The organism is Jejuia pallidilutea, from assembly GCF_002973595.1.
GTDB classification, from domain to species: Bacteria; Bacteroidota; Bacteroidia; order Flavobacteriales; family Flavobacteriaceae; genus Jejuia; species Jejuia pallidilutea.
Genome location: NZ_PVEO01000005.1, coordinates 230,686 through 288,356 on the forward strand (window position 1 = coordinate 230,686; position 57,671 = coordinate 288,356).

The window sequence follows — 57,671 nt, forward strand, 5'->3', positions numbered from 1 at the left end:
TGTTAAAACAAATGTTTTTTCAAACATGCTTTTTAGTCGCTCTTGCATACGCTTTTTTTGATCTTCAGACATATCTGGCCTTCCAAAATTGCTCATGTCTACAGAAGTTTTGGACATATAATAGGCCTTACCTTGAAAATCTTGAGCCTTTGTGGATATTGAAAAAAATAGAACTGTAATTAAAATTGAAAGTCGCGCAACTGATTTTAACATAATACGTGTGGTTTGCTTTATTTAAACGTTTAAACTGTAGACCTTAGACTATACCATTACGCAATGGTTTAAACCTTATTTCTTAAAACAATGTTAAAAAAACACAGATGTCCTTAACGAGAATATCGTCTTCCCACACGATTATCACGAAACTCCTTCATTTTTTTAAAAATGATGGCTTTGTATTCTTTTTTGGTGACTTCTTGCCCCTTAGTTGGTGCTTCTACTTTTGTTTTTTCTTTTGGATTGATAACAATTTTAGAACACAAAATGGTTGTGGTCCCAATATTTATTTCTAAGATTAGCCCAGGCAAGCCCCAAAACTCTGATGGTCCTTGGCTAACTGGCACCTGTGGCGTGTACCACGCTTCTACCTCTGTCATGGGTATTTCTTCTTTTTCTTTTAATGTGCCACCAGCCAATGCTGTATTTTCGTCATCTTTGTTAGTATCTTCTCGAAGTTGACTCCATGAAAACTCCCAAAACGACAATTCAGAATTTGGAATCATTGCCGTAGCTCTAAAGCACTGATAGTTGCCAATTTGCTTAGTTTCCGAACCCATTTTCCATTCAATATTTAATAATTCGTCTTTTACCAAAAACTTTTTACCATAAAACTCTTGGTCTTGTATAAAAGCGTTTGTTTTTACGTTTTTATACTGCTCTCCGGGTGTAAAATTCTTTCCCCAAGAATCTGTTGCTCCCGATAATGCATCTAGTTTTTCATATTCATTAAAAACAGACGCTTCTTTATTAAAGGTTAGAATGTATGTTTTTTCTAATCTGTTTTTTAAACGTGCTGCAATTTGCTTTTTTTGGGCTTCGCTCATTTTTGCGCCCCAACGCCCTAAATCCATTTGAGCTTTGTAAACGTATTCTGCCCTACCTTGAAACTCTTGCGCATGTACTGAAAACGGCACTAATAAGCTTAAACAAAAAAGAACTGTGGCAATGGTAAATGTCTTCATGGTGAATGCTTTATAATTAATCTGTTTAACAAACATACGTAAATATTAAACAAAAAATGTAATTATAACATATATCTAACATCTTTTTGATAAAAATTGAAACTAGTAACGCTCGTAGCCATGGTTAAAGTTAATTGATTAAAAGTGGTTTGATTTTTGTACTTTTCAAACTGAAATGAAACCATTACTATATTTTATTTTTCTATTTTATTTTTCAATAGGCGCCCAAGAATCTATTGAAATTGTTCCTTTAAAAAATTCAACACTAAAAGCCGATAGCGTGATTGGTATTGATAATTTTGGTACTATTTTTTATACCAAGACTAATACTATTTATAAAAAAGATAACGATACCACCATTAGCTATAATAATTTGCAATTGGGAAAGCTTACATCCGCGAATAGCTTTAATCCGTTAAAAATAAATTTATTCTACCAAGCATTAAACACAGTTATTGTATTAGATAATAGGTTAGCTGAAATTTTTAAAATAGACTTTAATACGATTAACAACTACAAAAACGTATCGCATGTTTCTACAGGATACGACAATACCATCTGGATTTTTAACCAAGACACCCAACTACTAGAAGTGTTTGATTATAAAACAAGAACAACCAAGGCGCAAACCTTAAAACCTGTAGACAGCCCTATTCTAGATTTAAAAAGTAATTATAATTACGCCTATTTGCTTACCGAAGATGCGCTTTTGGTATATAACTATTTTGGCAGTATTGTAAACACACTAAAAAATGATGGGTATACCGATATTGTAGAAAACAACGAAGGGCTTTACCTTAAAAAAAACAATAGTTTGTTTTATCTTGCAGAAGATTCTAAAGCATTTATGCCCGTAAAAACTTACAACATTTTAATTCCCCAGTTTTTTGTAACCAACGAAACCTTGTATATTTACGCCGATGAAACCCTCCAAGAATTCCAAATAAAAACTAAATAATATTATGCATATTGCTGTTGCCGGAAATATTGGCGCTGGAAAAACAACGCTAACCAAATTACTTGCAAAACATTATAAATGGGAAGCACAACTGGAAGATGTGGTAGACAACCCCTATTTGGATGATTTTTACAACCAAATGGAGCGCTGGAGCTTTAACTTGCAAGTTTATTTTTTAAATAGTAGATTCCGTCAAGTGCTACAAATTCGTGAGAGCGGAAAAGACATTATTCAAGATAGAACCATTTACGAAGACGCTCATATTTTTGCGCCAAACCTTCACGCTATGGGTTTAATGACGAATAGGGATTTTGGCAATTATAGCTCGTTATTTAATTTAATGGAATCGTTAGTTCAAGGCCCCGATTTGTTAATTTATTTACGAAGCTCCATTCCAAATTTGGTATCTCAAATACATAAACGCGGAAGGGATTACGAAAATTCTATAAGTATTGATTATTTAAGCAGGCTTAACGAACGCTACGAGGCTTGGATTCATGGCTACGACAAGGGCAACTTGCTAATTATTGATGTAGACAACCTAAATTTTGTAGATATTCCTGAAGATCTTGGCTATGTTATCAATACGATTGACGCTGAAATTAACGGACTATTTTAGGGCTGTAATGCTTTAATTTTGAAGTTAAAAATCTATTAAAAATAACACATGTAACTCATTAAGTAGATTTAATAGTGTTATTTTGTAATGTGGCGTTATTTAAATCGCCCAACCTACTCATTACATTTTAATTCAAGATGAAACAACTACTATTTACACTTTTAATTTTCTGTTCTAGTTTAGGATTTTCGCAAATGTATAATCCGGTTAAATGGAGCACTCAGGTAGAGAAAATTTCAGATTCAGAATACAAATTAATATCAATTGCAACCATTGAGAAAGGTTCACACCTGTATGCCCAAAACATACCAGAAGGTGGGCCAATACCAACCGAATTCACTTATACTAATGAGGACAACAACTACAAGCTCCTTGGAGAAACTGAGGAGGAAGAAGGCATAACGGTTAACGATGCAGTGTTTGAAATGGAGATTAAGTATTTTGAAGACACCGCCATATTCGAACAAAACATACAGCTCGTTAACCCGATTGATAAAATTTCGGGATCTGTGTTATTTATGGCCTGTGATGATGAAAAATGTACTCCGCCAACAGATGTAGAATTAGTTTTTGTTCTTAACGAATCAGCTAAAGGTGTTGAAAACAACAACAATATTCCTGTAGACATAGACACCAACAAAACAAACGAATTGCTGTATGGCATGTCTTCAAACGACATTACAAAACCTATAAGTTCTTGCGAAAACGAAGTAGCAAACTTAAGCGTAGCATCAACCAATAGCTCTTTATGGCGTATCTTTGTTTTAGGTTTTCTGGGAGGCTTGTTGGCTTTACTAACGCCTTGTGTTTTCCCTATGATTCCCCTAACGGTAAGCTTTTTTACAAAAAATAGCAACGAAAATAAAGGTGCAGGTGTTTCCAAGGCTTTACTTTATGGCTTTTTTATTTTTGCAGTCTATATACTATTAAGCGTACCATTTCATTTATTAGATTCGGTTAATCCCGATATTTTAAATGAAATTTCCACCAACATATGGCTTAACATTATCTTCTTTTTAATTTTTGTGTTTTTTGCCTTTTCGTTTTTTGGATATTACGAACTTACTTTGCCATCTAGCTGGACAACTAAAACTACCCAAGGCGAAAACACTGGAGGTTTTATTGGCATATTTTTTATGGCACTAACACTAGCCATTGTATCGTTTTCATGTACAGGGCCAATTTTAGGCTCGTTACTCGCAGGGTCGCTTACTGCCGATGGTGGCGCGTGGCAACTTACAGCAGGTATGGCTGGTTTTGGCGTATCTCTAGGCTTACCATTTGCATTGTTTGCCATGTTTCCTAATATGATGAATGCTTTACCAAAATCTGGTGGATGGCTAAACACCACTAAGGTTATTTTAGGATTCTTAGAACTAGCCTTAGCTTTTAAGTTTTTATCGAATGCCGATTTGGTAGCACATTGGAACATCTTAAAAATAGAACCTTTCCTTATATTATGGATTATAATTTTCGCCGGATTAGCTTTGTATATTTTTGGCAAAATAAAATTCCCGCACGATTCGCCCATAAAAAAATTATCGTTTTTTAGAATAGCTGGAGGTATTTTGGTAGCCTCTTTTGTAATTTATTTAGCATCGGGCTTTAGAGTAAACAAAGAAACCAACACATTTACATCATTAACATTATTAAGCGGTTTAGCACCACCAGTGGGCTATAGTTTTTTATACCCTAATGATTGCCCTAATAATTTAAACTGTTTTAAAGATTTAAAAGAAGGTTTGGCTTATGCAAAAAAAGTTAACAAACCCGTAATTTTAGATTTTACAGGTTTAGCATGTGTAAACTGCCGAAAAATGGAAGAACACGTATGGCCAGATACAACTATAGATAATTATTTAAGAAACGATTACGTTTTAATTTCGCTATATGTTGATGATAAAAAAGAATTGCCAGAAGCAGAAAAAATATACGTAAAACGTGCTGACGGCGGTACAAGAAAACTAGAAAACTACGGCCATAAATGGGCGCATTTTCAAACAGAATTTTTTCAATCTAATTCGCAACCTTACTACGTATTGTTAGATGCTAATGAAAAAAAGATTTTAAATACACCTGTACCTTACACCCCAAACAAAAAAGAATATGCTGCTTTTTTAGAATGTGGTTTAGAGGTTTTTAACAAATAGAAATCAGCTTAAAACTACTAGTTTATGAGTACTTCTGCTATAAAAAAATCGTCAAAGCTAGAAATATATTTTAAGCCTTTTAGGGATAATATTATTGGAATAGATGCGTATTTTAAATCTCCATATGGAAAAAAGAAAATAATATACGCCGATTGGACTGCTAGTGGAAGACTTTACAAACCTATTGAAGAAAAAATAAGCAACGATATAGGTGCCTTTGTAGCCAATACACACACAGAAACCTCTATTACTGGTAGCGTAATAACTCATGCCTATCATGATGCAAGACGCATTATTAAACAACATGTAAATGCTTCTAAAGATGATGTTTTAATTACTGTTGGCACGGGTATGACGGGCGCTGTAAATAAATTTCAACGCATTTTAGGACTTAAACTCTGCGAAAACTTAAAAGAAAATACCAAAGTACCTGAAGCAAAACGCCCCATTATTTTTGTGTCTCATATGGAGCATCATTCCAATCAAACCTCATGGTTAGAGACAATTGCCAGGGTAAAAGTAATACCCTCAAACAACGAAGGGCTACCTTCTTTAGAAAAACTAGAAGAACTTCTACACCAATACAACGATGTTCCTATTAAAATTGCTGCCATTACAGGATGCTCGAACGTTACTGGTATTAGAACCAATTATTATGATGTAGCACGGGTTATGCACCAAAACAACGGATTATGTTTTGTAGATTTTGCATGTTCTGCACCTTACGTAACAATTAATATGCATCCTAAAAATGACGATGAATATCTAGATGCCATTACGTTTTCACCACATAAGTTTTTAGGTGGTCCTGGATCCTCAGGTGTACTAATTTTCAATAAAAAATTATATAAGAATTTAGTACCCGATAACCCTGGAGGCGGTACCGTTAGCTACACAAACCCATGGGGAGACCACGATTATATTGATGATATTGAAACCCGCGAAGATGGTGGTACTCCGGGTTTTTTACAAGCCATTAAAATTGCGCTTTCTATTCAATTAAAAGAAGAAATGGGCGTAAAAAACATTCTTGAACGCGAACACGAACTCAATACGATAATTTTTGAGCGTTTATCTAGTGTAAAAAATCTCAAAATTTTAGCTTCAGAACATAAAGACAGGTTGGGTGTATTTTCATTTTATATTGAAGGTGTACATTATAATTTAATTGTAAAATTACTAAACGACAGATTTGGCATTCAAACGCGTGGAGGATGTTCCTGTGCTGGTACGTATGGGCATTATTTATTGAATGTAGACCAATCTACCTCAAAATCAATAGAAGAAAAAATACTAGAAGGTTGCTTAATTGAACGCCCAGGATGGATACGGATGTCTATTCACCCTACCATGACCAACGAAGAAATTTACTTTATTTGTGATGCCATAGAAACTGTAGCCTTAAATTATAACGATTGGGGAAAAGACTATGAGTATCATTCAGCTAAAAACGAATTTGTTCACAAAGCAAACCCCAACATAGAAAAAACAATTACTAAAAATTGGTTTAGGCAATAAAACCGTTATCTCTGGCGTGCTTAATAGCTTGTTCGCTATGTTCTACCAAAAGCACCGGTATTGTTTTATAATTTTTATATAAACTTTTAGCGCGTAACATTTTTTTATTGTGTTCTACATTTCTTAAATAAATAGCTAAAATCCTATCGGGAAATTTTTCGGCTATTTCCAAATAAATAAAAGGATCGTGTTCCCCACTATCACCAATTAATATAAATTTTAAATCCGGATAGGTTTTTAATAAATTAATAATTTCTTTTTGTTTTTGGGGCTTTTCGCCTTTCGCCTTTTTCAGAAATGGTTTTGGAAAATTTCTTAAAATAATTGGTCCTTTTGGGAAACTATTCTTTTTTAAAAAATATTCTAAATACCTGTATAAATTCCAGGGACTGTGGCTTACGTAAAATATAGGGTTAGCTTCGAGTGTTGTTTTTCCTCGATGCAATAAATGATAAAATTCGGGAGCTCCCATTAAAGGGCTTCTACCAGCTGCAGATTTAAAAATAGTATTATAAACTACCCGCCATTTTAAATTTGATACCAAGCCTGTATGCAAAATAGTGTCGTCTATATCACTTATTACTCCAAACTTACATTTAGGGGAAGGAATTAACATTTCTCCTGGGAACTTATTTTGTAATTGAATAGTTCTCCCCAAATGAGGCTCGCTAAAAGACCATTGCATTTGTACCCAACCTTCAGAATTAGCTTTATTATTTAATTTTTCAACTGCCTCGTCAATTAAAAAGTAACCTCTTTTATCGGTTTTTGTGTAAAAGTATGTGTCTTCACCTATTTTTACAACAAGCTTAGTATGTTTAATTTCATCAGATTCAAAACGCTTCCAAGCATTAATAAACGATTTAAAAATCCCTTTATCATTTAAGTTGATATCTTCATCTTCTAAGGCGCGACCTCTTAGATAAATTCGTTTATTAGTGCCATAGGTTTGAAATGCAATAATTTGAAGTGGATCTTTTTTTAACATCTGTAATTCTTTTGTTTGAAAATAAAAAAAAGCCACGTAAAAACGTGGCTTTTCAACATTAGAAAAATAGTTTATTTAGTTTAGTTGATAATTTTAATTATTAAGAGGCATCCTCTTGATTTTTTAGGGTTTTCAATTTAGCTTCTACTTCTGCTCTAGACCCTGTAATGGTTTCATAAGTAGTAGATTCTTGTCCATTTTCAGTTGTAACTGTTGTAACTACTGCTTTTACAATACCATCTTCTTCAGTTTCAGTTAAGTTTACTTTAACTTCTTTTTGAATTACTTCTACTTGCTCTATTGAATTTTCTTCAGATGTATAAGCAGTTATAGCATCGGCGGATAAAGCTATACTTGGTGCGATTACCAAAGCAACAACACTCATTAACTTTAACAAAATATTTAAGGAAGGCCCTGAAGTATCTTTAAATGGATCTCCCACAGTATCTCCAACAACTGCTGCTTTATGTGCATCGGTTCCTTTTCTACCTTGTTCTTCAATCATTTTCTTAGCGTTATCCCAAGCACCACCTGCGTTAGACTGGAATATTGCCATAAGAACACCACAGGTAGTTACACCTGCTAACAGACCTCCCAGCATTTCGGCACCACCAATAAAACCTACAGCAACTGGTACAGCAATAGCTAATAAACCTGGTAACACCATTTCTTTAATAGATGCTTTTGTAGAAATTGCAACACACTTATCGTATTCTGCAACACCATCTGCATCGTCAAATATTTTACGTTGTGCATCGGTAGCTTTAGACATATCAGAATCTACAGCACGCATCACTTCTAAAGCAGCTTTTAATTTTGGAATATCTCTAAATTGGCGACGTACCTCTTCTATCATTGCCATGGCTGCGCGCCCAACAGCATTCATAGATAATGCAGAAAACACAAATGGTAACATACCACCTACTAATAAACCTGCCATAACGGTTGGTTTAGAAACATCAATAGCTATAACGTTTGCTGTTTTCATAAACGCAGCAAATAACGCCAATGCTGTTAATGCAGCAGAAGCAATGGCAAATCCTTTTCCAATTGCTGCAGTTGTGTTACCAACAGCATCTAATTTATCGGTACGTTCACGTACTTCGCTAGGTAATTCGGCCATTTCAGCAATACCACCTGCATTATCAGAAATTGGTCCGTAAGCGTCAACCGCTAATTGAATTCCTGTATTTGCTAACATCCCAACAGCTGCAATCGCAATACCATATAATCCTGCAAAGTGGTGCGATACTAAAATTGCAGCTGCAATTAATAAAATAGGAATCATTGTAGACATCATACCTACACCTAAACCTGCAATAATATTGGTAGCAGCACCAGTTTCAGACTGTCTTACAATAGAGTTTACTGGTTTTGTACCTGTGCCTGTATAATATTCGGTTACTTTACCAACAGCTAAACCAGCAATTAAACCAGCTATTACTGCAAAAAACACGCCTAAGGAACCATGCTCAAAACCTACGGTACCTTCTGGAATTAAAATATCAATAATAAAATAAGAGGCTACAAGCATTAATCCTGCAGAACCAAATTCACCTATATTTAAAGCTGTTTGCGGATTTCCGCCATCTTTAACACGCACAAAAAAGGTTCCTATAATAGACATAATAATACCAACAGCAGCCAAAACCATTGGTAAATACACTGCCCCTAATCCGTTAAATTCTGGTGTAATGATAAAGGCTCCTAATACCATAGTACCTATAATAGAGCCTACGTACGATTCAAATAAATCGGCACCCATACCAGCTACATCACCAACATTATCACCAACATTATCTGCAATAGTTGCAGGGTTTAATGGGTGATCTTCTGGAATTCCAGCTTCTACCTTACCAACTAAATCGGCACCTACATCGGCTGCTTTAGTATAAATACCACCACCAACACGCGCAAATAATGCAATTGATGACGCTCCTAAAGAGAATCCTGAAAGCACATTTAACACTTCGTTTAAGCCCCACCCCATTTCACTGTAAACAGCAAAAAGGCTACTAAGACCTAAAACGCCAAGACCAACAACGCCTAAACCCATTACAGCTCCACCAGCAAAGGCGACTTCTAAGGCTTTTCCTAAAGATGTTCTAGCAGCATTTGTTGTTCTTACGTTAGCTTTTGTAGCTACCTTCATACCTATAAAGCCTGCTAAGGCAGAACAAATAGCACCTATAATAAATGATACAGCTACCATTCCGTTAGAACCTACCTCATTACTTCCTTTAAAAAACAATAAAATTGCAACTGCTACCACAAAAATGGCCAGTATTTTATATTCTGCTTTTAAGAAAGACATTGCGCCATCGGCAATATTTTTTGCAATCCTTTTCATTTTGTCGCTTCCTGCATCCTGCTTACTTACCCATGCACTTTTTACAAATACAAATAGTAATGCCAAAACCCCGAAAGCGGGCAATCCTTTAATTAGTAATTCCATACTTCTATCAGTTAGTTATGTTTATATTTTTAACGGGGCTAAAAATAGGAAAATATACCTGATAAAAAAAGCTACCTTAGATTAAAGATTTCGCATTTAAACCTGCCTTAAATTATAAAAATTACAATACTATGATTTATGTCAGCCAAAACACCTTTATTCTATAATTTTTATTTATATGAAGAACCTTTAGGATAAAGAAATGATGATAAACTTTCAAACAAAAAAAACCACCTATTTAAGATGGTTCTGTTTTATAGTAAGTTGTAATAGCAATTAAATGGTAAAGGTTCTCTTTTTCTTGTGCTCACTTTCTTCATATCGCTCCACACATTCATGATATATTTTTATGGCCTCTTCAGCATCACCCCAACCACCAACGTCTACTTTTTTCTCCTCTAAGTCTTTATATACTTGAAAGAAGTGCTCAATTTCTTTTAATCTATGCGGGTTTAAATGTGAAATATCACTTCGTTGACTCCAAACCGGATCAGAAACAGGTACACAAATTATCTTTTCATCTGGTCCTTTCTCATCGGTCATATGAAACACGCCTATGGGTCTTACTTCCATAACAACCATTGGGTAAGATGGCTCTGTAGACAATACCAAAACATCTAGAGGATCTTGGTCTAATGCTAAAGTTTCGGGAATAAAGCCATAATCCCCTGGATACATCATTGATGAAAACAAAGTTCTATCAAAACGAATCTTATGTAACGTAAAATCGTATTCATACTTATTTCTACTGCCCTTTGGTATCTCAATTAGGACGTCGAACGTTAATTTTTTCTTATTTGCCATAGTTTTGTATTTGGCTTCAAAAGTACTGAACCTATTAGCTTAAAACAACAATTATGTCTAAGATTTATGTTATTTTATATAAGCCAAACTTCAAAAAATCAAAATATGTAATTTACAGAATCATACCACAATTATTACTAACTTGTAGGCTTTATTTTTTGAACATGACTAACTCAATATAATATGAAATATTTTTTTGCATTACTTTTCTCCTTGTTAATACTTCAAACACAAGCCCAAAACCAACCTTGGCAAGGTAAATTTGAACCTATTGACAACTTACTTTCTCCACCTAACAGTTACAGAACTGCTAGTGGGGCTCCTGGTAAAGATTATTGGCAACAACGGGCAGACTATAAAATTAAGGCCACCATAAACGAGAGTAACAATACACTAACAGGTGAAGAAACCATTACGTATTACAATAATTCGCCCGACGACCTTAGTTATTTATGGATACAATTAGAACAAAATGTAAACAAAAAAGAAAATGAAGATTTTGGCAGCATAAATAATAGTTTAAAAAACGGCATAAATACCCGACAAATGCAGTTTTTAACCAGAGCTATTGATTTTCCTGCGGGTTACAGCATTAAATACATCAAGAATTCTAAAGGTAAACCCATCAAATCATTAGTAAATAACACTATGATGAAGGTTTTATTAGATGAACCTTTAGTGGCAGGAAGCGCTATAACATTCTCAATTGGCTGGTCGTACCCCATTACAGACCGAAGCATGTATTTACTATCTAGAGAGGGTTACGAATATTTTCCAGAAGATGATAACACCGTTTACCTTATTGCGCATTGGTTTCCAAGAATGGCAGTTTATAATGATACTGAAGGATGGCAAAATCAGCAATTTCAAAAATTAGGTGAATTTGCTTTGGAATTTGGCGACTATGAAGTTGAAATTACAGTTCCAGAAGACCATATTGTAGCCTCTACAGGAACGCTTCAAAACCCTGAAAGTGTACTCACAAAAAAACAGCGTAAACGTTTAAATGATGCCAAAAAATCGTTTGATAAACCCGTTATGATTATCACCCAAGCAGAAGCTGTTGAAAACGAACAAGAAAAATCTACAAAACAAAAAACCTGGAAATTTAGCGCCAAAAATGTTCGCGATTTTGCTTTTGCTTCTTCTAGAAAGTTTCTATGGGATGCGCAGGCCGTAAAATTACCAACCAACACGGTAATGGCCATGTCGTTTTACCCAAAAGAAGGACTTCCTGTATGGCAAGAAGAATCTACAAAAGCCATAATGCATGCCTTAGAAGTATATTCCGAAGCTACGTTCGATTATCCGTATCCCGTTTGTATTTCGGTAAATACTTCTAATATTGGAATGGAATTCCCAATGATTAGTTTTAACGGTGGAAGACCTAAAAACGGCCAAATGAGTAAAAGCGCCAAAGCAGGTATGATTGGTACTATTATCCATGAAGTTGGGCACAATTGGTTTCCTATGATTGTAAGTTCAGACGAACGAAAATGGATGTGGATGGACGAAGGCTTAAACACCTTTTTGCACCAACGTACAGTTGCGGAACGCTATCCAGATTTTAATAGCGTAACACCCAAAAGCATTGTACCTTTTATGAGTGGTGATAAAAATATATTACGCCCCATTATGACGACTTCAGACAATGAATTATTTAGTCAATTTGGAGCTAACTTTTATATGAAACCCACAGTTGGACTTCAAATGCTTAGACATTCAATTATTGGAAAAGAATTATTTGATGCTGCTTTTAAGGAATATGCCAACCGTTGGAAATACAAACATCCAAATCCTTCCGACTTATTCAGAACATTAGAAGATGCTACAGCTACAGATTTAGATTGGTTTTATAGGGGCTGGTTTTTTACAACAGACCATGTGGATATGGAACTTACCAATGTAAAATGGTTTAAAGTGCATGAAGAAGATCGCAACATTGAAGACCAAACGAAAAGTACCACCGTTGTTGCGGAGGGAAATAATACAACCGATACGCCCAAAGACTTTTCAAGTGGACCAGAAGTTATAAACATGACTACAACGCCTGATAGTTCTTACGGACAGTTTTTATCTAGAATAGACGATAACGCTATTAGGAAAGAACTTTCAGGGAAAAATCTTTATGAAGTTACCATTAAAAATGTTGGAGGATTAGTAATGCCTGTTACCATTGAATGGATTTTTACAGATGGAACTTCTGAAATTGACACACTTCCAGCACAAATTTGGCGTAGAAATGAATACGAAGTTAAAGAGGTTTTTGTAAAAGAAAAGGAAGTAAAAACTGTAAATCTTGATCCTAATTTTGAGTTTGCCGACACCGACATGTCTAATAATACTTTCCCAAAAACAGAATCAGTTTCAGAATTCGATGCGTTTAAAAACAAAAAATAGATTTTAATTTAGTTAAGCGTGCTAATGTAATCTATTAGTTTAGCAGCTAAATTTGCACTTTGCCCATCGGTATCATATTTGGGGTTTAGTTCGGCAATATCACAGGCTAGCACTTTTTTAGATTCAAACAAAAACGCCAATACTTTGTAGACAAATTTTGGAGAAAAACCCAAAGGAGAAGGCGCGCTTACTCCCGATACATAGGCTGAGGAAAATCCGTCCATATCTATTGTAATATACAAATAGTCATTTTGTTCAATAATAGGTTTTAGTTTCTGTTGAAGTTGCTGTAACGCTTCCTTTGAATCGCTACATGCATCGCTTAAAACATAGTCCACATTATAATGTTTAGCAATGTCAAACAGTTGTTTTGTATTTGATTGCTTTTGAATCCCAATGGCGAAATAATCAACAGCTTCACCTTTGCCTTTAAATTCTGAAAGTAATTGATTAAAGGGTGTCCCTGAATTTGCTACGTCCTCCACAGGCCTTAAATCAAAATGCGCATCAAAATTTATAATTCCGATACGTTGTTGTGGCAGCGCCTCTTTTAAACCCTTATAATGCGCGTAAGCAATATCATGACCACCTCCAATAGCCAATGGAAACACCTTGTTCTCAATTAAATGGCGAATGGCTAGTGTAAATGCGTTTTGGCACGATTCTAAATTAGCATCTACACATGTTATATTGCCAAAATCGACAACAGACTGCTTAAAATGTAACGGCAGTTTTCCAAGTTTTTCTCTTATCAACATTGGTCCTTTAACCGCACCTACACGACCAAAATTACGTTTCACTCCTTCATCACATGCATACCCAATTAATCCAAATTTAGGTGCATTATTTTCATTCAAATCATACAAACTTCCACAGCTAATATGCTGATACCAATACTGTGGTGCTAATTCAGCATCTGTTTTTCGTCCAGTCCATATGTCGGGTTGTCCTGCTATATAATTCGCCTTAATATTTGTCTCGTTTTTAAACAATTTTATTTCCTTTTAAATACACGTGTTCAATTTGGTTTTCGCCAAAAGCATAAGGTATAAATCCATAAGAATTTATAGGTTTGGTAAGCATTACATTAGCCCATTTACCTTTTGTTATAGTGCCTAAGTTATCTTCTAAACCCATAGCATATGCGCCATTGATTGTAGCTGCATTAATAGCTTCTTCTGGTGTTATTTTCATTTTAATACACGCTGCAGACACTACAAAATTCATATTCCCAGAAGGTGAAGACCCAGGGTTATAATCGGTTGCTAGAGCCAAGGGCAAACCTTCATCTATCATTGTTCTAGCGGGTGTATACGGAATGCCTAAAAAGAAGGAGCAACCTGGTAAAGCCACAGGCATGGTTTTGGTGTTTTTTAACGCTTCAATATCTTCATTTCGCATTTCTTCCAGATGATCAACCGATAAGGCATTGTATTTAATACCTGCTTGCACCCCTCCAAAAGCTGTAAATTGATTTACATGAATTTTAGGAATTAAACCGTATTCTTTACCGGCCTCTAATAGTCGCTCTGTGTCTCTTACCGAAAAGTAACCGGTTTCGCAAAACACATCAATATATTCCGCTAATTGCTCTTTTGCAACAATAGGTAAGATATCATTTATCACATAATTAATATAGCTTTCTGTGTTGTTAAACGATTTTGGTAAAGCATGCGCCCCTAAAAACGTGGCTTTAATTTCAATGGGATAATTCTCTTTTAGTTTTTTGATGACCCGTAACATTTTTAATTCGGCTGCTTTAGTTAAGCCGTATCCCGATTTAATTTCAATAGCTCCAGTCCCTAAGGTAATAACCTGCTCTAACCTCACCTTACTTTGATTGTATAGTTCTTCTTCGGAAGTATCTTGTAATGTTTTAGCTGAATTTAAGATACCGCCTCCTTTGTTGGCAATATCTTCATAACTTAAACCCTTTATTCTGTCTACAAATTCGTTTTCTCTATTGCCCGCGTATACCAAATGGGTGTGCGAATCGCACCATGTAGGCATTAACATTCTTCCGGTGCAATCAATGGTTTCTTCAAACTTATCTTTAGGGCAGGAATGCATTGCTCCAAAATCGGAAATACGTCCGTTTTCAACCACCAAAAAGGCATTTTTTATGGTTGGTAAAACTGCCATGTCTTTTCCTGAAACAAACTGAACAGGTTCGTTTCTAACTTGAAGTAATTCTTTTATGCTTTTGAATACTACTGCCATTAAAACAAATTATTTATAATCTTATCATCCACTAAGTTAGGTAAAGTTATTTTTAAATTGGGGGTGCGTTCCATTTCTCGTTTAATAGCGAATATGGCTTCATCATTTCTAGCCCAACTTCGTCGTGCTATCCCATTATTTACATCGTAAAACAGCATGCTTTTTAAACGTTCTTCGGATTCAAGAGAGCCATCTAACACCATACCAAAACCACCATTAATCACTTCGCCCCAACCAACGCCTCCACCGTTGTGAATAGACACCCAAGTGGCACCTCTAAAACTATCACCTATAACGTTTTGAATAGCCATATCTGCGGTAAACCTACTACCATCATAAATATTTGAGGTCTCCCTAAACGGTGAATCGGTACCACTCACATCATGATGGTCTCTACCCAAAACTACCGGACCAATCTCGTCATTAGCTATTGCATTATTAAACGCTTTTGCAATTTTTATTCTACCTTCGGCATCGGCATATAAAATACGTGCTTGAGACCCCACTACCATCTTGTTTTGCTTAGCGTCTTTTATCCAGGTAATATTATCTTGCATCTGCTGTTTTATTTCCGCTGGAGCATGTGTCATAATCTCTTGTAAAACCTCAGCAGCAATAGCATCGGTTTTATCTAAATCTTCTGATTTTCCTGAGGTACACACCCAACGGAATGGTCCAAAACCATAATCGAAACACATAGGTCCCAAAATATCTTGCACATATGATGGGTATTTAAAATCAATTCCGTTTTCCGCCATAACATCTGCCCCTGCACGTGAAGCTTCTAACAAAAACGCATTACCGTAGTCGAAAAAATAAGTACCTTTTTTAGCATGTTTATTAATGGCAGCCGCATGTCGTTTTAAAGACTCTTGAACCTTCTTTTTAAAAAGCTTTGGCTGTTCTCTAATCATGTTGTTGGATGCTTCATACGACACGTCCACCGGATAATAACCACCCGTCCATGGAATATGTAACGATGTTTGGTCGGACCCCACATGAATAAAAATATCATCTTCATAAAATCGTTCCCAAACATCCACCACATTTCCAATGTATGCTATAGAAACCACTTCGCTTTTAGTTTTCGCCTGCTTTACACGGTTTACCAAATCATCTAAAGTACCAACCAACACATCAACCCAACCTTGCTCGTAACGTTTTGTGGCGGCTTTCGGGTTTACTTCGGCACACACCGTGATACAACCAGCTATATTACCTGCTTTAGGTTGCGCACCACTCATACCTCCCAATCCAGCAGTTAAGAATATTTTTCCGTTAGGAGATTCGCCTTGTTTCAAAATCTTTCTAAAGGCATTCATTACCGTAATAGTAGTACCGTGTACAATACCTTGCGGACCAATATACATGAACGAACCCGCCGTCATTTGTCCGTATTGCGTAACTCCTAAAGCATTAAATTTTTCCCAATCGTCTGGTTTGGAATAATTAGGAATCATCATGCCATTTGTAACTACAACTCTTGGCGCTTGTTTAGACGATGGAAACAACCCCATAGGATGACCCGAATACATGTGCAGGGTCTGCTCATCGGTCATGGTAGCCAAATATTTCATGGTTAATAGGTATTGTGCCCAATTTTGAAACACCGCACCGTTGCCTCCGTAGGTAATTAATTCCTCTGGGTGTTGTGCCACAGCAGGATCTAGATTATTGTGAATCATGAGCATAATGGCCGCGGCCTGAACCGTTTTTGCAGGATACTCCGAAATAGGGCGTGCATACATTTTATAATTGGGTTTAAACCTATACATATAAATTCTACCATACAATTGCAGCTCCTCAGCGAATTCTTCGGCAAGCGTTGTATGCCAATCTTTAGGAAAGTACCGCAATGCATTTTTTATAGCTAATTGCTTTTCTTCAACCGTTAAAATATCTTTTCGTTTTGGTGCGCTGTTTACCCCTTTTGGATAGGGTCGTTTAGGTGGTAATTCAGCAGGAATACCTTGTAATATTTCTTCTTTAAAGGTCATTTTTTTATTTATCTTAAGTTGAATGCTCTTCGTTTTACTAAAGCTATCATTTTATCAATATCAGCTTTTAAAGCTCTATCATCCTCCAGTTTTGGCACTTCGTTTCTAATGATTTTAAAATTTTCTTCAATAATATCAGAAAACGTGTTTGGTCTTCTAAATTCTAGTGCTTGTGCGCCATACATTAATTCTATAGCTAATATTTTTTCTAGATTATCAAGTATCTGATTGAATTTTCTACCCGAAATACTTCCCATAGACACATGATCTTCTTGTCCTAATGAAGTAGGAATACTATCCGCCGAGGGCGGAAAACACAAGGATTTATTTTCAGTTACCAATGCTGCTGTGGTGTACTGCGGAATCATAAACCCAGAATTTAATCCGCCTCCGCCAGTAGTTAATAATCTTGGTAAACCATACTTGCCTTCTAGTAATAAATAGCATCGTCTATCTGAAATATTACCCAATTCTGCTGCAGCAATTGCATTGTAATCTAATGCCATAGCTAACGGTTGTCCATGGAAATTTCCACCAGAAATGGCTTCGGTTTCACTTAAAATAATGGGGTTATCGGTTACCGAATTCATTTCAATTTCAGCCAATTCTTTTAAATGATAATAGGCATTTCTAGACGCTCCGTGTACCTGCGGTATACAACGCATAGAATAAGGGTCTTGCACGCGACCGCAATTTTGGTGTGCATCCACATTCTGAGACCTGTAAAGCAACATAAACATGCGTTCTGCCACTTCAATGGTGCCTTTGTAGGGTCTTATTTTGTGCAATTCATCTTTAAATGGCGAAAAACTTCCCTGGTAACCTTCAATACTCATAGCACCCGCAACATCGGCTAAGTCTAATAAATATACCATTTTGTGTAACCCCACAATGGTGTGCGCCAAAATAAATTGCGTACCATTTATTAAACCTAAGCCTTCTTTAGCCTTTAATTGCTTTGGTTTTAGGTGATGCACCTTTAGAACGTCTTTAGCTGGTTTTATTTCATCACCAACCCAAAATTCACCAGCACCAATTAATGGCAAAAACAAATGTGCAAGAGGTGCTAAATCACCCGAAGCACCAACAGAACCCTGCTCTGGAACTACGGGTAACAAATTGTTTTCTATAAAATAAATAATGCGCTCAATTAAGGCTAATCGTACGCCAGAATACCCCTGACATAAAGCATGCACCTTGCAAATCATCATAATTTTTGATAATTGCTTATCAATAGGGTTTCCAACGCCTACCGCATGCGTTAGCAATAAATTTTCTTGAAGTTTATTAGTTTCATCGGGGGTAATTTGCACATCACATAGCGGTCCAAAACCTGTATTTATGCCATAAACAGGAGTATTAGCATTAGCAATAGCTTCTACTTTACTTCGGCTTTGTATAACTTGTTCTTTGGCTTCAGGCGTTATTTCAGCTTGCAGTTTACCATTGGCAATAGCTATAACTTTATGAACTGTTAGCGTATCTATTCCGTATTTAAAACTCATCTTCACTTACATTTTTTTCTTATTCAAAGTTATTCTTATTTTTAATGCTTAAAAAGACTATTTTAGTCAATATTTGATAACTATGAGTAATCAATTAGAATTAAGACATCTTAAATATTTTTTGGCTGTAGCCGAAGAATTACATTTTAGGCGTGCCGCAGAACGGTTGTTTATTTCGCAACCGGGATTAAGCCGACAAATAAAGCAAATGGAAGAAGATTTGGGTGTTACGCTTTTTGAACGCCACAACCGAAAGGTTGTTTTAACCAAAGCTGGCGTTTATTTAAAAGCGGAACTAAGCCGTAATTTACAGCAACTAGAGGATATTATAAATCATGCAAAACTAATTAATGAAGGCAAAAAAGGACAATTAAAACTTGGGTATGTTGGTTCAGCAATGCAAGAACTTATTCCAAAGCTACTTTTAAAATACAAAACAAGAAAACCCAATGTTGTGTTTAATTTAAAGGAAATAGACAACCAAAAACAAATTGAAGGCCTTTTAAACTTTAAGATAGATGTTGGTTTTGTAAGGCTAGAGCATGTTCCATCAATTATTGAAACACAAGTTGTTTTAAGTGACACATTTTGCTTGGTATTGCCAGAACACCATAACATAGACGCATCGAACTTTAAAAGCTTGTCTCAACTTAAAGACAGCTCTTTTATACTTTTTGATCCAGAATACAGCGCTTCTTACTATGATAAAGTTTTACAAATTTTTAAGGATCACGCTTTTACACCAATAGTATCGCACTTAACTATTCATGCAAGTTCCATTTATAAATTAGTTGAGAACAATTTTGGCATTTCTTTAGTACCAAAATCCTTAACGACCAATTCTGTTAGAGGTGTAAAGTTTATAGAATTGGATAAAATTCCCCAAAGAACAGAATTGTTTATGGTATGGCATAAAGAAAATAGAAACCCTATTTTAATGAGTTTTTTAGATATTATAAAAAAACAAAATCCATGATATGCTCATGGATTTTGATACGATTTCTTGCCCTAAAATCGTGCTACTAATAACCAACTCAAACTAAACTAATTTATATATGAAAAAACTATTTCGAGCAATTTTAATAGCTTTTGTTACACAAAGATAAGACTAGTTTTAAATATATTTTTATATATCTTTTTTATGTTATACATAAATTATGTTTATGAAATAGTCGTCTATTTAGAAATTGACTTGAATTTGAAAACAACCAAATTATGTTAGATAAACGACTTAGAAGTAAAACCCAAAACTGCCTGTAACTCCAAACTTTCTAGCATCAGGATATAACGTATCGTCTTTATAATTCCCACGGAAGTTAAAATCTATTCTAAACACTTTAAAAATATTACCAATACCAAAACTATATTCGTAATAAGGTTCTTGCGAAGGCGCTACCAATTGTAAGTTTGCAGGATTACTTGGTACATTGCTTATAGCTATATTTTCGTTTGATATATTTGCAATTACACCCCGAACACTTATAATTTCCCGTAAGTTTAGCTTTCTTAAAAATGGGATTCTTGAAAAGAAACGTCCGTTAAAATTATGTTCTAGATGAAATGACGCATATTCGTCTGAAACAAATTCATAAAAATCTAATTGAGAAAAGGTATTATATATTGAAAAATAAGTTTGGTTACCCGGAATAACATTAAGTAATCCTAATGGCACTTCTCCATAAGTTTTACCAACTTCTATAGAGGATACCAACCTACCAAAACCACCCAATTGCCAAGGTTGCAAATACGATAATTGTACTTTGGTATAATTAAAATCGCTATTTAAAATACTTTTGTCGCCACGACTTATTTGCGCGAATAAACGAGCAAAATCATCATTTGCTGTTTTACGTTCCACACCAAAACCTGTCATTTTTCTACCAGGAAAATAGGCTGCCGAAAATGTGGATTCGTATTGTTTAATTTCAGATTTAACACCATTAGGTGTATTGTAATCTAAACTAAAGGTTGGGGATGCCGACTCCAACGTACGGTAATTGGCACCAAGACGCAATACTAAATTTCTAAAAGGTTCTGCTTCAACAGCAAAACTCGTTAAGTTTATAGCCGTTAGTTTATCGTTAGCACCTGCTGTTACAACAGCCGAAGATGCTAAACTACGCCCCAAAACATCAGTAGAATTGGTTAAACTCGCCCCCATTTGCTCAACATCACGACGGTTTCCTCCAGAAATAATTAACCTGCTTCTTTTGTCTAACAACCATTTTCCAGACATCCCGTATTTAAACTTATCGTCTTTAAATCCATAGGCTAAAAACCCCTCTAAGCGCCATAAATCGTTTCTTCCAAAATAGGTACGACCACCTGTACGCAAGCGCAAACCTTCAACATCATTAAATCCGAACGTAGAGAAAATAGGACCATAATCTAGAGGTAGTGTATTAAATTCTATATAACCAGACGCCAAAATGCTTCCTAAATTATATAAACGTTTGAATTTCTTAACCGTTTTTAGGGTGTCTAGCATTTTGTAAACTCCCTTTTCGTCTTTATTTAAGGCTTCTAAACGGTTTTCTTCCCAAAAAGCATCATCTCTATCATAAACATCTTTATCGTAATTGTATACTTCTTTATCATAGAATTTTTTATCCTTAGGAATATTAAATTTATAATTATCATACAATGTGGTTCGTTTGCCGTAAATACCTCTAGATTGCTCCTTTTTTGTAAAGGCAAAATCGCTCATCATATAATCGCGCTTCACAAGAAAAACAGAATCATTTAATACTTCATATTCTTGCTCTATATAAATATCCTTAACCCAGTTGATATTTGCACTTTTTGAGGCTTGCAAATTTATTTCTTTAAGTGCATATGTGGTATCTGCTACCCAAAAATCGCCTTTAAAGGTTAACTCATTTTTCCGTCTTGGGTAATAAATTATATTGTAGCACCATTTGTTATCTATATATGCACTGTCTGTTAACACATAATTGTAAGTGCTTATTCCTGTTCTTGATAGCGGACTTACAAAGCTCTTATCGAAAAACTTTAGATAATTATCGTACACATTAAAATCGGAATACAAATCGTCTACAAAGTCTATAATAACTTGGTTATCGCTAAATCCTGAGTTTTTGTTTCCTTGAAGATCTTCTTTTACTTTATTTAGAATATTATCGCCATATACTTTAGAAACCGCTTCATTTATAAACATAGGCAAATAGGTTTTACCCGTAACACGAGAGGTATCTACTTCCTTAAATACAAATTCCATACCTTTAAATAACTTGCTTTTTATAAGCGCACTATCTATGGTGTTGATATCGAATTCTACTTTTTCGTATTTATCGTACTGGTATTGGTTAAATTGTTTTAAACCATTACTGCGTTTATTTGCCCAAATTTTACGAAGAATATCTATGGCTGGATTATTTTTCTTAGGTTGCTTTCCTGAAATAATAACAACTTGATCCAATTGTGCAGCCTCTTCTTTTAAAACAAATTTTAAATTGTAGCTTACTCGTTTTTCTAAAGGGTAATTTAAGGTTTCGTAACCTATAAAGGATACGGTAAGCGCCGTATAGTTCTCATCAGATTCTAAGTAAAATTTACCATTTTCGTCTGTTATTGTACCTTCGGTAGAACCAGAAAAAATAACATTAGCAAAAGAAACTGGTGCATTAAACTCATCAAACACATAACCACTTACTTTAGTTTGCGCTATTACAGCACAAATGTTAAGTAGAAAAAGGGCAAAAAGTAATTTTATCTTCATGTAAAGATTGTAGTTCTTAAATATAGACACAAAAAAAATGTAATTGGTTGTATTACATTCAAAAAAAAATGTCTAAACATTTTAAAATGATCCTGCAAAAAAAAGCGGGACTTGTTTAGTTTACCAACCTTAAAGTAATCGCTAAGACTTACTTAAAATTGTGTTTAACTAAAAAAACTTCATCAACAATCGTGCTTACTTATTTTGCCGATGGTAGATGAAGTTTATATAACGTTTAAAATGTTATTTTATTTGTAAAGTACCTTTTTTACAGCTTTTATAACATCTTCGTGGTTTGGCAACCATTCTTTTAATAATACTGGTGAATAAGGCGCTGGAGTATCTGCAGTATTTATTTTTACAACTGGGGCGTCTAAATAATCGAACGCTTCACTTTGTACTAAATACGTAATTTCAGTAGCTACATTGCCAAAAGGCCATGCTTCCTCTAAAACCACCAAACGGTTTGTTTTCTTAACAGACTCCAAAATAGCCTTTCTGTCCATAGGTCGCACAGTACGCAAATCGATAATTTCGCACGAAATACCTTCTTTTTCTAATTCATCTGCTGCTTTGTAGGCTTCTTTAATAATTTTTCCAAAAGACACGATAGTTACATCGTCTCCCTTTCTTTTAATATCTGCGACACCAATAGGCAAAATATATTCACCTTCTGGTACTTCACCTTTATCACCATACATTTGCTCGCTTTCCATAAAAATTACAGGATCGTCATCGCGAATAGCCGCCTTTAACAGGCCTTTAGCATCATAAGGATTAGAAGGTACAATTACCTTTAAACCCGGTGTATTGGCAAACCAACTTTCAAAAGCTTGCGAGTGTGTAGCACCTAACTGGCCAGCCGATGCTGTAGGCCCACGAAATACAATGGGGCACTTAAATTGGCCGCCCGACATTTGTCTTATTTTGGCAGCGTTATTTATAATTTGATCAATTCCAACTAAAGAGAAATTAAAGGTCATGTATTCTACTATTGGCCTATTTCCCGTCATGGTAGAGCCAATAGCTATACCTGCAAAACCAAGTTCTGCAATAGGAGTGTCTATAACGCGTTTAGGACCAAACTCGTCCAACATACCTTTTGATGCTTTGTACGCACCGTTGTATTCTGCTACTTCTTCTCCCATTAAATATACGCTTTCGTCCCTGCGCATTTCTTCGCTCATCGCTTCACAAATCGCTTCTCTAAATTGAATTGTCTTCATTTATTTGCTTTTAAATCGAGTTGCAAAAATAGTAATAAACACTTACCCTTCTAAAAGATTCCTTTAAAAATTTACTATGCATGCATAGTATTTTTCAAATAAAATACCTAACTTCGTATCCGCAAAAAAAATGAGACCTTTTTAATATAAATAGATTATGAAGATATTAGTTTGTATAAGCCATGTCCCAGACACCACATCTAAAATTAATTTTACTGAAGGTGACACGAAATTTGATACTAATGGCGTGCAATTTGTTATTAACCCAAATGATGAATTTGGATTAACTCGCGCCATGTGGTTTAAAGAAAAACAAGGTGCCAACGTAACCGTTGTTAATGTTGGTGGTGCTGAGACCGAACCTACGCTACGCAAAGCTTTAGCAATTGGTGCTGATGCTGCAATTAGGGTTAATGCCATTGCCGAAGATGGGTTTTCGGTTGCAAAACAACTTGCAAAGGTTGTTGAAGACGGTGGTTACGATTTAGTAATTGCAGGACGCGAATCTATAGACTATAATGGCGGTATGGTTCCTGGAATGTTGGCAGGCTTAACAGGTGCTAACTTTGTAAATAATTGTATTGCTTTAGAAATTGATGGTACTTCTGCTACCGCAACCAGAGAGATTGATGGCGGCAAGGAAACCGTTTCTACGTCGTTACCTCTAGTTATTGGTGGGCAAAAAGGGTTGGTTGAAGAAAGTGAACTACGTATACCCAACATGCGAGGTATTATGATGGCACGAAAAAAACCATTAAACGTAGTAGAACCTGTTGCTGCAGATGCAGCCACTAACTCGGTAAGCTTTGAGAAACCCGCACCTAAAGGCGCAGTAAAATTAGTAGCGGCAGATAATTTAGATGAATTGATAGACTTACTTCATAAGGAAGCAAAAGTAATTTAGCTCACTTAATCATACCGAACTTGTTTCGGAATGTATTATAACTATTTAGAATAAATAATATCCTGAACCTAGTTTAGGATGACAAAAAAATAAATTTTATGTCAGTTTTAGTATATACAGAATCAGAACAAAATAAATTTAAGAAAGCAGCTTTTGAGGTTGCTTCTTATGCCAAGGCTGTAGCAGATAAGTTGGGAACAACGGTAACTGCCGTAGCTGTAAATATAGAAGACACTTCTGAACTTGGAAACTACGGCGTAGATAAAGTGTTAAAAGTATCGAACACCAATCTAGAGCATTTTAATTCCAAAGGGTACGCCGCAGTTTTAAAACAAGCAGTAAAGGCAGAAAATGCACAGGTAGTAATTTTAAGTTCTAGTGCAGATAGTAAGTATTTAGCACCGCTTTTGGCTGTTGAATTACATGCTGGTTATGCATCAAATGTTGTTGAAGCACCATCAAGTACTAGTCCGTTTACAGTAAAACGCTCTGCATTTACAAATAAAGCGTTTGAAGTCACAGAAATAAAATCAGATATAAAAATTATAGGAGTTTCCAACAATGCCTTCGGACTAGTTGAAAATAGCAGTAGTGCTGCTGCAGAAGATTTTTCAGCTTCCATTCCAGAATTAGGTGTAAACGTTAATTCCGTAGATAAAGCTACAGACAAAGTAACCATTGCAGATGCAGAAATTGTAGTGTCGGCAGGAAGAGGTTTAAAAGGTCCTGAAAATTGGGGCATGGTTGAAGAGCTAGCCGATGTTTTAGGTGCTGCTACAGCGTGCTCTAAACCCGTTTCAGATTTAGGATGGCGCCCACATGGGGAACATGTAGGGCAAACAGGAAAACCTGTTGCATCCAATCTTTACATTGCTATTGGTATTTCTGGCGCTATCCAGCATTTAGCAGGCATTAATGCATCAAAAGTAAAAGTAGTAATTAATACCGACCCTGAAGCCCCATTCTTTAAAGCCGCAGATTACGGCGTTGTTGGGGATGCTTTTGAGGTTGTACCACAACTTATCGAAAAATTAAAGGCTTTTAAGGCACAACAATAATATTTTTTATAACTTGTATCTTCGAAGAACTGTTTAATTTGGCGAATTATTTGTAAATCTGCCTGTGGCAGTTGGTAAATTCCAAATTTAAACAGTTCTTTGTATTTTAATACATTTTATGAGTTTAGTAAGATTAAATATAAAGGGCATATCGTACAGTCAAACACAAAACGGTGCCTATGCCTTAATATTAAATGAAATTGAGGGCGACCGTAAACTACCTATTGTTATAGGTGCTTTTGAAGCACAATCTATAGCTATAGCTTTAGAAAAAGAAATTCGTCCACCAAGACCACTAACTCACGATTTGTTTAAAAATTTTGCCGATACATTTGGTATCGTAGTTAAACAAGTAATTATTCACAAACTAGTTGATGGTGTATTTTATTCTAGTTTAATTTGCGAACGCGATAAAATTGAAGAAATTATTGACGCCAGAACCAGTGATGCCATTGCTTTAGCACTACGCTTTAATGCACCTATTTTTACCTATAAAAACATATTAGATAAAGCTGGTATTTACCTAAAGGTAGATTCTAAAAAAGAAGATGAAGACGATACTGAAGACAGTGTTCTTGTAGACGATATTTTAGCCGGCGAACTGGAACCTGCTGTTTCTAAAGAAGATTATTCATCAAAATCCCTTGAAGAATTACATAAACTTCTAGAAGAAGCTGTTACGAATGAAGATTACGAAAAAGCTGCAAGCATTCGTGATGAAATTTCTAAACGCTAATTATTTTATTATGAAACAATTTTTATGCGCTATTGTTTTCATTTTTTGTCTTTTACTTAGCCCAACCTCTTCTTCTCAAAATAGCCAAGATTCTCTAAACCATACCAATCCAGAACTAGCAAGCGAGTTAAACAACAACACGAATACTACACTTGTTAGAGACACAACTATAACCGCTAACAATACCGAACAACAAAAACAACAAACAGTAGTAAATACTAAAGAAACCATAATTCCTAGTCAAGGGTTCTCATTCAGCAGTCTTTGGCGTGGAATTTTAGGAATGATTTCATTAGTTTTTATTGCGTTTTTATTTAGTAGCAATAGAAAAGCTATTAACTGGAGAGTAGTTGGTATTGGTTTAACTTTTCAACTGGTAATAGCTATTGGTGTTCTAAAAGTAGGTTTCGTAAAAAGTGTTTTTGAAATAGTTGGAAAACTATTTGTTAAAATTCTCAACTTTACACAAGCAGGAAGCAAATTTTTGTTTGAAGGATTGGTGGTTGATATGGACACTTTTGGATTTATTTTTGCATTTCAAGTGTTGCCCACCATCATCTTCTTTTCAGCCTTAACATCGGTGTTATATTATTTAGGTGTTATTCAAATTGTTGTAAAAGGCTTTGGATGGTTGTTATCTAAATTACTTAAAATTTCTGGCGCAGAAAGTTTAAGTGTAGCCGGAAATATTTTTTTAGGGCAAACCGAAGCGCCATTATTAATTAAAGCATATTTAGAGAAAATGAACAAATCTGAAATGCTATTGGTAATGATTGGTGGTATGGCAACTGTTGCTGGTGCCGTTTTAGCAGCCTATATAGGCTTTCTTGGTGGCGACGATGCAGCATTACGTTTATTTTATGCTAAACACCTGCTGGCAGCTTCAGTAATGGCTGCTCCTGGAGCAATTGTTATTTCAAAAATTTTATATCCACAAACAGAATCTATAGACACCGATGTAAAAGTTTCACAAGATAAAATAGGTTCTAATTTTTTAGATGCCATTGCTAATGGCACTACCGAAGGTTTAAAACTTGCCGTAAACGTTGGTGCAATGCTTTTAGTTTTTGTGGCGTTTATTGCCATGTTTAATTATGGCTTCGAAAAAATAGGGCACTATTCTGGTCTTAACAGTTGGATATCATCAAACACCAGCTACCAAAGTTTATCTTTAGAGTTTATAATGGGTTACGTTTTTGCGCCCTTAATGTGGCTTATAGGAATAGCCAAAGAAGATATGGCCCTAATGGGGCAACTCCTTGGTATAAAACTAGCAGCCAGCGAATTTATTGGCTATATACAATTGGCCGATTTAAAAAATGTTGCAAACGCTACACATTTAAAATACGAGAAATCTGTAATTATGGCTACTTACATGCTTTGTGGATTTGCCAATTTTGCATCTATAGGCATTCAAATTGGTGGTATAGGCTCGCTAGCTCCCGGGCAACGTAAAACCTTATCTAAATTTGGAATGAAAGCCTTAATTGGAGGCACAATTGCTTCTTTAATTTCTGCTACTATAGCGGGTATGATTATTGGTTAAAATAATTCCTGTAAAGAAAGAATCTTTTAAAATAACCAACTCTTGTTTTTCTAATTTTCAGTTAATAACTTTTAATATCTACATCACTATATTTAAAAATGTTGCATCCCTTTTTTATTAAATTGCGATGCACAATTTTATGCCTTTGTGCTAAAGTTTAACTTAAAAAAAGATTCCCATTTTCACGGGAAATAGAGATGAAGCAATACCACGACTTAGTAAAGCATGTTTTAGAAAACGGAAACGAAAAAGGAGACCGAACAGGCACTGGTACCAAAAGTGTTTTTGGATACCAAATGCGATTTGATTTAAGTGAAGGTTTTCCTATGGTAACCACAAAAAAGCTACATTTAAAATCTATTATTTATGAGTTGCTATGGTTCTTAAAAGGTGATACCAACATAAAATATCTTACTGAAAATGGTGTGCGTATTTGGAACGATTGGGCTGATGAGAATGGCGATTTAGGGCCTGTTTACGGTCACCAATGGCGTAACTGGAACAGTGATGAAATTGACCAAATAAAAGAGATTGTACACACACTTAAAACCAACCCAAATAGTAGACGCATGTTAGTTTCTGCTTGGAATCCCTCAGTATTGCCAGATATATTTAAAAACTTTAGCGAAAATGTAGCTGATGGGAAAGCAGCATTACCACCTTGTCATGCATTTTTTCAGTTTTATGTAGCCAATGGAAAACTATCGTGCCAATTATACCAACGTAGTGCCGATATTTTTTTAGGTGTGCCATTTAATATTGCATCTTATGCTTTATTTACTATGATGATGGCACAGGTTTGTGGTTACGAAGCTGGTGAATTTATTCATACCTTTGGAGATGCCCATATTTATCGCAACCATTACGAACAGCTAGAACTACAGTTATCGCGTGATATACGTCCGCTTCCAAAGATGATTTTAAACCCTGAAATTAAAGACATTTTCGATTTTAAGTTTGAGGATTTTACCTTGGTAGATTACAACCCACACCCACATATTAAAGGAGCCGTGGCGGTGTAAATTTTTTTAAGTTGAGAGCCATAATTTGAATAAATCTCCCTCCATGGATATTGCATCTCGATAATAATCGAGAGAGTAGCGAAAATCCAACCCCGCTTGCCCTAAACTTTTTAAAGGGTGTGGTAACCTACCTGCTATACCACGGGTATACTGTCGCCCAATTAAAAACAAAAAAGCACCCTCTAAAAAGAAAGTGCTTTTACTAATTTTTTTAAAACCTAACCTTAAACAGTTACAACACTATTTTCGGCACCTGCAAAATCGTTCCATGCATAAGCATCGGCAGCTGAATCGTTTACATACTCCCCATCTACCACATATTTAAACTCGTATGAATTGTCTTTCTCTAAATCTACAGTACCTTTAAATGTACCATTCTTTAATTTTTTTAGTGGCGCTTTTTTTGCGTTCCAATCATTAAAACTGCCTACAACCGCAACTTTTTTTGCATCTTCCGCCTCAATAGAAAATGTTACTTTACATATAGGTTTACTCTTTAAATACTGTTTTTTAATAGCCATAATATAAGTGTTTAATTACAGTGCAAATTTATAAAACAATCCTATTCAGCATACATTTAAAATGCTAATATTAAAATAATTATCATTTTAATAATATGCGCTCTATTTCTTTTAATGTATGTGAAAAATTTAATAGCAAAATTGAAGTATTAACAATATATTTTTTTGTTTTTCTGTTGATTTTCAGAGGTTTCCAACCGAAAACGTTTTCGCTATTCTAAGTTACTAGGTTCACCAAAAAAACTTTAACTTTACCTTTTTATTTAAGATTATGTTTGGAAAGAAAAAACAACAGCCACAAATTGATAAGGAGCAGCTAGAGCTAATAGAAAATGCACAAAAACGCATAAAACAAAAAAAGCGTTTATATGCGCATTTTGTTTTATTTTTGATTGGTTGTGTGCTACTTATTGTTGCAAATACAGTTCTGGGCATAGGCAGGGATTTTACAATTGCGGGTATTAATTGGTTTGTATATGCTATTTTAATTTGGCTATTTTTATTTATATACCATTTATTTAACGTTTTTATTACCCATAAATTTATGGGAAAAGCTTGGGAGCAAAAACAATTGGAAAAATTGGTAGCAAAACAACAGGCTAGAATTGATACATTAAAAGAAGGGTTTAGAAAAGAAGAGGAACTACAAGCTAAAAGTGAAGTTTTTGATGAAATGAACGCCCCTAAACCTAACCCTAAAACCACAAAAAACTCACAACTCACCATTATAGTAGCTGCTGCCGAGAATAATGCAATTGGAAAAGGCAACCAACTTATTTGGCATTTGGGCGACGACTTAAAACGTTTTAAAGCCCTTACAAGTGGCCACCATATTATTATGGGGCGTAAAACTTTTGAAAGTTTCCCCAAACCATTACCTAACAGAACACATGTAGTTATAACACGACAAACCGACTATAAAGTGCCTTTGGGCGTCATTGTGGTAAATTCGCTCGAAGATGCCATAGATGCATCTAGAGGCGACAAACAACCTTTTATTATTGGCGGCGGGGAAATTTACAAACAAGCTCTACCAATTGCCGACAAAATAGAGCTTACCCGCGTACACGAAAGTTTTGAGGCCGATGCTTTTTTCCCTGAAATAGATCCTAAGGTTTGGAAAGAAACCCACAACACATTCCACCAAAAAGATGCAAACCACAATTATGAGTTTTCGTTTATTACTTACGAACGGATATAATAAAATACCAAGAAAAATTTACAAACCACTTTATGAAAATAAGGTGGTTTTTTTGTGGTACGCTGCTTGAATTTGTGAGAAATTTACATAAACTTTTTAACGCCTTCAACCACACAAATAATTTGAGATTTTAAAATCATTTTAAAAAGCACAATGTATTTAGAAGTTTTTTATATCCGCTTTTACTCCTTGTCACAATAATTAAAACAATTACTTAAATCTCCAACACAGCAAAAAACGATGATAGAAAATAAAATTTGGATAATCAGTGAATTATAAAATTGAACGGAAAATTTCAATAATAATTATCCTGACCATATGAAAGAGGTAATTGAAAAAGAAAACAAAGCTTATCACTCAATCCACCCTTTAATTTACAAACTCTCGAATGATGAATGTTCTAGAAAAGATTACAAAATTATTTTATTTCATTTTTGGCAAATTAATCATAAATTAATCTGAAATTGAATTCTTTTATTTCTAATAATTTTTTCTAATTCTTCAATAGTTAGCATTACATAAGAAGGTGACTTTTCATTTAAGCAAACAAAGCAAAATCTAAATCTATCTCCTAATAATTTCCCGAAATTAAATTCATTTTCTGTTGCTCCAAAAAAGAAACCTTTTGGATTATCAGGGAGATATTTTTTTGTCGTTTTTAATTCAATAAATAGTATATCATCCAGATGGGTTTCTACATAATCTTTTTCAAATTTAATTCCTTTCAATTTTGGTATATAAACCATATCAAAAGATTGTAAAAAATTATGAGGAATATTTACTCTATCTAAAAGCTCCCTTTTCATTTCCTTGTCAATTTTAAAAAACCCCGTCTGTTCTTCAATAAGGTAGTTAATTCCTTGTTTTTCTGTAACATTATTTGATAATGTCAACTTAAAAGAATGTTTTCTTGACATTAACCTTCAGCTTTTAGTTCATATTTTTTTAATAGTTTTTTTGCATTATCAAACTTTAAGAGTTCATCAAGGGTTAAATTGAAGGCTTTTGCAAAAATTGCCATATTGGTCAGTGAAATATTTCGTTCAGCTCTTTCTATCATCCCAATATAAGTTCTATGGAATCCTGTTTTGTATGATAATTGTTCTTGACTTAAGTTTTCTTGCGTTCTTAAGTAGCGTATTCTATCACCAAATTCTTTTAAAAGAAATTTATTTATCATAGATCGAAACTATACATATTGTATGCTTAAATCAACATACAATACGTATCATTTGGTGCGCGCTTCTTTTTTAACATAGGTTACAGAAGAAATCCTTTTCTATTTAAAAAAAAATGGAACGAAATGGTAAGGACAGTTGCAAGTGGAGAAATCGTTAAGAAAGTAACTGAAAAAGTTGTAAGAAAAACTTATTTTCCAAAGAAAACTAAAAACATAATAAGTCATGTTAAACCATACAAGAAATGCAGCAGATGCTTATACATTACCTGTCGCAGAAAACTAACAGGATTGACTGAATATACAAAACATTGTTTTTGGCTATACGCTAGTTAATTGAAAGACGAAATATATCTGAAATAGACAACACCAAACATAAAACTAAATAAAAAAAGCAAAACACTTCAATAAACAAAAACCACCAAACCACCTCTCCAATTTTCTTTTTCAAAATTCCTATTTCAATTTTCAGTAATTTTGCCGCATGGTAAAAGAGATACAACTTCGTATTACACTTAAGGAGGAGGAAATTAGCAATATTCTAGTGCTAAAATCTGCATTAAAACTAGATATTGACAAAGAAGATATTACGGGAGTAAAAGTACTAAGAAAGTCTATTGATGCCAGAAAGCCAAAAATAATTTTCAACTATAAGGTTGCAGTTTATATTCGGGAAACCTTACCTAAAACTTCCGAATATCAATTTGATTATAAAGATGTATCAAACTCAAAACCCATCCATATTATTGGTTTTGGGCCAGCAGGCATGTATGCCGCTTTACGTTGTATAGAACTTGGGTTTAAGCCCGTAGTTTTAGAGCGTGGTAAAAATGTACAAGACCGTCGCAGGGATTTAAAAGCCATTAACCAAGACCATATTGTAAACGAAAATTCCAACTACTGTTTTGGCGAAGGTGGTGCAGGTACCTATAGCGATGGTAAACTTTACACGCGTAGCTTAAAGCGCGGTGATGTACGCCGTATCTTCGAAAACCTCGTATTTCATGGCGCAACCGACCAAATTCTTGTGGATGCGCACCCGCATATTGGCACCAATAAACTCCCAAAGGTGGTGCAAAATATTAGGGAAACCATTTTAAAATATGGTGGCGAAATTTATTTTGAAACCCGAGTTACAGATTTTACTTTGAAAAATGGCGCCATAACAACCATTCAGCTTAATAATACGGAAGAAATGGCTGTTGCCAAAGTTATTTTAGCCACAGGACATTCGGCGCGAGACATTTTTTATTTACTCCATAAAAAACATATTGCATTAGAGGCCAAGTCTTTTGCTATGGGTGTTCGGGTGGAGCACCCGCAGCATATTATTGATAGTATTCAATACCATTGCAGTGGTGAGCGACATGAACTGCTTCCGGCTGCATCGTATAGTTTGGTGCAACAAGTTAATAACCGAGGCGTGTATTCGTTTTGTATGTGTCCTGGTGGCTTTATTGTACCCGCGGCCACAGCCAATGGCGAAGTAGTGGTAAACGGCATGTCGCCTTCCAAAAGAAACAATTTATATGCAAATTCCGGCATTGTTGTAGAAATAGATGTTGCTAAGGATTTGCCTAAATACGAACAGTTTGGTGCCTTAAAAGGTTTGGAATATCAAAAGAATTTAGAAAAATTAGCCTTCACATCAGGAGGCAGAAGTCAAACCGCACCTGCACAAAGATTAACCGATTTTGTAGAAGGTAAACTATCGTCAAATTTAAACAATAGTTCTTATCAACCCGGTTTAAAAGCGGCACCGCTTCACTCTTTATTGCCAAAATTAATAGGAAGCAGACTTAGAAAAGGGTTTCAAACTTTCGGACAAAAAATGAAGGGGTATTATACTGAAGAAGCCAATATTGTTGGTGTAGAATCTAGAACCTCATCGCCTGTTTGTATCCCTAGAAACGAGCGTTTGGCGCATCCAGAAATTTCCAATCTATATCCCTGTGGCGAAGGTGGTGGTTATGCAGGCGGTATTGTTTCGGCTGCTATGGATGGCGAACGTTGTGCTGAGGCCGCAACTGGAAATTTGTAATTTTTTTATTTGGGCGTTACCACAAGGGTCGGGCTTTCCGCTGCAAGTCCTCGCACCTCCTTCGTCGGGCTGTGGGCTTTCCACTGCAATCCCTAACGCAAACCCGCAACTTTAAAAAACAGGGGCATTGCTTCCAAAAATTTATTCCTATTTTTGCAGCACTAAAAAAGAAACAACCATGAACGCATATATATTTCCAGGTCAAGGCGCACAATTCTCCGGAATGGGATTAGACCTTTATGAAAATTCACCTTTAGCACAAGAATTATTTGAACAAGCCAATGAGATTCTTGGATTTTCCATTACAGACATTATGTTTGAAGGCAGTGCCGAAGATTTAAAAGAAACCAAGGTAACACAACCCGCTATATTTTTACATTCAGTAATTTTAGCAAAAACCTTAGGAGAAAGTTTTAAGCCAGATATGGTTGCAGGCCATTCTCTTGGAGAATTTTCGGCTCTGGTAGCCAATGGTAGTTTAAATTTCGAAGATGGCTTAAAATTAGTATCGCAACGTGCTTTGGCAATGCAAAAAGCTTGCGAATTGCAACCAAGTACCATGGCAGCTGTTTTAGGTTTAGATGATGATATTGTTGAAAACATATGTGCCAGTACCGAAGGTGTTGTGGTTGCCGCAAACTATAACTGCCCTGGGCAACTGGTAATTTCTGGTGAAGTTGAAGCCATTAACAAAGCCTGTGAAACCTTAAAGGCCGAAGGTGCACGTAGAGCTTTGGTATTGCCCGTTGGTGGTGCGTTTCATTCGCCTTTAATGGAGCCTGCTCGCGAAGAATTAGCTGCTGCCATTGAGAATACTACGTTTAGCAAACCTAATTGTCCTATTTATCAAAATGTAACTGCCAGCGCTGTTACTGATGCATCTGCTATTAAAGCAAACCTTATTTCTCAATTAACAGCACCTGTGCGTTGGACACAATCTGTGCAACAAATGATTACTGACGGCGCCACGTTATTTACCGAAGTTGGTCCAGGCAAAGTACTACAAGGCTTGGTAAAGAAAATTAACAGGGACGCACAAACTGAATCTGCAACTTTTGAAGCCAATTCTTAGATGAAAATTACGCGTCGCAACACCTTTATTTTTATTACTATTCTCTTAACTATTGCTGTTGATCAGATTTCAAAAGTACTGGTAAGAACTTATGTTGAAGCAGGATCGACCTCCCCTATTATTGGCGATTTTTTGCAGCTAATGAATGTAGAAAACGATGGTGCTTTTTTAGGTATGGGTGGTGATTTAAATCCAACACTTAAGCTAATACTTCTGCTTATATTACCCGTAATAGTTCTAGGTTTGGTATTAAGGCATGTTATACAAGATAAAAGTTTAGATACTTGGTCGCTTTTTGCTTTTGCAAGTATTATTGGTGGCGGAATTGCAAACGTTTACGATAGGTTTGCCTATGGAAGTGTAACCGACTTTTTATACATACATGTTACAGATGTTATACGAACTGGTATTTTTAATTTCGCAGATTTATCTGTAACTACAGGTATGATAATTTTAGTGGTTAAGATGTTTAGAAAAAAGAAAAGCCAATCTTAAATTGTAAGAATGGCTTTTAATGTGTATAAACTTTTTTATAAGATTAACTCCTTACTTTCTGCTCCCATTTCCATGCCGAAAGCATTGCTTCGTCTAGCGTAAGTTCTGTTTTCCAACCCAGTTCGTTATTGGCTTTATTAGTATCTGCATAAGCTGAAATAACATCGCCTTCGCGTCTGCCAACAATTTTATAATTTAATTTTTTTCCAGAAACACGCTCAAAAGATTTTACAACTTCTAAAACAGAGCTTCCTTTTCCTGTACCTAGGTTAAAGGTTTCGTAATTGGCTTTGTTTTTTCCTTTTAGCAATCTGTTTAAAGCTACAACATGCGCTTTCGCCAAATCTACAACATGAATATAATCTCTAATGCAAGTACCATCTGGTGTAGGGTAATCGTCTCCAAAAACAGATAATTGCTCACGCAAACCTATGGCGGTTTGGGTAATAAAAGGCACTAAATTTTGAGGTACACCTAGAGGTAATTCACCAATTTCTACCGATTCGTGTGCTCCAATAGGATTAAAATAACGTAAAGCTATAGCGTTTAAAGTTGGCACCACTTTACACGTATCTTGTATTATTTCTTCTCCAATTTGCTTTGTATTACCATAAGGAGACTCTGCCTTTTTTACTGGTGCATTTTCTGTAATTGGTAATTCATCGGCTTGTCCATAAACGGTACAAGACGAACTAAATATAAAACTAGCAGCTGGTAACTTTTTTAATTCCTTTAGTATATAAACCAAGGTTGCGATATTGTTTTCATAATACAACAAGGGCTCCTGTACACTTTCGCCAACTGCTTTACTCGCCGCAAAGTGAATTACACCTTTAATATCGTTATGTTTTTTAAAGAATGCTTCAACTCCTGCCTTATCTTTTAAGTCTAATTTTTCAAAAATTGGGGTTTTTCCAGTAATGTTGGTTATGCCATCTAAAACGTTTTCTGAAGCGTTGGACAAGTCATCGATAATTACAACTTCATAGCCTTCATTTTGTAATTCTACAACGGTATGAGAGCCTATAAAACCTAATCCGCCTGTTACTAGTATTTTATCCATTTATAAATTTTATAATAGTTGCTGTAATAAATTCAATTTGTTCATCATCCAATTCGGTATGCATTGGTAACGAAATTACTTCTTTTACCAACTGATTGGTTACTGGAAAATCTGCTTCATTATATCTTTCGTCTGTATAAGCCTTCTGCTTGTGAAGCGGAATTGGGTAGTATACACCACAAGGTATTCCCTGTTCGTTTAAATGTTTTACAAGCGCATCTCTGTCTACATCCTTTACTTTTAAAGTATATTGATGAAATACGTGACAGTCGCAAGTATCACAAATAGTTTCACCACAGCCGTTACTAAGGTGAGGTGTAATAATGGCATCTATACCCTTAAAAGCTGCATTGTATTTTTTTGCGGCCATTTGTCGCGCTTTGTTATAACCATCAAGTTTTGGCAATTTTGCATCTAGTACAGCCGCTTGAATGCTATCTAAACGAGAATTAACCCCAACTACATCATGATGGTAACGTTCGTACATACCATGGTTTACTATGCCCCTAATGGTGTGTGCCAAATCGTCATCGTTAGTAAAAATTGCACCGCCATCACCATAGGCGCCTAAATTTTTAGAAGGAAAAAAAGACGTAGCACCAACATTGCCAATAGTACCTGCTTTTGCTTTTGTTCCGTTTTTGTAAGTGTAATTTGCACCTATTGCCTGTGCGTTATCTTCAATTACAAACAGGTTGTGTGCCTTGGCTATTTCTAGAATTGCTTCCATATTAGCACATTGCCCAAATAGATGTACAGGCACAATGGCTTTTGTTTTTGGTGTAATTGCCTTTTTTATAGCTTCAATATCTATATTAAAATCATCTTTATTTACATCTACCAAAACAGGGGTAAGATTTAATAGGGCTATAACCTCAACAGTGGCAGCAAATGTAAAATCTGCGGTTATTACCTCGTCGCCAGGTTTTAAGCCCAACCCCATCATTGCAATTTGTAATGCATCAGTACCATTGGCACATGGAATAACATGCTTTACGCCCAAATAAGCTTCTAAATTCTTTTGAAATTCATGAACCTTTGGTCCATTTATAAAAGCAGTGTTTTCAATTACGTTTTCTATAGAAGAGTTAACAACATCTTTTATATCGTTGTATTGACCTTTAAGGTCTACCATTTGAATTTTCTTCATGCTGAAAATTTGAAGGTCGGATTTACATAAACTAAATGACCTAATTTTAAATATACTCACATTGAGTTTTAGGTCTACAAATTTACAAAATTCATGAACGCTATCCATAGAATTGTTGTAAAGAAATGTATTTTAGCGGTAAAGATGATGACCTTGCAATTTATATATAATATTGGCATTAGTTTTACAGGTTTTATTTTAAAAATTGTTGCTCTTTTTAATGCAAAAATTAAACTTGGTGTTGCAGGAAGACAACAAACTTTTAAAATTATAAACCAACATATTAAACCAACGGACCAAACCCTTTGGTTTCATTGTGCATCTCTTGGAGAATACGAACAAGGCTTACCTGTATTTGAAAAATTAAGAGCGCACTATAAAAATCATAAAATTGTGCTTAGCTTCTTTTCGCCTTCGGGATTTGAAATTCGAAAAAACTCCCCAATAGCTGATGTTGTAGTTTATTTACCAATTGACACACAGAAAAATGCCATACAGTTTTTAAAGCTTGTAAACCCAGAACTTTCGGTATTTGTAAAGTATGATATTTGGCCCAATTATTTAAAATTCCTAAAAGCGAATAAACTTAAAGCTATTTTAATTTCTGCTGTGTTTAGGCCACAACAAATCTATTTTAAAAGTTATGGGCATCTATTTAGGAAATCCCTATATGCTTTTGATCATATTTTTACTCAAAATGAAAGCTCTAAAGCACTACTAGCTACTATTGGCTATAAAAACGCAACCGTTTCAGGCGATACTAGGTTTGACCGTGTAAGCAACCAACTAAAAACCAATAACACCTTAGATTTCATTGAAACGTTTAAACAAGATTATTTATGTGTGGTTGTAGGGAGCTCATGGCCAGAAGACGATGCTTTATTTATTGACTTTATAAATAATGAAACCCCTACTGAAATAAAGTTTATTGTAGCACCTCATAATATAAAAACTAATCAAATTAAGGATTTAACTTCAAAATTAAACACAAAAACAGTGCTATATTCTGAAAAAGACCAAAAGCAATTAAAAGATTATAATGTTTTGATAGTTGACACCATTGGGCTTTTATCTAAAATATATAGTTATGCCGATATTGCCTATGTTGGTGGTGCTATGGGAACAACCGGTTTGCACAACACCCTAGAGCCGGCAGTATTTGGAGTACCTATTATTATTGGCCCCAACCACAAAAAATTTCCAGAAGCGCAAGCGTTTATTAATAATGGCGGTATGTTTTCAGTAGCAAACCAAAAACAGTTTAACGATATACTAAAAAAACTACTGGAAGATGGTGACTTTCGGCATAATACTGGGTCTAAAAATTCGGAGTTCGTAAAGAAACAAAGTGGTGCTGTCATCCAAATACTAGATTACTTACGTATATAAATTGTTTTTTAATTAAAACAAAATTTGTGTGTATACAATTTATAAGATTATATTGCACTACTAAATAATTAACACTAAAAACAACAAAAATGAAAAAACTAATTTTAGGAGGAGCCTTATTATTAGCTCTAGGTTTATCTTTTACATCTTGTAGAGATACAAAAAAAGAAGGAAGCGTTGAAGATGCAATAGAAGCTACAGAAGACGCTGCTGAAGAAGCTGGTGAAGCAGTAGAAAACAGCGTAGAAGAAGCTGGCGAAGCAGTAGAAAACGCTGCTGAAGAAGCAGGAGATGCAATAGATGAAGCTGTTGATGCCGCTGGTGAAGCTGCTAACGGTGCTGCAGAGAAAGCTGGAGAAACTGTAGACAAAGCAGTTGATGCTACTAAAAAAGCTGCTAACGATGCTGTTGAAACTGCTAAAAAAGAAGCTAATAAATTAAAAGACAGTCACTAATAAGAGACTTCTAATTTTAAAATTTATGATGAAACCACCTAAACAGGTGGTTTTTTTATGATTAATTTTAAGAAAAGAGTGGATACTGGTACGAAACAGAATGCAAAACAAATGAATAGAACAATAAGTTAAATTATGGCAAATATACCTTTTACTTAAAAGTTACTGCTAATCGTCACTTAGGCTCAATAGCCCCTAAACTTGGAATGTTTTTAATTACATTTCCTATAATATCTTTTTTTGGTTTTAATTCTAAAGATTGAATTAAACCGTTGGCATCACTTTCCAATAGTTTTACTAAAATGCCTTTATTCTTAATTAAAGATACATTTTTAGGTATGTAATCTTCCGCTTTAATCCCTCCTTTATTTACAAAATCTGGATTCCCAAAAATTGGGGCTTCATCTACAATACCTACACCTGCTGGCCAACTTTTAGTATTGAGAAATAAATTATTCTTAAAAAAAACATTTTTTGCCAAATCTCCAGATACTTTATCTGGTTTGTATTGATCTCCCAAAACAGCTTTTGAATCGCCTTCTAAATAAAAAATATTATTTGCAATTAAAATACCATTACTAGTATTATCTATAGCAATTTTAGAAACAATTGTTGAGTCACTGTAAATAGTGTTATTATAAATATAAGAGTTTACAGGGCCTTTTCGTTCTTTGTTGCCACCTTGATAACCACTTAACCACAAAATTTTTCCTTCTTGGAATGCCCCGTTTTTACCTTTTATCCTGTAACCATCGTTTATACTAATGTTATAGCGGTACGCACAATTATAATTGTTACCTAATATTTCGCAAAAACCACCAGCATTATAAGCGCTAATATTATATTGCAAAACAATATTATCACAGTTAAAATCTATATGGGCGCCAGCCGAATCTCCAGGGCCGTTGGCGTATAAGAATTCATTTTTTTCGATTAAAACATGTGAAGAACCCCAAGTCCATAAACCACTTCCGCGTCCCCATTTTCTTGTATCGTCGGCATTACCAGAATGCGAAATAGTATTGTTAGCAACATAAACTGATGTAACACCAGACATTTGAATACCTGGGCCTCCTGTATGTTTTACAACATTATCTAAAATCTTAATATTGGAAATATTTTTATTAATACCTGTTAGTTTTATACCTGTATGAGACACGTTACTAATAGAACAATTCATGATTTTTACATCATCAATTATTGTTGTTTTGTTATTCATCACCCTAATGCCCCAGCCATATTTCTGGGTTCCGTTTGCTGTTCTTACTTCATCTTTGCCCCTATTAAAACCAGTGTTTTCATAATAAATATTATAAATGGTAATATTCTTAATTACTAAATGCCCCATTGCATCTAAGTTGTTGTTCCTTACCAAAATACCACAGCGCATTTTTGAGTTTTGTTTGGAATCTTCAGAGTATCCATTTGCTGTCAATTGAATATTACTAAGTTCTAAAAAACTAGAATCTTCAATTAAAACGCCATTGGGCAACCCTTTAAAATTAATTATAGCTGGACTTAAACTTTTGTTTGAATTCCACACAATACTAGTTATTACAATTGGTTTTTGAGCTGTTCCTTTTTTTCCAACAATAACAAGTCCGTTTGTATACGTTTCACCATGAGCCAATAAAAGTCTGTCTCCTGGTTTTAAATTTACTTTTGAAGCACGTTGTAAACTTTTAAAAGCATGCTTTTTAGAAATGCCAGTGTTTGTATCGCTTCCCGTTTTAGGATGCACAAAATAGTCTTTGGCAAACATATTGGTACAAAACAAAAAAACTGCAAATAAAATGATGGTTTTATAATATAAGGACATTGTATTATTCTTCAATAATTATGGTTTAAATACTTTTAATTTGTATTGTAGATTTTTAATGATTTAAAAGCGCTCTTTTATCTCTTGGTTCTTTATACAATGCTGGTTTATTATTCATTAAACGTTGGTGAATGTGGTAAGTAACATCCTCCCACGGTTTTCCTTCTTGCCAAAGTGGTGCCACCATTTGAGATTCCCAATGCAATAAACTTTTAGATATGTTTTTAAAGACAACAGTATCTGTAGTTGCTAAATTTGTAGTTTCAGATAGGTCGTTCGATAAATCATATAGCACGCTATCATAATTTTCTAGCCTAATAAGTTTATAATTCCCAATTCTAGCCCCCGCTTCACTAAGTTTACGCCAAAAGAGCTTATCGTGAGGATGTCCTTGTTTTTCACCTAATAAATACGGTAGTAAATTGGTGCCATCCAAAATTAAGTCATCATCCTTTTCTATACCAGCGGCAGCTAAGGAAGTGCTAAAAATATCTAACGAGGATGTTAAGCCATCAAATTTTTGGTGTTTTGCTATTTTACCTGGCCAACTTACAACAAATGGTACACGTTGCCCGCCTTCAAATTTATTCCCTTTCCACCCTTTTAAAGGACCTGTTTTAGAATTATTGTTATGCGCACCGCCATTATCGCTTATAAAATATATAAGGGTATTATCTAATAGTTTTAGTTCTTTTAGTTTGTTACGAAGTTTGCCTATGTTTTCATCTAAAGACCAAGTCATAGCCGCTAAAACCTGCCTTGGATGATCTTTATATTTTTTTAAATCTTCAGCTTTAGCTTCCATTGGCGTATGTACAGCATTATAAGCCAAATACATAAAAAATGGCCGGTTTTTGTTTTCTTCAACAAAACTTACAGAGCGGTCTCCAAGAACATCTGTAAGGTAGCCATCAAAAATAACACGCTCTCCGTTTTTTTGAAGCATATGGTTTTTTGATGGGTTTTGAATTGGAAAATAAGATCTCCCGCCTCCTAAAAACCCATAAAACTCATCAAAACCCCTATTATTAGGATGGTCTGATGGTGTAGCCCCTAAATGCCATTTCCCCAATGCAATAGTTTTATAGTTGTTTTTCTGAAAAACATCGGCCATAGTTATAACATTATCTGGTAAGCCTATATCTCCAGAAATAGCATCTCCAGTACCATTTGCTTCAAAACCAAAACGCTGTTGATACTTACCCGTAAGCATACCTGCTCTTGATGGTGCACAAACCGTAGCGCTAACATGGGCATCTGTAAAAACAACACCATCGCTGGCCAAATTATCTATGTGCGGTGTTTCTAAATCCTTACTGCCCATAAAACCAAAATCTACATAGCCAGCATCATCAACCACTATTACTATAATGTTTGGTTTATTATTTTCCTCTCCTGTTTTTGATGCCAATGTATTATGGTTTGATTTGTTTTTGCCACAAGCACATAACAATACCAAAATACCAGATAAGAAAAATGACTTTAAAAATTTAAAACGTATTACCATAGCACCATAATTCATATTATTTTATTAACAATGGTTAAAAAAGAGGTTCTAAGTGCTATACTTTAGAACCCCTTAACTTTCACTAAAACAAACTACTATTAACCAAACTAGCTTTATTGTTTAATAAACTTATAAGTTCCCACAGCATCTTCAATGTATGCTTTTACTACATAAACACCGTTAGCTAGATTAGAAACGTTAATTTCGTTGCTTTTACTAGCAAGTGTTTTATTAAAAACTTGTTTACCTAAAAGACTATATATTTCAACCTTATCTATATTTTTAGAGGCTGATAGTTTTATAAAATTATTTGCAGGATTAGGGTACGACTTGAAATTGAATTTTTGTAAGTCGGCCACCGATGCCGTTGGTGTTTCTACAATACTAAAATCATCCATTCTAGCGGAATTATTCGGACCACCAGCGGCACGTGATTGTTTTGCTACAAAAAACAGTAAATCTGCTTGAGGTGCAACAAAATCAAAAGTAAATTGATTCCAATTAGCATCAACAGTAGAAGGATCTACATAAAAACTAATAATAGGATCAAATTGTGTTCCATTACCTCCTGAATTGTCTCTTACAGATACAAAAATACCGTCTGTACTAGCTGGTTGCCCCTGACCAGAAACAAATAAGTTCCAAAATGTTACCGTGTATTGTGTACCAGGAACTGCAGTTATGTTTTGACGGAAATTTGAGAAATCGTTCCCCATATTTAAAAATTGGTCTCCGGTATGGGCATTTGCTGAATTTGAATTAATTGAAGGTTGGAAAGTAGCATTACCAATACCTGATGACCAAGGTGTTGATGCTGATGTTATTTTTCCTGTAGTAAGGCCTTCAAACCCTCCTCCTGAAAGAAGGTTTTGCCCATAACTAATAGATAGGGTTAATACTGCTAATAAAAAAGTAATTTTTTTCATAATGATTTAGTTTTAATAGTTAAAAATTGATTTACATTGGTTTATGTTTAGGCTTTCACAATATTTTAATCATGAAAGCCTATTTGTTATTCCTTTAGTTTTAAGGACACATCATCTAAAAATAAAGCGGGGTATGTAGCTCCTTTCCAAAACACTATTTTAAGTTGTGTAACACCTGCTGGTATTTCAAACTCATTAGTAACTTCTTCCCAAGTATCAGCTATTGGTGATTTATTTTCAAATTGAAATAAAAGATCATTTCCATTATTATTTCTTGCAACAAAACTTAAAGCTGGCTGGTCTTGGGTTAGCGGTTTGCTCCATCTTGCAAAATACTTAAGCGTATAGGTTTTACCAGGTTCTACCTCAGCAACTGTAAAAAACGAACCATCTTTATCATCAGTTCCTGCTCTACCAAAAAAATTGCCCGTATTTGCACCACCGCTAGTGTTTAAAACATTATTGTTATAACCTTTCCATGGTGCCTTCTGCCCAGTTTCAAACCCTCCATTTTCAATTAATTCATTGGGGTCTGCTACTACAACAAATTCGGTATCCTGTCCAGGGCCTATTTCGGTATTTGGGTTAATCTCAGCATATACTTCACCTAAAGCAGTAATTTTGCCATCGGCATCAAACAAAGCAGAAGGTGCCAATGGTGCTCTACCAAATCCATCAAACCAAGCATAACGGTGTATCCAATCCAGATTATCTAGTACAGGTAGAGCTTCACTCATAAAATTTATGACGTCTGCCTCACTGTGTTTATTGTTTGCTGCAGAACTAGCACTCCAATCTGCTACTGCAAATTCTGTAATCCAAATAGGCTTTTTGTATTCTTTGTAAGTATTTTTTAGCATATTTAAAAAACTTAGTACGTTTGGGCCTCCGTAACTATGTACTGTTACAAAATCAATTCTCAGTTCCAATTCCTCTGCTTTTTGCATGAACTCTTTCATCCAATTGTTAAGTGGACCAACAGTTGCCGGAGAGCCTAACGGCACGCCTAATTCTTCTAGTTTAGGCCACAAGGCTATGGCTTCATCAACCGTCATGTTAGCTTGAGAAGCACCATCGGGCTCGTTAAAACCTAAAACATATTTAACCTTACCTTCGTCTATAAGTTGTTTTATTTTGGCAAGTTCTGTATCGTTTACCGAACCTTTACCCCAAAACATAGGCACAAATTCTACATTTTCTGGAATTTCTTCTTTGAGTTCCCTACCCCAGCTATACATCCAATGCGCCGCAAGTTCATGGGTTTTGTGAGACCATGCCGCTTTGTTATTTGTATAAGCAATACCTCTCTTTTTTAATTTTTCTGCATCGGATAATTGAGGAATTTCCTCTTCAGGGAAAAAGGGTTCAGCAGCCACACCATCAAAGTCTCCTATTACATTTTTTTCACAGCTTGAAAATATTACCAAGCATAATAGTATCATTTTAAACTTTTTCATTTTCATTTTATTTAATTCAACTTTAACTTATTGCCAGTCTGGATGTTGTACCAAATTAGGATTAACATCAATTTCTGCTTGAGGAATTGGGAATACCTCAGATTTTCCACCTTGATATTGTGGATTGTAAGGTCCAACAGGGTCTGCAATAGCCCTGTTAAAAGCGTCTTCTATTTCTCCCCAACGTTTTAAATCCATAAAACGTAGGCCTTCCATAGCAAGCTCAACACGTCTTTCGTGTTTCACAATCTCTATCATTTGTTGTTGGTTAACACTTCCTTCAACATCTTCTACACTGGGCATACCTACTCTAGCTCTTATTTGATTTACTAATTGAGCAGCCCCAGAAATGTCTCCTGTTTCAGCCAAAGCCTCTGCACGCATCAATAAAATATCAGCATAACGTATTACATAAAAATCTTGGGAACCATCAGTAAAAGGTGCATTTCCATCGGCATCAGGACCTGTTCTAATATATTTTTTAGTTCCGAATGTTGTTGGACCATTACTTTGAAATGTTCTAAGCGGCTCTGTTAACCAAACTTCTCCACCATAATAAATAGTAGCGGTAGCTCTAGGATCTCTATTCGCTCCTCTGTTTGATGGGTTGTACAAAGGTGATGTTGTAATAGGCAAACCATCAGTACAATAGTAATCGTTTGCTAAATTTGGCATAGGGCGCAAATCTCCTTTTGGGAAAGCATTAAATGTTCCAGAAAACCTTTCACCATTATTAGTATCGTCGCCTCTTAAGAAACGAATAGAAAAAACTACCTCTGGAGACGTTTCGTTTTCTGGTGTAAATAAAGCTGCATAATCTGGATGTAATGCATACCCTAAGCCCATAGCTTCTTGCGTTAGAGCTAGCACTCCAAATTCACCATCGTATTGTTTGTTATAAAGTTGTACTCTAGCAAAAAGGCCAAGTGCAGCACCTTTTGTAGCATACCCATACAAATCGTCTGGCTGAGTTACTGGTAAAAAATCTACTGCAAATTTTAAATCCTCTCTTATCTGTGCTGTAATTTCGGCATAACTGCTTTTTGCAACAAATGCTTCCTGAAGTGTTTGTGGCGCTGTGATTAAGGGAGCATCTTCAAAATAAACAGCTATATTGAAATACATTAGAGCTCTTAAAAAGTACGCTTGACCCAGTAATTGGTTTTTGGTTTCTAATGGCACTAGGTCTTCAGATATGTCATTTACGTTTTTTATTACTGAATTTACTCTAGCTATACCTTGATAAAGGTCGGTCCAAATAGGAAGTATAGGACCACTTGCAGGATCTATCCTTCCTTCCATAAAATTACCAGGACCTTCCCATTTAAAATTGTTAAAAGCGTTGTCTCCTAAGCCATCAAATCCTGGAAATCCTTGAAAACCATTTAAATTCCCACCATACATTGTTCTTGATTGCAACGTAGAATAGACAGCATTTAGTGCTAAAAAGGCATCAGATTCGCTAGTCCAAAAATTATTTTCTGCAATTTGTGTTAAAGACGCTTTATCTATAAAATCGTCATTACAATTTGTTAGTGTTAAGGCAATAGATATTGCTATTATTATCTTTCTCATAGTTTTTATAGTTTTACGTTCATACCAAATGTTACTGTTTTGTAGAGTGGTGCGTTTCTGTTACTTTGGTTACCATTACCGCCTTCTGGGTCAAAATATTCTAAACCTGTAAACGTTACTAAGTTTTGCGCACCAATAAATACACGTAGTTTGCTAATATTCATTTTGCTTAATACATCTTTAGGTAATGAATACCCTATCTCTATATTTTTTAATCTTAAAAACGAGGTGTCTTGAATATAAAATGAAGAGACTACTGTGTTATTTTGCCCACCAACCCTTGGTAAATTGGTACTTGGATTTTCTGGTGTCCATCTATCTAACCAATAGGTTAGTACATTACTTCTATCATCGCCCATAGGTAAATTACCATTACCCATTAATAATCTATCTACACCTTGAACACCTTGAAATAAGAAATTAAAATCGAAACCACCGTATTCTAGAGAACCATTAAAGTTTATGAGTAGGTCTGGGTTTGGATTACCAATAACAGTTCTATCATCAGCATTTACAACGCCATCTGGTACACCGTCTGGCCCAGAGATATCGGCATATCTTAAATCTCCCGGAGCCGTAGTAGCGTTTCCGAATTGTGTTGGTGCGTTAGCAATTTCTTCTACAGATTGAAAAACACCAATAGCTTGGTAACCATAATACGACCTGAAGGCCTCGCCTATTCTAATAATATTGGTACCCGTTATGGTTTCTTCACCGCCTTCTCCTAGTCCAGTTACCTCATTCTTTAAAAATTTAGTAAGATTAGTACCAATACTAAATTTAGCCTTACCTAAATTACCTCTATAGTTTACGCCAAGCTCTAGCCCGTTATTAACCATAGATGCAGCATTTTGCGCAGCAAGATTGGTAATACCAAGTGTATTTGGAATTGGGAAATTAGTATATAAAATATCTCTACTATTTCTGCTAAAATAATCGGCAATAAGCTCTACTTTATTTTTAAACAAGCTTAAATCTAGTCCAATATCATACTGCTCTGTTTCTTCCCACCTTATGGTTGGGTTTGCCAAACTTGTAACTGCAACACCTACAACTGTTGCATCGTTACCCAAAACATAGTCTATGCCAGGGTTGTAATTTTGAGCAAAAATATAGTTACCAATACGGTCGTTACCACTTATACCCCAACTTGCTCTTAATTTAAGATTACTAATAACATTAGAGTCTTTCATAAAGTTTTCTTCAGAAATCCTCCATCCTAAAGACCCTGAGGGGAAATTTCCATATTTGTTACCTAAACCAAATTTAGAAGAGCCATCGCGTCTTAAATTAAATTCAGCTAAGTACTTCCCTTTATAATTATAGTTTAATCTACCAAAAAACGATTGGTAGGCTTCTTCTGAAGCGCCACCTGATACTGCTGGCTCTATAACACCACCCGCATTGAATTCTTCTAAATTATCTGTTGGAAAACCACTTAACTGGCCCGAAAAACCATCTACTCTGTTATAAAAAACAGAATGGCCCAGTAGCACACCAAAAGTATGTGCCTCATCTATAGTTTTATTATATCGTAATATATTCTCGTTTAATAGAGTGTATTGAAAACCGGTTGAATTATTTAAGTTATTAAGTGAATTTATAATTACTGGGTTTCCAGCCCAATCGTTTTCTAGTAATGTTGGCGTAAAATCCGAACTATTATTATAGATAATATTAGCACTTCCACTTGTTTCAAACGATAAGTCTTCAGACAGTTTAAACGACAAACCTATTCTTTGGCTTATATTAATTTGATCACTTTCAAAATTTCCTAAGTAACCTCTGCGTAAAGGGTTTTGAGTTAAGAATGAAAAGTTTGAATTTTCGTAAGCACCATCTACAATACCATATTCACCATTGCTGTAAAAAACAGGAATTGTAGGTGCTGCTCTTTGGAAGGAATAAATAATACCATTATCGCCATCAAAAGCATTTTGCCCTCCTGTAGGCCCTTCATTTCGTCTCCAAAATGCATTGGTTACACTACTTAAGGTAAACCAATCGTTTAACTTAGAGTTTAAATTTAAACTCAAATTAAAACGCTCTGTCTTAAATTTACTTTTTACAATAGCATCCTGCCCTAGGTATCCAAGAGATACTCTGTAGGTTGATTTGGCATTACCACCAGAAAACGAAACGTTATGATTTTGCATTGATGCTGTTCTCAACACCTCTTCTGCCCAATTTGTGTTACCAAATTGATCTGGTAAACTTCCTGTTCTAATCGCTTCAACTTGCTCATCGGTATATCTTGGAATAAACCCCGGCCCATCTTCGTTTCTAAACTTTTCGTTTATTAAGTTGGCATAGTCTAACGCGCCAAGAAACTCTGGAACAACAGTAGCATTTTGCATGCCATAAAAACCGTTGTAACTTATTTCAAATTTATCTTTAGTACCTTTTCTTGTGGTTACCAAAATTACACCATTGGCACCTCTGGCTCCATATATCGCTCCTGCCGATGCATCTTTAAGCACCGTTACACTTTCAATATCTGAAGGTGCAAGATTGTTAAAGGCTGCCAAATCATCGTATTGAATATTATCAATTACCACTAGCGGCGTACTGTTACCAAATGTACCTATACCTCTAATTACAATTGAAGACCCGTCTGCTCCAGGATTTCCTGATGTTTGCGTTAACTGCACTCCAGAAAACCTACCATATAGTAACTGACCCGAATTGGTTACTGGCTGATTTATTTCTTCTGTAAAAGTAACTGATTGCAAGGCCCCTGTTAGATTAACCTTTTTCTGTGTGCCATAACCAACAACAACTACCTCTTCTAATTGGGCTGCATCCTCTTGTAAGGTTACATTATAGGTTTTGTTAGAACCAATGGTAATGGTAGCTTTTTTAAAGCCTACATAAGAAATTTCTAGTACATCGCCCTGGCTAGCTTCAATTGAAAATCCTCCATCAAAGTCTGTAGTGGTGCCTTTGTTAGTCCCGGAAACTAATATTGTTGCCCCTGGTAGCGGTTGCGAATTTTCGTCTGTTACCACTCCAGAAATTGTGCTTTGGGCAAAAGCGACTTGTCCTAGCGACATTAGTAACAATAAATAAAAAATAGATACTTTCATAAATTTAGTTTTGAGTTGAGTTTAATTTCATGATAATTAGTTTTACCAAATGTAAGCACACCCCTAATTTCTTAGAGGTGTATATAAGTCAAATAATAGGTGATATAGATTATTTAGGTATTTGCAGTATTAAAGCTTACTATTCTTAGCTTTTTCCCTATACTTAGAAGGCAAACAGTTAAATTGTTTTTTAAATGAATCCTTAAAATATTTATAGTCGTTAAAACCAACCTCGTAAGCAATTTCATTTAAATTTAAATCGTTTGAAGTAATAATAATTTGCGCTGCTTTCTTCAAACGGATAGACCTTATAAAAGCGGTTAAGGATAGCCCTGTTAAAGATTTAATTTTTCTGAATAAGGTAGATTGACTCATATTTAACTCATCTACCATATTATCGATACCAAAGCTAGGATTATGCAAATTATCTTCAACCAATAAAATGGCCTTATTAATAAATAGGTTCTCAGGATCTATATTTTTTTCAGTACTCGTTTGTGCCGATGGCTCAAAACGTACTTTATTAAGCAAGTGCGCTCTTAGTTTTTCCCTGTTTTCTAACAAGCTAGCAATTCTTGCTTTTACTACAGTGGCATTAAATGGCTTAGTAATATAATCGTTTGCTCCTGTTTGTAAACCCTGTATTTCGAAAACAGAAGACGATCTAGCTGTTAATAATATAATGGGAATGTGCGAGGTAGTTATTTGAGATTTTAACTCTTTACAAAGGGTTATACCGTCTTTACCAGGCATCATTACATCGCTAATAATTAAATCGGGGATTTCTGTAGAGGCTATTTCAAATCCTGTGTTACCATTGTCGGCCTTAGTTATTGAGTATGTTTCCTGCAAAATATCAGTTAAATACTCTAGTATTTCTAAATTATCATCTATTATAAGTACACTATGCTCTTTCTGCTTTAAGTTTAAATTTTCTTTTACTTGAGGTGTTGATAATGTATCGTAAGCCTTAATATTATCTGTGTTTAGAAAACTTTCATTTATTTCCCCTTTATATAAACTTGGATCTAACGATAGCTTTATTACAAACTCTGTGCCTTTACTTTTTTTGCTCGTAACGGCTATAGTGCCATGGTGTAATTCAATAATTTTCTTTGAAAACGCTAACCCAATACCACTACCAATCATTCTAGCTGTTTCAGCAGATTTAATTTGAAAAAAACGATCAAAAATTTTATCTAAATCCTCTTCATCCATACCTATTCCTGTGTCTTTTATTGAAATAACACAAAAACCAGATGCTTCACTTAAAGTCATAGTAATTTTACCCCCAGGATTACTATATTTTATAGCGTTAGAAAGTAAATTACACAGAACTATTTCCATTTTATTGCGGTCGAATGGAAAAAATATGCTCTCTTCTTCTGCCTTAAATTTGTATTTAATATTTTTAGATTTTGCCAGTTGTTTGAAGTATAAAAAAACTTCATTTGAAAACCTTATAAAATTACCGTAAGAAACACTAAGCGTTAACAAACCGTTATCGGCCTTTCTAAAATCTAACAGTTGATTTATTAGGTTTAATAATCTATTAGAGTTCTTATCAATAATAGACAGATTTTTAGATACTTTTTGGGGCAAGTTTGTAGTTTCTAAAAGTTCCTGTAAAGGCGTTATAATTAGTGTTAAGGGCGTTCTAAACTCATGAGAGATATTGGTAAAAAAGTTTAGTTTTGCTTCACTTAATTCCATTTCCTTTTCTTTGTCTATCCTTGCTATTTCTAAACTATTTTTAAGCTTTAATTTGTATGTATTAGAGCGCATTAAATAAGCTATAATCGCTAATACAACAAGGGAATATATAATTAAGGCCAGAGGGCTTTTCCAAGGTGAGCCCAACAGTATAATATCTATCGATTTGGGAACACTCCAATTACGCCCATCTCTAGAGCCTTGTACTTTAAGCGTATAGGTATTTGGTGTTAAACCTGCAAAATTAATTTCGTTTCTGTTAAGTAGATTTATCCATTCATCATGATACCCCTCTAAGAGGTACCTGTATTTTATGTTTAGTGTTCCAAGAAAGTCGTTAGCAACAAATCGAGTTGAAAAAAAATTATCTTGGTGCGTTAATTTTATTTTATCAACGTAGTTAAAACTTTTATCTAAAATAGTATTGTTAGTATTATACTCTATAAGCTCATTATTAACCCGTAAGCCTGTAAAAATAATTTCTGGGACAGTATTAAAATTTTTTATTTCTGATGGATTAAAAAAGGTAATATTATCAATACCACCAAAATATATAGTTTCGCTGTTATAATTATAATAACTTCTATTGTTAAAAGATGTAGATCTTACACCATTAATATCGCCATAACTAATTATAGATGTATTCGCATCATTATACTTTACAATTTCGGTGTGCGTTGTTAACCATAGGTTGTGCTTATTATCAAAGGTTAAGGCACAAATAAAATCACTATTTAAGCCATCTTCTTCAGTAATTATGTTTTCTATGGTAAGCTTACTATTGCTATAATGTAATTTTATTAATCCGCTAGGTGTGGCAAGCCATATAAATTGGCCATTTATTTCTAAATCATTAATTATTACACTTGGTAATTTTTCTTCTAATAGTGAAGATTGATGTATAAATCGTTTTTTACTTTTCTCGAACAAATGTAGGCCGTTGTAGGTGCTTATCCACACATTTCCAGCTGTATCTTTCTGTATATCGGTAATACGATTGCTTTCTATTTTTTTATTGCTTTTTCTGTTCTCAGAATATAACACATAAGCGTTTGGATTATTTATATCCACCATATTTACTATAGCTATACCCAGTTGTTGCGTACCTATATACATGGTATCATTTTCAATTAAAAATGCTGTGATTTTTCCAAGAGTTTTAGAATGTTGAATGATTATTTCCAATTTAAGGTCGTAAATATAAAAACCAAATTGCGTGCCTATATATAGCTTTTCCTCATGCTCGTATAACACATTAACTTTCTGGTTACCAATGCCTTTAATTTGTTTTAAATTAGAAAAATCTTTACCGTAATACAAACCAGAAAAAAGAGTTCCAAGAAAAATATTGTCTTTATTTTTGTGTAGGCAAGTAAAATTTAAATGCTCTTTTAATTCCTCGTTATTTATAAGTTTATCTGCATTATTAAATCCGTTTCCCTCTAATAATTTAACAACACCGCCATTTGCTGTGGCAAGCCATGTTACGTTATTTTTATCTTGGTGTATTGCTAATATAGTATTGTAATTGTCACTTATTTTTTCAGGGCTATCTGCAACCAATTCAATTTTACTAAACGTAGTTAAGTCTTCATTACTTCTATAAACGCCTTTTCCCCAAGTACCAATCCAAATTCTATTATAAGCATCTAAACAGAGTTTTTTTGAAAAATTGCTGGTAACTCCTGTTTCTAAAACCTCAATAGTCTCTGTATCATAATTAAAACTGTAAATTTCAGTAGTATCAGAGCTTGAAGCCATCCAAACTTTATTTCTACTAGCATCTGATAATATATCGGTGAGTTGGCCTTTAACACTAAACACCTGCATATTATCTTTTAATGTGTTATAGAAGTGTAATTTATTACCAACACAAAACCACATGTTATTATTAAAATCTTTAATAATACTGTATATGGCTTGATTGCTATTATACTGTTTTAATAGTTTTTTGTTTTTGTAGTCAATAACAAAAACGCCATTACTCCAAGTACCAACCCATATATTACCATTAACATCTTGCGCTAGTGCAGTAATTCTTAAATCTCCTTCGTTCCTAAGATCAATTAAACTATTGTAGGTTTTAACTAGGTTATTTTTAACATCTAAGATGGATAGACCTCCACTTTTTGTGCCTATCCAAATATTAGAATCTGCATCCTTAAACAGTACCTCTATATTTTCGTTCAGTAATTCATTGTATACAGAACCAGGTTTTATATACTCAAAATCGTAACCATTAAATTTGGTTATGCCATTTTCGGTTCCAATCCATTTAATATTTAAATCATCACTTACAATACTTGTAACATAATTATGCGACAAACCTTGTTCGGTGGTAATAAAATCAACAACATAATTAATGTTATTTTCTTGTGAAAAAACAAAACATGAGAATAATAGCTGTATTACAAATAATAATGGTCTCATAAAATATTTAAAGAAGTTTTTAGCCAAAAACAAGCTTTAGCACTTAGTTTAAGCCTTAAACAAGGTACAAAAACCTTATTCGTAAATTTATGAAGATATTTTATAAGATAGCTCATTAATATAGCCATTAACTGCTCCACAACCAACACCAAATAAATTAAAACTCTTTATATCAGTAATTTAAAAAAGACTAATGACCTTAGCGCTACCCTAAATTGAGCTTATTACACCACGAAATTTAGGTGTTTCTGTAATATATTTGAAATTGAACGATTTGGTAACTTTTTAATTTTTACAGTTACAATTCTATGTGCAAAAAATTTTATATATTTTTTTTATTGCTTAATGTACTAGGTACAATTAGCTCACAAAATAGTTCTATTAGTTTAGAAAGCGCTCCTAACATTATAATTATACTAGCAGACGATCTAGGTTTTAAAGATGTAGGCTTTAATGGCTGTGAAGATATACCCACTCCAAACATAGATAAAATTGCTTCTCAAGGCGTAAAATTCACTAATGCTTATGTTACTTATGCTGTATGTGGCCCAAGTAGAGCAGGCCTAATTACTGGACGCTATCAAGATAGATTTGGATTTGGAAGAAACCCGTTATTTGCCCCAAACGACCCCAATATGGGGTTGCCCTTAACCGAAGAAACTTTAGCAAGTGCATTAAAAAAAGCCAACTACAAATCTATTGCTTTAGGCAAATGGCACTTGGGAGCCCATGAAAGTTTGCGACCATTACGTAGAGGTTTTGATGATTTTTATGGCTTTTTAAGTGGTGGACATCAATATTTCCCAGAACTATGGACCTTAAAAGACGAATATGAAGTAAAAGCACAATTTGATGCTTATAAAACCAAACTACTACGAGACAATGAACGTGTAGAGGAAAAAGAATATCTTACAGATGCACTCTCACGAGAAGCTGTAAATTATATTGAAAAATATAAAATGCAACCTTTCTTTATGTACCTAGCCTATAATGCACCACACACACCCTTGCAAGCAACAGATAAATATTTAAACAGGTTTACTAACATTAAGGATACAAAACGAAAAACCTATGCAGCCATGGTAAGCGCCATGGATGACGGTGTTGGTTTAATTTTAAACAAACTTGAAACTTTAGGATTAGCTGAAAATACCATTGTTTTCTTCCTGTCAGATAACGGTGGGCCAGAAAACCACAACGCATCTAATAATGGGGTTTTACGAGATGGCAAAGGCAGCCTTTTTGAAGGTGGCATTCACGTACCTTTTGCTATGAAATGGCCTAATAAAATATCTGCTGGCTTAATTTATAATGCGCCAGTACTTTCTCTAGATATTTTTGCTACAGCTATTGCACAAGCTCCAGTAGCAATTACAACTAAAAACCAAATAGATGGTGTAAACTTAGTTCCATTTTTAACTGGTAAAAATACTTCAAACCCTCATGAATACATGTTTTGGAGAAAGTTTGATGCTCATAATTTTGCAACGCGCGATAGCTTTGGAAATAAAATGATATTTATTAAAGCAAACAATATGCTTTTTAACCTGAAACAAAATATTTCTGAAACAGAAAATTTAATAGAAACACACCCTGAAACTTTCAATCATTTAAAACAAAAATATGATGATTGGAAAAGTAAAATGTTAGATCCTATTTTTTTAGGCTTAAATACAAACGAAGCCTATAATAAAACACACCCAAATAGATTTGTTAGAGACAATAACCAAAAACAATAATAAACGCCAAATGAAAAAAATAGCATACATACTGTTAACCTTTCTCGTTGTATTTGCTTCATGTAAAAATAACAACGAAGCACAAAAAGACACATTACCCCAGAAAGAACAACAAAAATTACCCAACATTATTTTTATCTATGCCGATGATTTGGGCTACGGAGATGTTGGTGCTTACGGAGCTACAGAAATACAAACACCAAACATGGATAGGCTAGCTAAAAAGGGAGTAAAATTTACCAATGGTTATGCAACCTCAGCAACATGTTCTCCCAGTAGATTTGCTTTATTAACAGGCATTTACCCATGGCGTAACAAAAAAGCAAAAATTCTGGAAGGTTCAGCGCCTTTAATTATTGATACAACACAAATTACACTTCCTAAAATACTAAAATCTAAAGGCTACAAAACAGGTATTGTTGGCAAATGGCATCTAGGTTTAGGAGATGGTGATGTAGATTGGAACGGGCGCATTTCACCAGGGCCAAACGAGGTTGGTTTCGATTATAGCTACATTATGGCAGCTACCCAAGATAGAGTACCTACTGTATATATAAAAAATGGCTTTGTAGAAGGCTTAGACCCTAACGACCCTATACAAGTAAGTTACTCTAAAAATTTTGAAGGAGAACCAACAGGAACTGATAACCCAGAGCTTTTAAAAATGGTTGGCGACCCACAGCACAGTAACAGCATAAATAATGGGGTACCACGTATTGGATATATGAAAGGTGGCACATCTGCAAAGTGGATAGACGAAGATATGGCAGACACTTTTTTAAAAGAAGCACAAAACTACATTGTAACACAAAAAAACAATCCCTTTTTCTTGTATTACGCTTTACAACAGCCCCATGTACCTCGCACACCGCACCCTAGGTTTGTTGGAACATCTGGCATGGGACCTCGCGGTGATGTTATTGTTGAGGCAGATTGGTGTATTGGAGAGTTGTTAAAAACCCTAGAAAACGAAAATTTATTAGAAAACACACTCATTGTGTTTTCTAGTGATAATGGTCCTGTTCTAGATGATGGGTATGTAGACAATGCTAATGAAAAACTTGGTAACCACAAGCCCTGGGGAGATCTAAGAGGCGGTAAATATAGCCTCTTTGAAGCTGGAACACGTGTACCGTTTGTAACTTATTGGAAAGGTAGAATAGCCCCTAAAACCTCAGATGCCTTAGTGTCCCAAGTTGATTTATTATCATCTTTATCCTCTCTTGTAGATGGTGAAGTCCCTAAAACCGATAGTAAAAACTTACTAAATACGTTTTTAGGCGAAACCACACAGGGAAGAGAAAACTTAATTATTGAAGCTACAACCCGTACTGCATTAAGAGCGGGCGACTGGATATTAATTCCTCCCTACAAAGGACCCGCAGTAAACAAAATAAAAAATATAGAAACAGGTAACTCGAAAGAATATCAACTCTATAACTTGAAAAAAGATATTGGTCAGAAAAACAATCTAGCAAAGCATAACCCTGAAAAATTAGAAGAGATGATAAACACGTTCGAATCTATAAGAGGCAAATCTTACAGCGATACCGAAGAACCTGTGTTTAGGTAAAATTAATATTTATTAGCTATGAAAAAGAATATTTTACTGTTAAGCATGCTAGTGGTTTCAATATGGAGCTATTCACAACAAATCATATGGACTGGAAATGCTGGAAACAACGATTTTTTTGACGAAAACAACTGGCAGGACAACACCACAAACCAGCCTCCTACGGCAGGATCTATAGATATTAATCAAGCCATTAATTTAAACTTACAATTACATAATGCAAATGATACAGTTATAGCTAATGGCATTATTAATT

Annotated in this window: 43 protein-coding genes (2 of these 43 only partly in view); 20 read left to right on the forward strand and 23 right to left on the reverse strand. The window is 34.8% G+C overall.

Annotated features, from left to right (window positions below):
- Positions 1-213, reverse strand: the start of a protein-coding gene (locus CLV33_RS10120; RefSeq protein WP_105473804.1) for a GLPGLI family protein. The gene continues 645 nt to the left of window position 1, outside the view; the window shows 213 of its 858 coding nt (coding positions 1-213); it begins with the start codon at positions 211-213; its stop codon lies off the left edge, out of view.
- 113 nt (positions 214-326) lie between these two features.
- Entirely contained in the window at positions 327-1,181 is an 855-nt protein-coding gene (locus CLV33_RS10125; RefSeq protein WP_105473903.1) for a GLPGLI family protein, read from the reverse strand.
- A gap of 175 nt (positions 1,182-1,356) precedes the next feature.
- Here CLV33_RS10125 and CLV33_RS10130 point away from each other — a divergent pair, with 175 nt between their 5' ends.
- From CLV33_RS10130 to CLV33_RS10145, 4 genes are all read left to right on the forward strand, one after another.
- Positions 1,357-2,139 (forward strand): hypothetical protein, encoded by a 783-nt coding sequence (locus CLV33_RS10130; RefSeq protein WP_105473805.1) that lies wholly within the window; start codon positions 1,357-1,359, stop codon positions 2,137-2,139.
- Positions 2,140-2,143: 4 nt separating this feature from the next.
- On the forward strand, positions 2,144-2,758 hold the full coding sequence (locus CLV33_RS10135; protein ID WP_105473806.1) for a deoxynucleoside kinase: 615 nt from the start codon (positions 2,144-2,146) through the stop codon (positions 2,756-2,758).
- 137 nt (positions 2,759-2,895) lie between these two features.
- Positions 2,896-4,908, forward strand: a complete 2,013-nt coding sequence (locus CLV33_RS10140) for a protein-disulfide reductase DsbD family protein (RefSeq protein WP_105473807.1) — start codon at positions 2,896-2,898, stop codon at positions 4,906-4,908.
- A 24-nt stretch (positions 4,909-4,932) separates the two neighbouring features.
- Positions 4,933-6,426 carry an aminotransferase class V-fold PLP-dependent enzyme gene (locus CLV33_RS10145; protein WP_105473808.1) on the forward strand — a complete coding sequence of 498 codons (1,494 nt, stop codon included), beginning with the start codon at positions 4,933-4,935 and terminating at the stop codon, positions 6,424-6,426.
- On the opposite strand, the gene CLV33_RS10150 is transcribed toward CLV33_RS10145, so the two are convergent.
- The 3 genes from CLV33_RS10150 to CLV33_RS10160 all read right to left on the reverse strand — a co-directional run bounded on the left by CLV33_RS10150 (position 6,416) and on the right by CLV33_RS10160 (position 10,673).
- Positions 6,416-7,414: an App1 family protein gene (locus CLV33_RS10150; protein WP_105473904.1), complete on the reverse strand. Its 999-nt coding sequence runs from the start codon at positions 7,412-7,414 to the stop codon at positions 6,416-6,418. The genes CLV33_RS10145 and CLV33_RS10150 overlap by 11 nt on opposite strands.
- A 100-nt stretch (positions 7,415-7,514) precedes the next feature.
- Entirely contained in the window at positions 7,515-9,869 is a 2,355-nt protein-coding gene (locus tag CLV33_RS10155; RefSeq protein ID WP_105473809.1) for a sodium-translocating pyrophosphatase, read from the reverse strand.
- A gap of 276 nt (positions 9,870-10,145) precedes the next feature.
- The gene (locus CLV33_RS10160) at positions 10,146-10,673 is read right to left on the reverse strand and encodes an inorganic diphosphatase (RefSeq protein WP_105473810.1); all 528 of its coding nucleotides are present in this window, start codon (positions 10,671-10,673) and stop codon (positions 10,146-10,148) included.
- A gap of 183 nt (positions 10,674-10,856) precedes the next feature.
- Here CLV33_RS10160 and CLV33_RS10165 point away from each other — a divergent pair, with 183 nt between their 5' ends.
- Positions 10,857-13,073: a M1 family metallopeptidase gene (locus tag CLV33_RS10165; protein ID WP_105473811.1), complete on the forward strand. Its 2,217-nt coding sequence runs from the start codon at positions 10,857-10,859 to the stop codon at positions 13,071-13,073.
- An 8-nt stretch (positions 13,074-13,081) separates the two neighbouring features.
- On the opposite strand, the gene hutG is transcribed toward CLV33_RS10165, so the two are convergent.
- From hutG to hutH, 4 genes are read right to left on the reverse strand one after another with little or no spacing between them, the layout of a single operon-like run.
- A complete protein-coding gene (gene hutG, locus CLV33_RS10170) occupies positions 13,082-14,065 on the reverse strand; it encodes a formimidoylglutamase (RefSeq protein ID WP_244906417.1) in 984 nt (327 codons plus the stop codon).
- Complete coding sequence (hutI, locus tag CLV33_RS10175) at positions 14,058-15,293, reverse strand: imidazolonepropionase (RefSeq protein WP_105473812.1); 1,236 nt, start codon at positions 15,291-15,293, stop codon at positions 14,058-14,060. Before hutI ends, hutG begins: the two co-directional genes overlap by 8 nt.
- Positions 15,293-17,290: a urocanate hydratase gene (locus CLV33_RS10180; RefSeq protein WP_105473813.1), complete on the reverse strand. Its 1,998-nt coding sequence runs from the start codon at positions 17,288-17,290 to the stop codon at positions 15,293-15,295. The genes hutI and CLV33_RS10180 overlap by 1 nt, the downstream gene beginning before the upstream one ends.
- 8 nt (positions 17,291-17,298) lie before the next feature.
- A complete protein-coding gene (gene hutH, locus CLV33_RS10185) occupies positions 17,299-18,795 on the reverse strand; it encodes a histidine ammonia-lyase (protein ID WP_105473814.1) in 1,497 nt (498 codons plus the stop codon).
- A gap of 82 nt (positions 18,796-18,877) precedes the next feature.
- Between hutH and CLV33_RS10190 the strand changes: the two genes are divergently transcribed.
- The gene (locus CLV33_RS10190) at positions 18,878-19,771 is read left to right on the forward strand and encodes a LysR substrate-binding domain-containing protein (protein ID WP_105473815.1); all 894 of its coding nucleotides are present in this window, start codon (positions 18,878-18,880) and stop codon (positions 19,769-19,771) included.
- 255 nt (positions 19,772-20,026) lie between these two features.
- Here CLV33_RS10190 and CLV33_RS10195 read toward each other — a convergent pair whose 3' ends face one another.
- Together CLV33_RS10195 and CLV33_RS10200 are read right to left on the reverse strand one after the other, a co-directional pair.
- Entirely contained in the window at positions 20,027-22,534 is a 2,508-nt protein-coding gene (locus CLV33_RS10195) for a DUF5686 and carboxypeptidase-like regulatory domain-containing protein (protein WP_105473816.1), read from the reverse strand.
- Positions 22,535-22,782: 248 nt separating this feature from the next.
- Positions 22,783-23,760, reverse strand: coding sequence for a pyruvate dehydrogenase complex E1 component subunit beta (locus CLV33_RS10200; protein WP_105473817.1), 978 nt, complete (start codon positions 23,758-23,760; stop codon positions 22,783-22,785).
- A 157-nt stretch (positions 23,761-23,917) separates the two neighbouring features.
- On the opposite strand from CLV33_RS10200, the gene CLV33_RS10205 reads away from it, so the two are divergent.
- The 5 genes from CLV33_RS10205 (at position 23,918) to CLV33_RS10225 (ending at position 29,026) form a co-directional block, all read left to right on the forward strand.
- The gene (locus CLV33_RS10205) at positions 23,918-24,664 is read left to right on the forward strand and encodes an electron transfer flavoprotein subunit beta/FixA family protein (RefSeq protein ID WP_105473818.1); all 747 of its coding nucleotides are present in this window, start codon (positions 23,918-23,920) and stop codon (positions 24,662-24,664) included.
- A gap of 98 nt (positions 24,665-24,762) precedes the next feature.
- Positions 24,763-25,722: an electron transfer flavoprotein subunit alpha/FixB family protein gene (locus CLV33_RS10210; protein WP_105473819.1), complete on the forward strand. Its 960-nt coding sequence runs from the start codon at positions 24,763-24,765 to the stop codon at positions 25,720-25,722.
- Between the two features lie 118 nt (positions 25,723-25,840).
- Positions 25,841-26,458 (forward strand): bifunctional nuclease family protein, encoded by a 618-nt coding sequence (locus tag CLV33_RS10215; RefSeq protein WP_042242043.1) that lies wholly within the window; start codon positions 25,841-25,843, stop codon positions 26,456-26,458.
- A gap of 10 nt (positions 26,459-26,468) precedes the next feature.
- Positions 26,469-28,004, forward strand: coding sequence for a NupC/NupG family nucleoside CNT transporter (locus tag CLV33_RS10220; protein ID WP_244906418.1), 1,536 nt, complete (start codon positions 26,469-26,471; stop codon positions 28,002-28,004).
- Positions 28,005-28,201: 197 nt separating this feature from the next.
- The gene (locus tag CLV33_RS10225; RefSeq protein WP_105473820.1) at positions 28,202-29,026 is read left to right on the forward strand and encodes a thymidylate synthase; all 825 of its coding nucleotides are present in this window, start codon (positions 28,202-28,204) and stop codon (positions 29,024-29,026) included.
- Positions 29,027-29,250: 224 nt separating this feature from the next.
- On the opposite strand, the gene CLV33_RS10230 is transcribed toward CLV33_RS10225, so the two are convergent.
- A complete protein-coding gene (locus CLV33_RS10230; RefSeq protein ID WP_042242059.1) occupies positions 29,251-29,547 on the reverse strand; it encodes an isoamylase early set domain-containing protein in 297 nt (98 codons plus the stop codon).
- Positions 29,548-29,818: 271 nt separating this feature from the next.
- Here CLV33_RS10230 and CLV33_RS10235 point away from each other — a divergent pair, with 271 nt between their 5' ends.
- Complete coding sequence (locus CLV33_RS10235) at positions 29,819-30,748, forward strand: dihydrofolate reductase (RefSeq protein ID WP_105473821.1); 930 nt, start codon at positions 29,819-29,821, stop codon at positions 30,746-30,748.
- A 446-nt stretch (positions 30,749-31,194) separates the two neighbouring features.
- Here the strand turns inward: CLV33_RS10235 and CLV33_RS10240 are convergent, their stop codons facing one another.
- The gene (locus CLV33_RS10240; protein WP_105473822.1) at positions 31,195-31,665 is read right to left on the reverse strand and encodes a hypothetical protein; all 471 of its coding nucleotides are present in this window, start codon (positions 31,663-31,665) and stop codon (positions 31,195-31,197) included.
- Positions 31,665-31,928, reverse strand: a complete 264-nt coding sequence (locus CLV33_RS10245; RefSeq protein WP_105473823.1) for a helix-turn-helix domain-containing protein — start codon at positions 31,926-31,928, stop codon at positions 31,665-31,667. The genes CLV33_RS10240 and CLV33_RS10245 overlap by 1 nt, the downstream gene beginning before the upstream one ends.
- Before the next feature lie 481 nt (positions 31,929-32,409).
- On the opposite strand from CLV33_RS10245, the gene CLV33_RS10250 reads away from it, so the two are divergent.
- The 3 genes from CLV33_RS10250 to lspA all read left to right on the forward strand — a co-directional run bounded on the left by CLV33_RS10250 (position 32,410) and on the right by lspA (position 35,533).
- The gene (locus tag CLV33_RS10250) at positions 32,410-33,966 is read left to right on the forward strand and encodes an NAD(P)/FAD-dependent oxidoreductase (RefSeq protein ID WP_105473824.1); all 1,557 of its coding nucleotides are present in this window, start codon (positions 32,410-32,412) and stop codon (positions 33,964-33,966) included.
- Between the two features lie 178 nt (positions 33,967-34,144).
- A complete protein-coding gene (fabD, locus tag CLV33_RS10255; RefSeq protein ID WP_105473825.1) occupies positions 34,145-35,038 on the forward strand; it encodes an ACP S-malonyltransferase in 894 nt (297 codons plus the stop codon).
- Complete coding sequence (lspA, locus tag CLV33_RS10260) at positions 35,039-35,533, forward strand: signal peptidase II (protein ID WP_105473826.1); 495 nt, start codon at positions 35,039-35,041, stop codon at positions 35,531-35,533.
- A gap of 43 nt (positions 35,534-35,576) precedes the next feature.
- On the opposite strand, the gene galE is transcribed toward lspA, so the two are convergent.
- Positions 35,577-36,596: a UDP-glucose 4-epimerase GalE gene (gene galE / locus CLV33_RS10265; RefSeq protein ID WP_042241629.1), complete on the reverse strand. Its 1,020-nt coding sequence runs from the start codon at positions 36,594-36,596 to the stop codon at positions 35,577-35,579.
- A complete protein-coding gene (locus CLV33_RS10270; RefSeq protein ID WP_105473827.1) occupies positions 36,589-37,746 on the reverse strand; it encodes a DegT/DnrJ/EryC1/StrS family aminotransferase in 1,158 nt (385 codons plus the stop codon). Before CLV33_RS10270 ends, galE begins: the two co-directional genes overlap by 8 nt.
- Before the next feature lie 93 nt (positions 37,747-37,839).
- Between CLV33_RS10270 and CLV33_RS10275 the strand changes: the two genes are divergently transcribed.
- Together CLV33_RS10275 and CLV33_RS10280 are read left to right on the forward strand one after the other, a co-directional pair.
- Positions 37,840-39,135 (forward strand): 3-deoxy-D-manno-octulosonic acid transferase, encoded by a 1,296-nt coding sequence (locus tag CLV33_RS10275; protein WP_244906419.1) that lies wholly within the window; start codon positions 37,840-37,842, stop codon positions 39,133-39,135.
- Between the two features lie 89 nt (positions 39,136-39,224).
- Positions 39,225-39,590 (forward strand): hypothetical protein, encoded by a 366-nt coding sequence (locus CLV33_RS10280; RefSeq protein ID WP_105473829.1) that lies wholly within the window; start codon positions 39,225-39,227, stop codon positions 39,588-39,590.
- A 175-nt stretch (positions 39,591-39,765) separates the two neighbouring features.
- Here CLV33_RS10280 and CLV33_RS10285 read toward each other — a convergent pair whose 3' ends face one another.
- From CLV33_RS10285 to CLV33_RS10315, 7 genes are all read right to left on the reverse strand, one after another.
- On the reverse strand, positions 39,766-41,424 hold the full coding sequence (locus CLV33_RS10285) for a right-handed parallel beta-helix repeat-containing protein (RefSeq protein ID WP_211297558.1): 1,659 nt from the start codon (positions 41,422-41,424) through the stop codon (positions 39,766-39,768).
- Positions 41,425-41,464: 40 nt separating this feature from the next.
- A complete protein-coding gene (locus CLV33_RS10290; RefSeq protein WP_105473831.1) occupies positions 41,465-42,931 on the reverse strand; it encodes a sulfatase-like hydrolase/transferase in 1,467 nt (488 codons plus the stop codon).
- Positions 42,932-43,029: 98 nt separating this feature from the next.
- On the reverse strand, positions 43,030-43,842 hold the full coding sequence (locus CLV33_RS10295; protein ID WP_105473832.1) for a T9SS type A sorting domain-containing protein: 813 nt from the start codon (positions 43,840-43,842) through the stop codon (positions 43,030-43,032).
- Between the two features lie 86 nt (positions 43,843-43,928).
- A complete protein-coding gene (locus tag CLV33_RS10300; protein ID WP_170064004.1) occupies positions 43,929-45,299 on the reverse strand; it encodes a glycosyl hydrolase in 1,371 nt (456 codons plus the stop codon).
- Between the two features lie 27 nt (positions 45,300-45,326).
- A complete protein-coding gene (locus CLV33_RS10305) occupies positions 45,327-46,874 on the reverse strand; it encodes a RagB/SusD family nutrient uptake outer membrane protein (RefSeq protein WP_105473834.1) in 1,548 nt (515 codons plus the stop codon).
- 5 nt (positions 46,875-46,879) lie between these two features.
- On the reverse strand, positions 46,880-49,960 hold the full coding sequence (locus tag CLV33_RS10310; RefSeq protein ID WP_105473835.1) for a SusC/RagA family TonB-linked outer membrane protein: 3,081 nt from the start codon (positions 49,958-49,960) through the stop codon (positions 46,880-46,882).
- A gap of 129 nt (positions 49,961-50,089) precedes the next feature.
- Positions 50,090-54,103, reverse strand: a complete 4,014-nt coding sequence (locus tag CLV33_RS10315) for a hybrid sensor histidine kinase/response regulator transcription factor (protein WP_105473836.1) — start codon at positions 54,101-54,103, stop codon at positions 50,090-50,092.
- Between the two features lie 308 nt (positions 54,104-54,411).
- Between CLV33_RS10315 and CLV33_RS10320 the strand changes: the two genes are divergently transcribed.
- The 3 genes in view from CLV33_RS10320 to CLV33_RS10330 are tightly spaced (at most 18 nt apart) and all read left to right on the forward strand, a layout consistent with a single transcriptional unit that may run on beyond the window.
- Positions 54,412-55,842 carry a sulfatase-like hydrolase/transferase gene (locus CLV33_RS10320; RefSeq protein ID WP_105473837.1) on the forward strand — a complete coding sequence of 477 codons (1,431 nt, stop codon included), beginning with the start codon at positions 54,412-54,414 and terminating at the stop codon, positions 55,840-55,842.
- A gap of 10 nt (positions 55,843-55,852) precedes the next feature.
- Entirely contained in the window at positions 55,853-57,415 is a 1,563-nt protein-coding gene (locus CLV33_RS10325; RefSeq protein WP_105473838.1) for a sulfatase family protein, read from the forward strand.
- Positions 57,416-57,433: 18 nt separating this feature from the next.
- A protein-coding gene (locus CLV33_RS10330) for a glycosyl hydrolase (RefSeq protein WP_105473839.1) crosses the window boundary here: on the forward strand, positions 57,434-57,671 show its 5' end (the start). The gene runs 1,628 nt beyond the window's last position; the window shows 238 of its 1,866 coding nt (coding positions 1-238); the start codon lies at positions 57,434-57,436; the stop codon falls past the right edge of the window.

What these genes read in the sequence shown, in the direction of transcription:
- CLV33_RS10125 (WP_105473903.1), bottom strand. Translation starts at nt 1,181, where the DNA reads ATGAAGACATTTACCATTGCCACAGTTCTTTTTTGTTTAAGCTTATTA.
- CLV33_RS10130 (WP_105473805.1), top strand. Translation starts at nt 1,357, where the DNA reads ATGAAACCATTACTATATTTTATTTTTCTATTTTATTTTTCAATAGGC.
- CLV33_RS10135 (WP_105473806.1), top strand. Translation starts at nt 2,144, where the DNA reads ATGCATATTGCTGTTGCCGGAAATATTGGCGCTGGAAAAACAACGCTA.
- CLV33_RS10140 (WP_105473807.1), top strand. Translation starts at nt 2,896, where the DNA reads ATGAAACAACTACTATTTACACTTTTAATTTTCTGTTCTAGTTTAGGA.
- CLV33_RS10145 (WP_105473808.1), top strand. Translation starts at nt 4,933, where the DNA reads ATGAGTACTTCTGCTATAAAAAAATCGTCAAAGCTAGAAATATATTTT.
- CLV33_RS10150 (WP_105473904.1), bottom strand. Translation starts at nt 7,414, where the DNA reads ATGTTAAAAAAAGATCCACTTCAAATTATTGCATTTCAAACCTATGGC.
- CLV33_RS10155 (WP_105473809.1), bottom strand. Translation starts at nt 9,869, where the DNA reads ATGGAATTACTAATTAAAGGATTGCCCGCTTTCGGGGTTTTGGCATTA.
- CLV33_RS10160 (WP_105473810.1), bottom strand. Translation starts at nt 10,673, where the DNA reads ATGGCAAATAAGAAAAAATTAACGTTCGACGTCCTAATTGAGATACCA.
- CLV33_RS10165 (WP_105473811.1), top strand. Translation starts at nt 10,857, where the DNA reads ATGAAATATTTTTTTGCATTACTTTTCTCCTTGTTAATACTTCAAACA.
- hutI (WP_105473812.1), bottom strand. Translation starts at nt 15,293, where the DNA reads ATGGCAGTAGTATTCAAAAGCATAAAAGAATTACTTCAAGTTAGAAAC.
- CLV33_RS10180 (WP_105473813.1), bottom strand. Translation starts at nt 17,290, where the DNA reads ATGACCTTTAAAGAAGAAATATTACAAGGTATTCCTGCTGAATTACCA.
- hutH (WP_105473814.1), bottom strand. Translation starts at nt 18,795, where the DNA reads ATGAGTTTTAAATACGGAATAGATACGCTAACAGTTCATAAAGTTATA.
- CLV33_RS10190 (WP_105473815.1), top strand. Translation starts at nt 18,878, where the DNA reads ATGAGTAATCAATTAGAATTAAGACATCTTAAATATTTTTTGGCTGTA.
- CLV33_RS10195 (WP_105473816.1), bottom strand. Translation starts at nt 22,534, where the DNA reads ATGAAGATAAAATTACTTTTTGCCCTTTTTCTACTTAACATTTGTGCT.
- CLV33_RS10200 (WP_105473817.1), bottom strand. Translation starts at nt 23,760, where the DNA reads ATGAAGACAATTCAATTTAGAGAAGCGATTTGTGAAGCGATGAGCGAA.
- CLV33_RS10205 (WP_105473818.1), top strand. Translation starts at nt 23,918, where the DNA reads ATGAAGATATTAGTTTGTATAAGCCATGTCCCAGACACCACATCTAAA.
- CLV33_RS10210 (WP_105473819.1), top strand. Translation starts at nt 24,763, where the DNA reads ATGTCAGTTTTAGTATATACAGAATCAGAACAAAATAAATTTAAGAAA.
- CLV33_RS10215 (WP_042242043.1), top strand. Translation starts at nt 25,841, where the DNA reads ATGAGTTTAGTAAGATTAAATATAAAGGGCATATCGTACAGTCAAACA.
- CLV33_RS10220 (WP_244906418.1), top strand. Translation starts at nt 26,469, where the DNA reads ATGAAACAATTTTTATGCGCTATTGTTTTCATTTTTTGTCTTTTACTT.
- CLV33_RS10225 (WP_105473820.1), top strand. Translation starts at nt 28,202, where the DNA reads ATGAAGCAATACCACGACTTAGTAAAGCATGTTTTAGAAAACGGAAAC.
- CLV33_RS10230 (WP_042242059.1), bottom strand. Translation starts at nt 29,547, where the DNA reads ATGGCTATTAAAAAACAGTATTTAAAGAGTAAACCTATATGTAAAGTA.
- CLV33_RS10235 (WP_105473821.1), top strand. Translation starts at nt 29,819, where the DNA reads ATGTTTGGAAAGAAAAAACAACAGCCACAAATTGATAAGGAGCAGCTA.
- CLV33_RS10240 (WP_105473822.1), bottom strand. Translation starts at nt 31,665, where the DNA reads ATGTCAAGAAAACATTCTTTTAAGTTGACATTATCAAATAATGTTACA.
- CLV33_RS10245 (WP_105473823.1), bottom strand. Translation starts at nt 31,928, where the DNA reads ATGATAAATAAATTTCTTTTAAAAGAATTTGGTGATAGAATACGCTAC.
- CLV33_RS10250 (WP_105473824.1), top strand. Translation starts at nt 32,410, where the DNA reads ATGGTAAAAGAGATACAACTTCGTATTACACTTAAGGAGGAGGAAATT.
- fabD (WP_105473825.1), top strand. Translation starts at nt 34,145, where the DNA reads ATGAACGCATATATATTTCCAGGTCAAGGCGCACAATTCTCCGGAATG.
- lspA (WP_105473826.1), top strand. Translation starts at nt 35,039, where the DNA reads ATGAAAATTACGCGTCGCAACACCTTTATTTTTATTACTATTCTCTTA.
- galE (WP_042241629.1), bottom strand. Translation starts at nt 36,596, where the DNA reads ATGGATAAAATACTAGTAACAGGCGGATTAGGTTTTATAGGCTCTCAT.
- CLV33_RS10270 (WP_105473827.1), bottom strand. Translation starts at nt 37,746, where the DNA reads ATGAAGAAAATTCAAATGGTAGACCTTAAAGGTCAATACAACGATATA.
- CLV33_RS10275 (WP_244906419.1), top strand. Translation starts at nt 37,840, where the DNA reads ATGAACGCTATCCATAGAATTGTTGTAAAGAAATGTATTTTAGCGGTA.
- CLV33_RS10280 (WP_105473829.1), top strand. Translation starts at nt 39,225, where the DNA reads ATGAAAAAACTAATTTTAGGAGGAGCCTTATTATTAGCTCTAGGTTTA.
- CLV33_RS10290 (WP_105473831.1), bottom strand. Translation starts at nt 42,931, where the DNA reads ATGAATTATGGTGCTATGGTAATACGTTTTAAATTTTTAAAGTCATTT.
- CLV33_RS10295 (WP_105473832.1), bottom strand. Translation starts at nt 43,842, where the DNA reads ATGAAAAAAATTACTTTTTTATTAGCAGTATTAACCCTATCTATTAGT.
- CLV33_RS10300 (WP_170064004.1), bottom strand. Translation starts at nt 45,299, where the DNA reads ATGAAAAAGTTTAAAATGATACTATTATGCTTGGTAATATTTTCAAGC.
- CLV33_RS10305 (WP_105473834.1), bottom strand. Translation starts at nt 46,874, where the DNA reads ATGAGAAAGATAATAATAGCAATATCTATTGCCTTAACACTAACAAAT.
- CLV33_RS10310 (WP_105473835.1), bottom strand. Translation starts at nt 49,960, where the DNA reads ATGAAAGTATCTATTTTTTATTTATTGTTACTAATGTCGCTAGGACAA.
- CLV33_RS10315 (WP_105473836.1), bottom strand. Translation starts at nt 54,103, where the DNA reads ATGAGACCATTATTATTTGTAATACAGCTATTATTCTCATGTTTTGTT.
- CLV33_RS10320 (WP_105473837.1), top strand. Translation starts at nt 54,412, where the DNA reads ATGTGCAAAAAATTTTATATATTTTTTTTATTGCTTAATGTACTAGGT.
- CLV33_RS10325 (WP_105473838.1), top strand. Translation starts at nt 55,853, where the DNA reads ATGAAAAAAATAGCATACATACTGTTAACCTTTCTCGTTGTATTTGCT.